The sequence below is a fragment of the Stenotrophomonas sp. UBA7606 genome (assembly GCF_002477705.1).
In the GTDB taxonomy this organism is placed as follows: domain Bacteria; phylum Pseudomonadota; class Gammaproteobacteria; order Xanthomonadales; family Xanthomonadaceae; genus Stenotrophomonas.
The window spans coordinates 1-56,733 of sequence record NZ_DLJW01000091.1 but is presented as its reverse complement, the minus strand read 5'-3'; the positions used below and the strand labels follow the sequence as shown (position 1 = coordinate 56,733).

Annotated in this window: 52 protein-coding genes and 1 pseudogene (1 of these 53 only partly in view); 29 read left to right on the top strand and 24 right to left on the bottom strand. The window is 61.2% G+C overall.

Annotated elements, in window-relative coordinates:
* Positions 1-378, top strand: partial view of a histidine phosphatase family protein gene (locus B2527_RS11635; protein ID WP_293712393.1) — the 3' portion only. It extends 195 nt beyond the left edge of the window; the window shows 378 of its 573 coding nt (coding positions 196-573); its start codon lies off the left edge, out of view; it ends in the stop codon at positions 376-378.
* Positions 375-1,127, top strand: a complete 753-nt coding sequence (gene cobS, locus B2527_RS11630; protein ID WP_293712391.1) for an adenosylcobinamide-GDP ribazoletransferase — start codon at positions 375-377, stop codon at positions 1,125-1,127. Before B2527_RS11635 ends, cobS begins: the two co-directional genes overlap by 4 nt.
* Before the next feature lie 108 nt (positions 1,128-1,235).
* Here the strand turns inward: cobS and B2527_RS11625 are convergent, their stop codons facing one another.
* From B2527_RS11625 to B2527_RS11605, 5 genes are all read right to left on the bottom strand, one after another.
* A complete protein-coding gene (locus B2527_RS11625; protein WP_293712388.1) occupies positions 1,236-1,592 on the bottom strand; it encodes a TfoX/Sxy family protein in 357 nt (118 codons plus the stop codon).
* Entirely contained in the window at positions 1,589-2,071 is a 483-nt protein-coding gene (locus B2527_RS11620) for a GAF domain-containing protein (protein WP_293712385.1), read from the bottom strand. The genes B2527_RS11625 and B2527_RS11620 overlap by 4 nt, the downstream gene beginning before the upstream one ends.
* Before the next feature lie 172 nt (positions 2,072-2,243).
* On the bottom strand, positions 2,244-2,603 hold the full coding sequence (locus tag B2527_RS11615; protein ID WP_293712383.1) for a phasin family protein: 360 nt from the start codon (positions 2,601-2,603) through the stop codon (positions 2,244-2,246).
* A 395-nt stretch (positions 2,604-2,998) separates the two neighbouring features.
* The gene (queD, locus tag B2527_RS11610; protein WP_293712380.1) at positions 2,999-3,355 is read right to left on the bottom strand and encodes a 6-carboxytetrahydropterin synthase QueD; all 357 of its coding nucleotides are present in this window, start codon (positions 3,353-3,355) and stop codon (positions 2,999-3,001) included.
* Between the two features lie 114 nt (positions 3,356-3,469).
* The gene (locus B2527_RS11605; RefSeq protein ID WP_293712379.1) at positions 3,470-4,870 is read right to left on the bottom strand and encodes a DEAD/DEAH box helicase; all 1,401 of its coding nucleotides are present in this window, start codon (positions 4,868-4,870) and stop codon (positions 3,470-3,472) included.
* A 372-nt stretch (positions 4,871-5,242) separates the two neighbouring features.
* On the opposite strand from B2527_RS11605, the gene B2527_RS11600 reads away from it, so the two are divergent.
* Together B2527_RS11600 and maiA are read left to right on the top strand one after the other, a co-directional pair.
* The gene (locus B2527_RS11600; RefSeq protein WP_293712377.1) at positions 5,243-6,232 is read left to right on the top strand and encodes a fumarylacetoacetate hydrolase family protein; all 990 of its coding nucleotides are present in this window, start codon (positions 5,243-5,245) and stop codon (positions 6,230-6,232) included.
* Positions 6,233-6,324: 92 nt separating this feature from the next.
* On the top strand, positions 6,325-6,981 hold the full coding sequence (maiA, locus tag B2527_RS11595; RefSeq protein ID WP_293712374.1) for a maleylacetoacetate isomerase: 657 nt from the start codon (positions 6,325-6,327) through the stop codon (positions 6,979-6,981).
* Between the two features lie 147 nt (positions 6,982-7,128).
* Here maiA and B2527_RS11590 read toward each other — a convergent pair whose 3' ends face one another.
* Positions 7,129-8,259: a PilT/PilU family type 4a pilus ATPase gene (locus tag B2527_RS11590; RefSeq protein WP_293712371.1), complete on the bottom strand. Its 1,131-nt coding sequence runs from the start codon at positions 8,257-8,259 to the stop codon at positions 7,129-7,131.
* Positions 8,260-8,356: 97 nt separating this feature from the next.
* Between B2527_RS11590 and B2527_RS11585 the strand changes: the two genes are divergently transcribed.
* From B2527_RS11585 to B2527_RS11520, 14 genes are all read left to right on the top strand, one after another.
* Positions 8,357-8,743, top strand: coding sequence for a DUF4398 domain-containing protein (locus tag B2527_RS11585; protein ID WP_293712368.1), 387 nt, complete (start codon positions 8,357-8,359; stop codon positions 8,741-8,743).
* 5 nt (positions 8,744-8,748) lie between these two features.
* Positions 8,749-9,624: an OmpA family protein gene (locus tag B2527_RS11580; RefSeq protein ID WP_293712399.1), complete on the top strand. Its 876-nt coding sequence runs from the start codon at positions 8,749-8,751 to the stop codon at positions 9,622-9,624.
* Positions 9,625-9,959: 335 nt separating this feature from the next.
* Complete coding sequence (locus B2527_RS11575; RefSeq protein ID WP_293712365.1) at positions 9,960-10,178, top strand: YdcH family protein; 219 nt, start codon at positions 9,960-9,962, stop codon at positions 10,176-10,178.
* 174 nt (positions 10,179-10,352) lie between these two features.
* Complete coding sequence (locus tag B2527_RS11570) at positions 10,353-11,729, top strand: pyridoxal-phosphate dependent enzyme (protein WP_293712362.1); 1,377 nt, start codon at positions 10,353-10,355, stop codon at positions 11,727-11,729.
* 82 nt (positions 11,730-11,811) lie between these two features.
* Positions 11,812-12,999, top strand: coding sequence for a cystathionine gamma-synthase (locus B2527_RS11565; protein WP_293712359.1), 1,188 nt, complete (start codon positions 11,812-11,814; stop codon positions 12,997-12,999).
* Positions 12,996-13,787, top strand: coding sequence for an ABC transporter permease (locus tag B2527_RS11560; RefSeq protein ID WP_293712356.1), 792 nt, complete (start codon positions 12,996-12,998; stop codon positions 13,785-13,787). Before B2527_RS11565 ends, B2527_RS11560 begins: the two co-directional genes overlap by 4 nt.
* The gene (locus B2527_RS11555; protein WP_293712353.1) at positions 13,784-14,563 is read left to right on the top strand and encodes an ABC transporter ATP-binding protein; all 780 of its coding nucleotides are present in this window, start codon (positions 13,784-13,786) and stop codon (positions 14,561-14,563) included. The genes B2527_RS11560 and B2527_RS11555 overlap by 4 nt, the downstream gene beginning before the upstream one ends.
* A 4-nt stretch (positions 14,564-14,567) precedes the next feature.
* Positions 14,568-15,941, top strand: a complete 1,374-nt coding sequence (locus tag B2527_RS11550; protein ID WP_293712350.1) for a glycosyltransferase — start codon at positions 14,568-14,570, stop codon at positions 15,939-15,941.
* The gene (locus B2527_RS11545; protein ID WP_293712347.1) at positions 15,938-19,525 is read left to right on the top strand and encodes a glycosyltransferase; all 3,588 of its coding nucleotides are present in this window, start codon (positions 15,938-15,940) and stop codon (positions 19,523-19,525) included. The genes B2527_RS11550 and B2527_RS11545 overlap by 4 nt, the downstream gene beginning before the upstream one ends.
* A gap of 16 nt (positions 19,526-19,541) precedes the next feature.
* Complete coding sequence (locus B2527_RS11540; protein WP_293712344.1) at positions 19,542-20,813, top strand: nucleotide sugar dehydrogenase; 1,272 nt, start codon at positions 19,542-19,544, stop codon at positions 20,811-20,813.
* 23 nt (positions 20,814-20,836) lie between these two features.
* The gene (locus tag B2527_RS11535; protein WP_293712341.1) at positions 20,837-22,861 is read left to right on the top strand and encodes a class I SAM-dependent methyltransferase; all 2,025 of its coding nucleotides are present in this window, start codon (positions 20,837-20,839) and stop codon (positions 22,859-22,861) included.
* Between the two features lie 28 nt (positions 22,862-22,889).
* On the top strand, positions 22,890-25,547 hold the full coding sequence (locus tag B2527_RS11530; protein ID WP_293712338.1) for a glycosyltransferase: 2,658 nt from the start codon (positions 22,890-22,892) through the stop codon (positions 25,545-25,547).
* A gap of 24 nt (positions 25,548-25,571) precedes the next feature.
* Positions 25,572-26,051, top strand: coding sequence for a hypothetical protein (locus B2527_RS11525; protein WP_293712335.1), 480 nt, complete (start codon positions 25,572-25,574; stop codon positions 26,049-26,051).
* 64 nt (positions 26,052-26,115) lie between these two features.
* A complete protein-coding gene (locus B2527_RS11520; RefSeq protein WP_293712332.1) occupies positions 26,116-28,971 on the top strand; it encodes an acyltransferase family protein in 2,856 nt (951 codons plus the stop codon).
* Between the two features lie 99 nt (positions 28,972-29,070).
* Here B2527_RS11520 and B2527_RS11515 read toward each other — a convergent pair whose 3' ends face one another.
* From B2527_RS11515 to B2527_RS11490, 6 genes are all read right to left on the bottom strand, one after another.
* Positions 29,071-29,910, bottom strand: a complete 840-nt coding sequence (locus B2527_RS11515) for a glycosyltransferase family 2 protein (protein ID WP_293712329.1) — start codon at positions 29,908-29,910, stop codon at positions 29,071-29,073.
* Positions 29,907-31,013, bottom strand: coding sequence for a non-hydrolyzing UDP-N-acetylglucosamine 2-epimerase (gene wecB, locus B2527_RS11510; protein ID WP_293712327.1), 1,107 nt, complete (start codon positions 31,011-31,013; stop codon positions 29,907-29,909). Before wecB (B2527_RS11510) ends, B2527_RS11515 begins: the two co-directional genes overlap by 4 nt.
* Before the next feature lies 1 nt (position 31,014).
* A complete protein-coding gene (gene wecB / locus B2527_RS11505; RefSeq protein ID WP_293712324.1) occupies positions 31,015-32,163 on the bottom strand; it encodes a non-hydrolyzing UDP-N-acetylglucosamine 2-epimerase in 1,149 nt (382 codons plus the stop codon).
* A 200-nt stretch (positions 32,164-32,363) separates the two neighbouring features.
* Complete coding sequence (locus B2527_RS11500) at positions 32,364-33,152, bottom strand: glycosyltransferase (RefSeq protein WP_293712321.1); 789 nt, start codon at positions 33,150-33,152, stop codon at positions 32,364-32,366.
* A 153-nt stretch (positions 33,153-33,305) separates the two neighbouring features.
* A complete protein-coding gene (locus B2527_RS11495) occupies positions 33,306-34,241 on the bottom strand; it encodes an electron transfer flavoprotein subunit alpha/FixB family protein (protein ID WP_293712318.1) in 936 nt (311 codons plus the stop codon).
* Complete coding sequence (locus B2527_RS11490; RefSeq protein ID WP_057627298.1) at positions 34,241-34,987, bottom strand: electron transfer flavoprotein subunit beta/FixA family protein; 747 nt, start codon at positions 34,985-34,987, stop codon at positions 34,241-34,243. The genes B2527_RS11495 and B2527_RS11490 overlap by 1 nt, the downstream gene beginning before the upstream one ends.
* A 244-nt stretch (positions 34,988-35,231) precedes the next feature.
* Between B2527_RS11490 and rfbB the strand changes: the two genes are divergently transcribed.
* Genes rfbB through rfbD form a run of 4 tightly spaced genes read left to right on the top strand, consistent with a single transcriptional unit; the run spans position 35,232 to position 38,630 of the window.
* The gene (rfbB, locus tag B2527_RS11485; protein ID WP_293712308.1) at positions 35,232-36,296 is read left to right on the top strand and encodes a dTDP-glucose 4,6-dehydratase; all 1,065 of its coding nucleotides are present in this window, start codon (positions 35,232-35,234) and stop codon (positions 36,294-36,296) included.
* On the top strand, positions 36,293-37,180 hold the full coding sequence (gene rfbA / locus B2527_RS11480) for a glucose-1-phosphate thymidylyltransferase RfbA (RefSeq protein WP_293712305.1): 888 nt from the start codon (positions 36,293-36,295) through the stop codon (positions 37,178-37,180). The genes rfbB and rfbA overlap by 4 nt, the downstream gene beginning before the upstream one ends.
* The gene (rfbC, locus tag B2527_RS11475; protein ID WP_293712302.1) at positions 37,177-37,734 is read left to right on the top strand and encodes a dTDP-4-dehydrorhamnose 3,5-epimerase; all 558 of its coding nucleotides are present in this window, start codon (positions 37,177-37,179) and stop codon (positions 37,732-37,734) included. The genes rfbA and rfbC overlap by 4 nt, the downstream gene beginning before the upstream one ends.
* Entirely contained in the window at positions 37,731-38,630 is a 900-nt protein-coding gene (rfbD, locus tag B2527_RS11470; protein WP_293712299.1) for a dTDP-4-dehydrorhamnose reductase, read from the top strand. The genes rfbC and rfbD overlap by 4 nt, the downstream gene beginning before the upstream one ends.
* Before the next feature lie 85 nt (positions 38,631-38,715).
* Here the strand turns inward: rfbD and B2527_RS11465 are convergent, their stop codons facing one another.
* Complete coding sequence (locus tag B2527_RS11465; protein ID WP_293712296.1) at positions 38,716-40,119, bottom strand: mannose-1-phosphate guanylyltransferase/mannose-6-phosphate isomerase; 1,404 nt, start codon at positions 40,117-40,119, stop codon at positions 38,716-38,718.
* Between the two features lie 8 nt (positions 40,120-40,127).
* Entirely contained in the window at positions 40,128-41,474 is a 1,347-nt protein-coding gene (locus B2527_RS11460; RefSeq protein WP_293712293.1) for a phosphomannomutase, read from the bottom strand.
* A 143-nt stretch (positions 41,475-41,617) separates the two neighbouring features.
* On the opposite strand from B2527_RS11460, the gene B2527_RS11455 reads away from it, so the two are divergent.
* Positions 41,618-42,352, top strand: a complete 735-nt coding sequence (locus B2527_RS11455) for a CoA transferase subunit A (RefSeq protein WP_293712290.1) — start codon at positions 41,618-41,620, stop codon at positions 42,350-42,352.
* Position 42,353: 1 nt separating this feature from the next.
* Complete coding sequence (locus B2527_RS11450; protein ID WP_293712287.1) at positions 42,354-42,983, top strand: CoA transferase subunit B; 630 nt, start codon at positions 42,354-42,356, stop codon at positions 42,981-42,983.
* A 42-nt stretch (positions 42,984-43,025) separates the two neighbouring features.
* On the opposite strand, the gene B2527_RS11445 is transcribed toward B2527_RS11450, so the two are convergent.
* Entirely contained in the window at positions 43,026-44,327 is a 1,302-nt protein-coding gene (locus B2527_RS11445) for a glycosyltransferase (RefSeq protein ID WP_293712285.1), read from the bottom strand.
* A 66-nt stretch (positions 44,328-44,393) separates the two neighbouring features.
* Here B2527_RS11445 and B2527_RS11440 point away from each other — a divergent pair, with 66 nt between their 5' ends.
* A complete protein-coding gene (locus B2527_RS11440; RefSeq protein WP_293712282.1) occupies positions 44,394-45,020 on the top strand; it encodes an alpha-ketoglutarate-dependent dioxygenase AlkB family protein in 627 nt (208 codons plus the stop codon).
* Here B2527_RS11440 and B2527_RS11435 read toward each other — a convergent pair.
* The 4 genes from B2527_RS11435 to B2527_RS11420 all read right to left on the bottom strand — a co-directional run bounded on the left by B2527_RS11435 (position 44,968) and on the right by B2527_RS11420 (position 48,608).
* Positions 44,968-45,621 (bottom strand): ABC-type transport auxiliary lipoprotein family protein, encoded by a 654-nt coding sequence (locus B2527_RS11435; RefSeq protein ID WP_293712279.1) that lies wholly within the window; start codon positions 45,619-45,621, stop codon positions 44,968-44,970. The two genes, B2527_RS11440 and B2527_RS11435, sit on opposite strands and share 53 nt — an antisense overlap.
* Positions 45,618-46,544 (bottom strand): MlaD family protein, encoded by a 927-nt coding sequence (locus B2527_RS11430; RefSeq protein WP_293712276.1) that lies wholly within the window; start codon positions 46,542-46,544, stop codon positions 45,618-45,620. Before B2527_RS11430 ends, B2527_RS11435 begins: the two co-directional genes overlap by 4 nt.
* Positions 46,545-46,648: 104 nt before the next feature.
* Positions 46,649-47,470 carry an ABC transporter ATP-binding protein gene (locus B2527_RS11425; protein WP_293712272.1) on the bottom strand — a complete coding sequence of 274 codons (822 nt, stop codon included), beginning with the start codon at positions 47,468-47,470 and terminating at the stop codon, positions 46,649-46,651.
* 16 nt (positions 47,471-47,486) lie between these two features.
* On the bottom strand, positions 47,487-48,608 hold the full coding sequence (locus B2527_RS11420) for an ABC transporter permease (RefSeq protein ID WP_293712271.1): 1,122 nt from the start codon (positions 48,606-48,608) through the stop codon (positions 47,487-47,489).
* Between the two features lie 72 nt (positions 48,609-48,680).
* Between B2527_RS11420 and B2527_RS11415 the strand changes: the two genes are divergently transcribed.
* Complete coding sequence (locus B2527_RS11415; protein WP_293712270.1) at positions 48,681-49,961, top strand: threonine/serine ThrE exporter family protein; 1,281 nt, start codon at positions 48,681-48,683, stop codon at positions 49,959-49,961.
* A gap of 89 nt (positions 49,962-50,050) precedes the next feature.
* Here the strand turns inward: B2527_RS11415 and B2527_RS11410 are convergent.
* From B2527_RS11410 to B2527_RS11400, 3 genes and pseudogenes are all read right to left on the bottom strand, one after another.
* Positions 50,051-50,416 (bottom strand): annotated as a pseudogene (locus B2527_RS11410) (H-NS family nucleoid-associated regulatory protein); the annotation flags it as partial.
* 161 nt (positions 50,417-50,577) lie between these two features.
* Complete coding sequence (locus B2527_RS11405) at positions 50,578-52,272, bottom strand: proline--tRNA ligase (protein WP_293712268.1); 1,695 nt, start codon at positions 52,270-52,272, stop codon at positions 50,578-50,580.
* 124 nt (positions 52,273-52,396) lie between these two features.
* On the bottom strand, positions 52,397-52,786 hold the full coding sequence (locus B2527_RS11400; RefSeq protein ID WP_293712265.1) for a DUF4124 domain-containing protein: 390 nt from the start codon (positions 52,784-52,786) through the stop codon (positions 52,397-52,399).
* Between the two features lie 83 nt (positions 52,787-52,869).
* Between B2527_RS11400 and pssA the strand changes: the two genes are divergently transcribed.
* The 3 genes from pssA to rimI are packed head-to-tail and all read left to right on the top strand — an operon-like array spanning position 52,870 to position 54,601.
* The gene (gene pssA / locus B2527_RS11395; protein ID WP_293712262.1) at positions 52,870-53,652 is read left to right on the top strand and encodes a CDP-diacylglycerol--serine O-phosphatidyltransferase; all 783 of its coding nucleotides are present in this window, start codon (positions 52,870-52,872) and stop codon (positions 53,650-53,652) included.
* Positions 53,649-54,119 (top strand): alanine acetyltransferase, encoded by a 471-nt coding sequence (locus B2527_RS11390; RefSeq protein ID WP_293712259.1) that lies wholly within the window; start codon positions 53,649-53,651, stop codon positions 54,117-54,119. The genes pssA and B2527_RS11390 overlap by 4 nt, the downstream gene beginning before the upstream one ends.
* Positions 54,116-54,601 carry a ribosomal protein S18-alanine N-acetyltransferase gene (rimI, locus tag B2527_RS11385; RefSeq protein WP_293712256.1) on the top strand — a complete coding sequence of 162 codons (486 nt, stop codon included), beginning with the start codon at positions 54,116-54,118 and terminating at the stop codon, positions 54,599-54,601. The genes B2527_RS11390 and rimI overlap by 4 nt, the downstream gene beginning before the upstream one ends.
* A gap of 15 nt (positions 54,602-54,616) precedes the next feature.
* Here rimI and B2527_RS11380 read toward each other — a convergent pair whose 3' ends face one another.
* Positions 54,617-55,441 (bottom strand): DMT family transporter, encoded by an 825-nt coding sequence (locus B2527_RS11380; RefSeq protein ID WP_293712253.1) that lies wholly within the window; start codon positions 55,439-55,441, stop codon positions 54,617-54,619.
* A gap of 377 nt (positions 55,442-55,818) precedes the next feature.
* The coding region (locus B2527_RS11375) for a class I tRNA ligase family protein (RefSeq protein WP_293712250.1) at positions 55,819-56,733 on the bottom strand (915 nt) is incomplete at its 5' end.

Sequence of the window (56,733 nt, the reverse complement as noted above, 5' to 3'; positions counted from 1 at the left end):
CATCCGGATTGGGCCGAGCTGGACTTCGGTGACTGGGACGGCCTGCACTTCGATGAGCTGCCGGCCGAGCAGCTGGCCGGTTTCTACAGCGAGCCCCACGATGTGGTGCCGCCCAATGGCGAGTCCTGGCCGCAGTTCCAGGCCCGGGTGGAAGAACAACTGCACCGGCTGGTGGACGAGGATGATGGCGATGGCCAGCCCGTGCTGGTAGTCAGCCATGCCGGCGTGCTGCGCCTGGCCGTGTCGCGGGTCTGTGGCATGGCCTTGTCCTCGTTGTGGGCGATGCGCATCGACTACGGCACCCGCGTGCGGCTGCGCGTGGAGCGCGGCGATGATGGTCAGCTATGGGGTGAACTGCTGGAGCTGCGTCAACCATGAGCCTGCGCCGCCTGATTCTTGCCACTCAATTTCTGACCCGGCTGCCGACACCGCAGGTGCGCGATTTCCGGCAGGAGGACCTCAGCAGATCGGCGGTGTATTACCCCTTGGTGGGCGCCATCATCGGCGTATTGCTGGCGTTGCCCCTGTACGGGCTGGCGGATCGCCCCTGGTTGGCCGGCGCGGTGACCCTGCTGGTGTGGGTATGGGTGACCGGTGCACTGCATCTGGATGGGCTGGGCGATGTGGCCGATGCCTTCGGCGCGGCGCACCGCAACCCGCAGCGTTTCCTTGAGGTACTCAAGGACCCGCATATGGGCGTGTTTGGCGTGGTCACCCTGATCATGCAGCTGCTGCTCAAGTTCGTGCTGCTGACCGAGCTGGCGGTGGGGCCGTTGTGGCTGGGCATCGTGCTGGTGCCGGCCTGGGCGCGCTGGGGCACCTTGTGGTGGAGCCAGCGGATTCCGTCCCTGCATGCTGACGGCATGGGCGAGCGGTTCTCCTGGCAGCTGCGGCCTGCGGCGATGTGGTTGTGGGCGGTGCTGTTGGCGGCGATCAGCGTGTTCGTCGCTTGGCCGTTGTTGTTGGCTTTGCTGTTGGTGCCGCTGGTGGCGCTGTGGTGGAAACGCAAGCTGGGTGGCATTTCCGGTGATGGCCTGGGCGCCAGCGTCGAGGCCACCGAAACGCTGTTGTTGCTGGCCCTGGTCGTGCTGGCACCGCTGGTTGCGGACGTTGTAGCGGCTGCGTAAGCGGCGAGGCCAGCGCGTCACCAAGCGCTGCATGCGACGCGCGCCCGGTAGTGGGAAACGCAGTGCGCACGAATGGCCAGCGACACGGCTTGCGCCGCTCCTGCAGGCTCAGTCGAAGCGGATCTCGCGGGTCTCTTCGTCGTCGGTTTCAGGCGGCATATGCGTTTCATGCACCGGCCCGGCTTGCTGGCCTGCGCGCGTGGTGGGCAGCGCGCCCGCGGCGGCTTCGTACTCGGCGACCAACTGCTGACGGCGTGCCTCGGGCACTTCCTGCCAGTGGCAGCCGAGCAGGGCGCCTTCCAGCGAATACAGCAGGTTGAGGCTGGGTTTGAAGCCGGCCCGGCGTACCTTCATGAAGGCGCCGACAGCGCCGACCGCATGCAGGTCCTGCTCGCTGCGCAGGCCCACCTGGCGCAGCCAGGCTGCGCTCTTGGGGCCGATGTTGCGCAGCTTGGTGGCGCTCATTGCAGCGCCTCGACGAAGACCTGGGCAATGGCTTCCAGGCCCAGCTGATCGTCGGCATCAAAGCGCGCCAGCACCGGGCTGTCGATATCGAACACACCCACCAGTGCGCCGTCGCGCAGCAGTGGCACCACCAGTTCCGAACGCGAGGCCGAGTCGCAGGCGATATGGCCCGGGAACGCATCCACATCCTCGATGCGCTGGGTCTGGCCGCTGCTGGCCGCCGCACCGCATACGCCCTTGGACAGGGGAATGCGCACGCAGGCGGGCAAGCCCTGGAACGGGCCGACCACCAGTTCCTTGCCATCGTAGAAGTAGAAGCCGACCCAGTTGAGCTGCGGCAGCGCGTGGTAGACCAGGGCCGACAGATTGGCGGCATTGGCAATGCGATCGGCCTCGCCGTGGACCAGGGCGCGGGCCTGTGCCAAGAGCTGGGCGTACTGTTCCGGCTTGCTGCCGGTGAGCGTGGACGTGCTGAACATCGTAAGAGTCTAGCTGCAGTGGGCCCGTGGATTTTGCCAGCGGGTGCCGGCCAGTGCAGCCCCTGTGGATGGAATGCTGGAACGCAGGCAAAAAAAGACCCGACAGCGGGAGGGGGATGCTGTCGGGTCTGGGATTGCGCGGGGGAGGGACCGCGCAAATTCTGTGTGGGGCTCAGCGGGGTTTGCGGTTGCCTTTGCCGGCGGCGGCAAACGGCTGGCGCACCAGCTCACCCAGCGCCTCACCGGCCTTCAGGCTGAGCCCGACCACTTCCTGGTTGGCACTGGCCAGCCGCTCGAAGTTGTCGCGTGCCACCTGCAGGCCCTTGGGCAGCAAGGCCTGCAGATCGGCCTGCGCGCCGGCTTGTGCCAGTTCGCCAAAGAAGCCGGCAGCGGCGGTGGTGTTGCGCTCGAAGGTACGCAGCTGCACGCCGAACACGCTTTCAGCATTTTCCAGGGCCAGCCGGTTTGCGCGGTTGGCGGCAGCGGCGAACTGCTGGGTGTAGCTGCTGAAATCGGTGAACTGAGCGGACATCGGCGAAACCCGGCAGGTCGTGTTGCGGTGCAGCATAGCGCGGATTTTGCGCAATGCAACATTTGATTTTGAACGATTCAGCCAGGGTTGGATGCGTGGAGGTTTGCTCCCTCCCTTTGGTGTAGCCAAAGGGAGGGTTGGGGAGGGGTTGGTTTTGGCCGGTAGAGCCTCTGCCGAGTATGGCTCGGCACGACGCCGTTGCTCCCTCCCTTTGGCGTAGCCAAGCGGAGGGTTGGAAAGGGGTTGGTTTTGCCGGTAGAGCCCCTGCCGAGCATGGCTCGGCACTACCGCGGTTGCTCCTTCCCTTTGGCGTAAGCCAAGGGGAGGGCTGGGGAGGGGTTGGGTTTTGCCGTAGAGCTCCTGCCGAGCATGGCTCGGCACTACCTGGCAGCGTGTCAGGCGCCCTTGTAGCTGCAGCCCGAGGTGCAGGTTTCGTGCACCACGACTTCGCTGAGCAGGGGCAGGGAGGGCTTCAGGCGCTCCCAGATCCACATCGCCAGGCGCTCACTGGTGGGATTCTCCAGGCCTGGGATGTCGTTGAGGTAATGGTGGTCGAGCTGGTCGTAAAGCGGCTGGAAGGCGGCCTTGAGGTCGCTGAAATCCATGATCCAGCCGGTTTCCGGGCCAGGCTCGCCGCTGACCCGCAGCTCCACCCGAAACGAGTGGCCGTGCAGGCGCGAGCACTTGTGGCCCGGCGGGACGTTGGGCAGCCGGTGCGCGGCTTCGAGGGTGAAAACCTTGAAAATATCCATGGCTGCAATTGTAGGGCCGATCGAGGGCGCTCCCTCTTTAAAATCCATGAACCAGAAAGGCCGACGCAATGCGTCGGCCTTTCTTTGACTTCCTATCCCAGCCAAACGCCGGGATCAGGCGCTGGTACGGCTCTGGCCGCGGCCGCCACCGCCACGACGCTGGCCACCACCCGGGTGCGCATCACGACGCTGCTGACCGTTGCCGCCATTGCGCTGGCCGCCCGGCTTCTGCTGGCCGCCACGTCCCCCGCGCGGCGCATCGCCACCCGGACGGCGCGGGCCATGGCCGGCGCTGTTGCCACGACGCGGGGCCTTGTGGCCACCCGGATGCTCGGCCTTGCCCGGCGCGCTGTTGCCCCAGCGGATCGGGGTCTGCGGCTCGAAGCCCGGCACGTCACGGATGTCCATATCGCGGTTGAGCAGGCGCACGATCTGGCGCAGCAGCTTGGCCTCGTCCTGGGCCACCAGCGACACGGCTTCACCGGTCGAACCATTGCGGCCGGTACGGCCGATACGGTGCACGTAGTCTTCCGGCACCATCGGCAGGTCGTAGTTGATGACCTTGGGCAGCTCGTTGATATCGATGCCGCGGGCGGCGATATCGGTGGCCACCAGCACGGTCACGCGGCCGGCCTTGAAGTCGGCCAGTGCGCGCAGGCGCTGGCCCTGGCTCTTGTTGCCATGGATGGCGGCGGTCTTGATGCCGGACTTCTCCAGGAACGTGGCCAGCTTGTCGCAGCCATGCTTGGTGCGGCCGAATACCAGCGTCTGCACGCGGGAATCCTCGGCCAGCAGGTGCAGCAGCAACTCGCGCTTGCGGGCGCCATCGACCGGGTGCACGCGGTGGGTGATGGTCTCGGCAACCGTGTTCTTCGGCGTGACCTGGATCTGCTCCGGGTTGTGCATGAACTCCAGCGCCAGCTGCTTGATGCTGTCCTCGAACGTGGCCGAGAACAGCAGGGTCTGGCGGTTCTGGCGCGGCAGCTTGGCGAGGATGCGCTTGATCGAGGGCAAAAAGCCCATGTCGAGCATGCGGTCGGCTTCGTCCAGTACCAGGATCTCGACGCCGGACAGGTCGACGCTGCGACGCTCCAGGTGGTCGATCAGGCGGCCCGGGCAGGCGACCAGCAGGTCGACGCCACGGCGCAGCATGTCCAACTGGTTGCCCATGCCCACGCCGCCGTAGATGCAGGCGCTGGGGATGCGCAGGTACTTGCTGTAGCCGCGCAGGCTGTCATGCACCTGGGTGGCCAGTTCGCGGGTGGGGGCCAACACCAGCGCACGCGGACGGCGCGGGCCGTTGCCCACGGTCTGCGGCGAGGTGGCCAGGTGCTGCAGCAGCGGCAGGCCGAACGCGGCGGTCTTGCCGGTACCGGTCTGGGCGCCGGCCAGCAGGTCGCGGCCGTCCAGTGCCAGCGGAATGGCCTGCTGCTGGATCGGGGTCGGGTTTTCGTAGCCCTGCTCGGCGAGCGCGCGCAGCAGGAAGGGCGCAAGGCCCAGGTTTTCAAACGACATGGAATGCTCCGAAACTTGAATAACGCGCGCCCAAAAGGCGTGCGTTGCGGGTCATGGAAGACCTGCTGATCCCGGAGCGTTCCCGTAAACCGCGCTGCAAGATCTGGGATGCAACCAACGCGGTGCGCTGGCTGGAATGCGTGACGATAGGCGTCGGAGTGGGGGCGGGCGGGCGGATGGGCCAGGTGGCCGCTGATCCTGCACCGCCGGCGGTCCCTGAGGGAAACGGACGGCCGCTGGCAGACCGCGCTAGTCTAAGGGATTGTCCGGTTTCACACAAAAACGCCTGTTCAGCATTCTTCCGGAGAGGCTGGTGGTCGCGGACATAATCATTACAATTGAAACTTGTTTCTTCGCAGACTGGACACTCCCATGAAGCTTGGTTCCCTGAAGGAAGGCGGCCGCGACGGCACCCTGATCGTGGTTTCGCGCGACCTGACCCGCGCCGTGCGGGCCACCGGCATTGCCGCCACCCTGCAGCAGGCGCTGGAGGATTGGTCCAACCTGGCGCCGCGCCTGAACGCCCTGTCCGAGCAGCTGAACGCAGGCGCCGTGGACGGGGAGTTCGCGCTGGAGATGGAAGCGCTGGCCGCGCCGCTGCCGCGCGCCTACGAGTTTGTCGATGGCAGCGCCTACCTGCCGCACGTGGCGCGGGTACGCAAGGCGCGCGGTGCCGAGGTGCCGGAGAGCTTCTACACCGATCCGTTGATGTACCAGGCCACCAGTGCCGGCTTCTACGGCCCGCGCGATGCGGTGAAGGTGGTCAGTGAGGACTATGGCATCGACCTGGAAGCCGAAATCGTCGTCATCACCGACGACGTGCCGATGGCTGCCACCCCGGAACAGGCCGCCGGCCATATCCAGCTGGTGGGCCTGGTAAACGACGTCAGCCTGCGCAACCTGATCCCGGGCGAGCTGGCCAAGGGCTTCGGCTTCCTGCAGTCCAAGCCGCGTTCTGCGCTGAGCCCGGTCTTCGTCACCCCGGACGAGTTGGGCGCCGCCTGGCAGGACAGCAAGCTGCACCTGCCGCTGGTTACCCACATCAATGGCAAGTGGTTTGGCGCGCCGGAAGCCGGCGTGGACATGCAGTTCAATTTCGCACAGCTGGTGGCCCACGCTGCCAAGACCCGCCCGCTGTCGGCGGGTGCCATTGTTGGCTCGGGCACCATCGCCAACGAAGACACCACCCTGGGCGCATCCTGCTTTGCCGAGCAGCGCACGGTTGAAGCGCTGCGTGATGGCAAGCCGTCCACGCCGTTCATGAGTTTTGGTGACGTGGTGCGCATTGAGATGCTGGACCGTGACGGCGTCAGCATTTTTGGTGCGATCGAGCAGCGTATCGAGCAGGCCGATCAGGCCTGATCCGATCGACGGTAGCGGCAGCAGACCGATGGTGAAGGCGCCCTCACCGTAACCGGTTATGGTGCGGGTGTATGCAAGGGGGAAGCGCTGACATGGAAGCTGGTTTGAAGCTTTACAGCTATTGGCGGTCGAGTGCCGCCTATCGCGTGCGGATTGGCCTGAACCTCAAGGGTTTGGCCTACGCGATCGAACCGGTGCACCTTGTCCGTGACGGCGGCCAGCAGCATGCGGCCGGCTATGCAGCGCTCAACCCGCAGCAACTGGTGCCGACCCTGCGCGATGGCGAACGGGTGCTGACCCAGTCGTTGGCCATCCTCGAGTATCTGGACGAACTGCATCCGCAGCCGGCGCTGCTGCCGGCCGATGCCGGCGGCCGCGCCCGCGTGCGCGCGCTGGCCCAGCAGGTGGCCTGCGATATCCACCCGCTGAACAACCTGCGGGTCATGCAGTTCTTCGACCACGAATGGAACGTGCCGCAACCCGAACGCGATGAGTGGACCCTGCACTGGATGCGCACCGGCTTTGCCGCGCTGGAGCAGATGTTGATTGGATCCTTCGACACCGGCCGGTTCTGTCACGGCGCCGAGCCGGGCCTGGCCGACTGCTGCCTGGTGCCGCAGATGTACAACGCCCGTCGCTTTCACCTTGATCTGGCGCCATATCCGACCCTGCGCCGCATCGAGGAAGCCTGCCTGGCCCTGCCGGCCTTTGATGCTGCGCGTCCGGAAAACCAGCCCGACGCGATCTAGGTCCGGGGATTGGGAAATCGGGATTGGGGGGGCACGGCTGCGGCCCGATGCTCCGCTGGCGCAGGGCGTGGCCCTGCAGCGGTATTCCAGCTGCAAGGCGCACCGTCAGGTCACCGCTCTCCGCAAGCCCCCAATCCGGGTTTTCCCTCAGAACCCGTGGGTGATCGCCGCCGGCGCCATCGCGGCGAAGTCCGCATAGGGATCATGTTCGCCACTGCCACCTTCGGACAGGCGGAACTTCAGTGCCAGGCCGTCGCGTGAATCGGCCGCGCGCAGGGCTTCTTCCTGCTCGATGATGCCGTCCTTGGCCATGCGGAACAGGCACTGGTCGAAGCTCTGCATGCCTTCCTCCAGCGACTCTTCCATGGCCTGCTTGATGGCGTGCACTTCACCGCGGCGCAGCAGGTCGCGGATCATCGGCGTGTTGAGCAGCACCTCGGTAGCCGGGCGGCGGCGCCCGTCCACGCCCTTCACCAGGCGCTGGGACACCACCGCGCGCAGGTTGAGCGACAGGTTCATCAACACGTTCTTGTGCGCGCTCTCAGGGAAGAAGTTGAGGATGCGCTCGATGGTCTGGTCGGCGTTGTTGGAGTGCAGGGTTGCCAGGCACAGGTGGCCGGTCTCGGCGAAGGCGATGGCGGCCTCCATGGTCTCGGCGTCGAGGATTTCGCCGATCAGGATCACGTCCGGCGCTTCACGCATCGCGTTCTTCAGCGCGTTGTGGAAGGCGTGCGTGTCCAGGCCCACTTCGCGCTGGTTGACGATGGACTGCTTGTGCTTGTGCAGGAACTCGATCGGGTCCTCGATGGTGAGGATGTGCCCGGTCGAGGTGCTGTTGCGGTGGTCGATCATCGAGGCCAGCGAGGTCGACTTGCCCGAGCCGGTCGAGCCAACCACCAGCACCAGGCCACGCGGGGTCATGATCACGTCCTTCAACACCTGCGGGAGGTTGAGCTCCTCGATGCTGGGGATGCGGCTCTTGATCGCGCGGATGACCATGCCCACTTCGCCGCGCTGCTTGAACACGTTCACGCGGAAGCGGCCGGCATCGGCCAGGGCGATGGCCATGTTCAGCTCCAGGTCGCGCTCGAACTGCGGCACCTGGCCTTCGTCCATCAGCGAGTAGGCGATTTTCTTGACCATCCCCGGCGGCAGGCCGGTATTGCCCAGCGGGTACAGCTTGCCTTCAATCTTGATGTAAACCGGCGCTCCGGTGGTCAAAAACATGTCCGAAGCGTTCTTTTCGGTCATCAGCTTCAAGAAATAGCCGATATCCATGCGCAATGTTTCCCCAACAAACGGCGGCGCGCCGTTGCAAGCACGCCTAAGGCTTGACGACAATGGCCGTGCACAGTCATTCGGCAACGGCTCCCCAATGAAACCTAGCTTCGCACAATTAAGACGCATCCTGTATGTGACGGTCTGCGCAACCATGCTATGTGGCAGCGCTTTTGCGCAGGACCCGGCAGCGACCGATCTGGTCGCCGCCCAGCAGGCGGTGGACCGCGCCGACCGCGCCGACGCCGACCAGTACGCGCCGGACACCATGGCCATGGCCCGCCAGCAGCTGGAGCAGGCCCAGCGGGCGGCCCAGGACCGCCGTGAGCGCAAGCAGGCGCCGGTGCTGGCCCAGCGTGCCGTGGCCGACGCCGACCTGGCCCGCGCCCAGAGCGAGGAGGCCGTCGCGCAGGCGCAGTTGGCCCAGCGCAAGGCCGAGGTCGAGCAGCTGCAACGCCAGTTGGCTTCAGGGGAGAACCGCTGATGCGCATGCGTCATCTGATCGTGGCCGGGCTGCTGGCCCTGCCGTTGCTGGCCGTGGCGGCCGAAGACCCGGCCGTAGCCGGTCTCAACCAGCGCCTGGTGGCCCTGCAGGCCGACATGTATACCGCCGAGGTGGCGGCCTACGAGAAGCTGCAGGCGCAGCAGGCCATTGCCAACCTGGCCAAGGCAAAGCGCAAGGATCTGGACAATGCCCGTTACCTGGCCGAGCGCCGGGTGGCCATTGCCGAGGCGGCCAGCCGCACCGCCGTGGCCCGGCGCCAGCTGGACGAGTTGGAGCGGACCCGCAGTGAGTTGCTGATCGAAGCCAGCCGCCGCGAAGCCACCCGCGCCCGCCAGGAGGCCGAGCGCCTGCGTGTGCAGACCCAGATCCAGGCCGAGGAGGCCGAGCGGCTGCGGCTGGCCGCCGAAGCCGAAACGCTGGCCCGCCAAGATGCCGAAACCGCGTTGACCAGCGTGGCCGGCCGCCAGCAGGCCCGGCTCAGCACCGCCCAGCAGAACGCAGCCAAGTTGGCCCGCGAGGAGGCCGAGCTGGTCTCCGGGCACAAGTTGCCGGGTTCCCGCTTCGACAACCGTGGCGAGGTGTTCACCCTGGCGGGCGATGCCTTCGCCGCAGGCCAGGCCAGCCTGTCTGCCGCTGCCGGCAATCAGGCCAAGGCCTTGGCCGAGTACCTGAACATCGGCAAGAAGGGGCGGGTGACCATCGAGGCGTATGACAGCGCCAACGGCGTGGGCCAGCGCCGTGCCCAAGCCCTGAAGGATGCCCTGGTGGCGGCCGGTGTGGCGGCCAACCGCATCCAGGTCACCGGCAAGAAGGCCGCTTCCACCCGTGCCCGTTCGGCGGAAGTTATCGTTGCCCCGTGACAAAGCTAAATGACTGACTTTGTTAGTTTTTTGTTCGTTGTTCTGGGCTGACTGCGGCAGCCATTCCGGATTTGTCCGTGAATGGAAGGCAACACTTGCCGGAACCTTTTTGCAGGCGTAGGGTCAATTGTCCGGGTGGCAAATCCGCCGCCCGGACAGCGGAGGGCCGAGCCGGTGCAGCAGTGGCGCGAACCAGTTTCCGAAAGCGCTCGATCGAAGGGTCGGGGTTCGGTGGCTGGTTGCGTGATCAGCAGCGCTGGTGTCCAGCTCTCCATCCAGCAACGCCCCGTGCCGCAAGGCCGGGGCGTTCTTGTTTCTGCATGAAGGAGGTAGTCATGTTCGAAGGGCAGCCGCAGAGCGAAATCGACGCGTTGATCAAGGCCAACCCCGAGTTCAAGCAACTCTACCAACAGCATAAAAAGCTGAACAAGAAGTGCATGGATGCGGGATTAGGGGTACTACCGATCGACGATGTCACCCTGGCCCAGATGAAGCGGGAAAAGCTTCTGGCCAAGCAGAAGCTTCTGCGGATATACGAAAGTCGCGTCAACTGAACCTTCCCCACACGTAAGCGTTCATGTCGCGGACGGAGGCGGCCTCCTCGTCGGTCGCCCCCGTTCGCGCCACTTTGCTGAACCGTAATGGTCGGCCATTTGCCTGACATTCCTCGGCATCCATCGGATAATCGCCAGTCCGGCCGCACAGCGGCGCGATTCCGAATGACACCGATGCCCATCCATTCTTCCGTCCTCGAACTTATCGGCAACACGCCCATCATCAAGGCCCAGCGCCTGGATGCCGGCGTCTGCGAGCTGTACCTGAAAATGGAAAGCTCCAACCCGGGCGGGTCGATCAAGGACCGCATCGGCCTGTCGATGATCGAGGCTGCCGAACAGCGGGGCGATCTCAAGCCCGGTGCCACCCTGGTGGAGGGCACGGCCGGCAATACCGGTCTGGGCCTGGCACTGGTGGCCCAGCAGAAGGGCTACAAGCTGATCCTGGTGGTGCCGGACAAGATGAGCCGGGAGAAGATCTTCAACCTCAAGGCCATGGGTGCCGAGGTGGTGTTGACCCGCTCGGACGTGGCCAAGGGCCACCCGGAGTATTACCAGGATCTGGCCAAGACCGTGGCCGACAACACCCCGGGCGCCTACTTCATCAATCAGTTCGGCAACCCCGACAACCCGGCGGCGCATGAGTTCGGCACCGGCCCGGAGCTGGTGGAGCAGATGGCCGAAGTGGGTGGCCTGGATGCCATCGTGGTGGGTTGCGGCAGCTCCGGCACCATGACCGGCCTGAGCCGCGCGCTGGCCAAGCTGTCGCCGCACACCGAGGTGGTGCTGGCTGACCCGGTGGGCTCGATCCTGGCCCAGTACATCAACGAAGGCACGCTCAGCGAGAAATCCGGCAGCTGGCTGGTCGAGGGTATCGGCGAGGACTTCCTGCCGGGCATCTCCGATTTCAGCCGGGTCAGGAAGGCCTATGCCATCAGCGATGCCGAGAGCTTCCACACCGCCCGCGAACTGCTGGGCAAGGAAGGCATCCTTGGTGGTTCGTCCACCGGCACCCTGCTGGCTGCCGCCCTGAAGTACTGCCACGAGCAGACCACGCCGAAGAAGGTGCTGGTGCTGGTGCCGGATACCGGCAACAAGTACCTGTCCAAGATGTACAACGATTACTGGATGCTGGACAACGGCTTCCTGGAGCGCCCCCAGTACGGGGACCTGCGCGACCTGATCCTGCGGCCCTACAGCCAGCGCGACACCGTGGTGGTGGCGCCGACCGACCTGCTGACCACCGCCTACCAGCGCATGAAGCTGTACGACGTGTCGCAGTTGCCGGTGATGGAAGGCAGCCAGCTGGTCGGCATCATCGACGAGAGCGATGTGCTGCTGCATGTCTACGGCGACGAAGCCCGCTTCCGGGACCCGGTGTCGGTGGCCATGGTCAGCAAGCTGGACCGGCTGGACGTCAAATCCCCGATCGAAGCCCTGCTGCCGGTGTTCGACCGTGGCCAGGTGGCGATCGTCACTGACGGCGATGCCTTCCTCGGTTTGATCACCCGGATCGATCTGCTCAACTACCTGCGTCGCAGGGCTCAGTGATTTCCGAGGGCGCTCTGCGGGCGTCCAACCAGAATATTCAGACGAGGCTGGTAGAATCCGGCCTCTTTAGCTGGAAGTAGCCATGACGGATCAGCATTCACGCAGCCAGGACGGCGAGCGCAGCTTGTCGCTTGCCACCTTGGCCATCCACGGCGGGCAATCGCCCGACCCCAGCACCGGCGCCGTAATGCCGCCGATCTACGCTACCTCGACCTATGCGCAGTCCAGCCCGGGCGAGCATCAGGGCTTCGAGTATTCGCGTACCCACAACCCCACCCGGTTTGCCTACGAGCGCTGCGTTGCCGCGCTGGAAGGTGGCAGCCGCGGGTTTGCCTTTGCCTCGGGCATGGCCGCCAGTTCCACCGTGATCGAGCTGCTGGACGCCGGCAGCCACGTGGTGGCGATGGATGACATCTATGGCGGCAGTTTCCGCCTGTTCGAGCGCGTACGCAGGCGTACGGCCGGGCTGGATTTCAGCTTCGTCGACCTGACTGACTTGGCAGCCTTCGAGGCAGCGATCACGCCCACCACCAAAATGGTGTGGATCGAAACCCCGACCAACCCGATGTTGAAGATCGTGGACATCGCTGCGGTCGCCGCCGTTGCCAAGCGCCATGGCCTGATCGTGGTGGTGGACAACACTTTCGCCTCGCCGATGTTGCAGCGGCCGCTGGAACTGGGCGCGGACCTGGTGCTGCACTCCGCAACCAAGTACCTCAATGGTCACTCCGACATGGTCGGCGGCATGGTGGTGGTTGGCGACAACGCCGATCTGGCCGAGCAGATGGCCTTCCTGCAGAACTCCATTGGCGGTGTGCAGGGGCCATTCGACAGCTTCCTGGCCTTGCGTGGCCTGAAGACTCTGCCGCTGCGCATGAAGGCGCATTGCGCCAATGCGCTTGAACTGGCGCAGTGGCTGGAAACCCACCCGGCAGTGGAGAACGTGATTTATCCGGGGCTGCCTTCACACCCGCAGCATGAATTGGCGGGCAAGCAGATGGTCGGCTACGGCGGCATCGTTTCTATCGTGCTCAAAGGGGGCTTCGAAGCGGCCAAGCGTTTCTGCGAGCGCACGGAGCTGTTCACCCTGGCCGAGTCGCTTGGCGGTGTGGAAAGTCTGGTCAATCATCCGGCGGTGATGACGCATGCCTCGATCCCGGTGGAGCGCCGTAACCAGCTGGGCATCAGTGATGCGCTGGTGCGCTTGAGCGTGGGGGTTGAAGCTGTGGCGGATCTGCGTGCGGACCTTGAGCAGGCGCTGGCCGGATGAGTCGTTCGCTTATCGGTGATTACATCGACAGCTTCCGTAACCCGGGCTTTTGGACTTATTCCACCTGGTTGGAGTTGGTAACCAAGTACCGGCGCTCGCGGTTGGGGCTGTTCTGGGCGTTGTGCCCGGCCGTCATTTATATGTTCGGTGTTGGCGGCTTCTTCGGGCACCTGCAGGGGCATGAGCCGGGGATGTTCATTCCTCATCTGGGTATTGGCTATGTGGTGTTCCGGCTGATCACGATCAGTTTGAGTGAGTGCACTACGACGCTGCCTGGTCATTCCAGTTTTATCTTGGATGGGCGAGTCAGATTGACGGATTACATTCTGCGAGTGGTTGCCAAGGCGATGTTCTATTTCGTCATGGCGCTGCCGGCGATTGTTGTGGCACTGATAATAAGTTCGACCTTCCGTTGGGAAGGTCTGATTATCGCGATACCTTGTTTCTTCTTGGTGCTTTTGAATATTGGCTGGATGGGGGCGATTGTCGCCGTGCTCGGAGCGCGGCTGCAGGACGTTCATGAGCTGATCGGAAGCATTTTGATGTTCGCGTTCCTGTTCACGCCAATCATCTGGTTCGGCAGTCAGGCGCCGCTTGGCACTGTTCGTGGAACCATAGCGCGTATTAATCCTCTTTATCACATGGTAGAGAGCGTCAGGGCGCCGCTGTTGGGCGAGCCCATCGCGAATTCAACGTTTCTTTATTTGACGTTGATGTTGCTCGGTGGGTGGTTGATCGCCTCCATTGTGTATCGTCGATATGCACGTTTCGTGCCGGTGTGGATATGAGTTCGAATATCTATCTGCGGGCAGCCAAGGTTAGTCTGGATCTGCCTGTTTACTCTCAGGAACAGCGTAGTCTCAAGGCTAGCCTTAGCGTATTGATGCAAGCTGCGTTCCAGCCACCCAGGCGGGTGATGCGCCCGACGTTGCGGGATATCAGTTTCAATCTCGAATCAGGCGAGAGATTGGCTGTATTAGGACGAAATGGCGCAGGAAAATCTACGTTGCTGCGTGTACTTGTCGGTGCCTATCCCCCAACCAGTGGAAGTCTCCAGATGTCTGGTCGCCGTCAGGCGCTACTCAATCTCTCTCTGGGCTTTAGTCAAGAGGCCACTGTGGTGGAGAACATCCTTCTGCGTGGCATCGCCATGGGGCTCCGGGCAAAGCAAGCCCATGCCATCGTGGATGAGGTTCTTGAATTTTCAGAGCTGAGCGCGAAGGCGGGAGATCGGTTGCGAACGCTTTCTTCTGGACAGCGGATGCGCTTGGGGTTTGCATTGGCTACCGCCGTTCAGCACGAAATACTGATCATGGATGAGTGGATTGGCACCGGTGACGCAGGGTTTGTAAAAAAAGCGCAGGAGCGCATTCGCTCTCGCGTGGATAGTGCTCAGATCGTTGTGTTGGCTAGCCACAATTTCAAATTGATGGAAAATGTCTGTACCAAGGCAATACTGCTTGATGGTGGGCGGATTCATTGCGCGGGGCCGGTGAAGGAGGTGCTTGCTCAGTTCCAGCAGGTACTGCGGACTCCGGAAGTTGCCCAACAGGCGAGTGAGTGAGCTCATGCATTTGTTGCTGATCGCGTACGATTTTCCTCCTGTGCCTTCGCCGCAATCCTTGCGCTGGGCTTATTTGGTGAGGGAGTTGTCGTTGGCGGGGCACACTGTGGAAGTGATTGCGCCCGATATCCCTGACAATGGGCCTGGAGGACTGCCAAGCTTGCCCAAAGAAGTGGCTGTCCACAGGGTTGATCCGGGACGCTTCTCCAGGCTGCTGCGGGGGCGTGCACGTCGGGATACCTCATCAGTCGATGCGCCGGTGAATACGACTGGGCTGATTCGAGCACCTGCTGGTATATCCAGCCTTAACTGGAAGGGCAGGCTTCGCCGCCGGCTTGAAGCATCTTTGGGGCTTGGTGGAGGGCTCAATTGGAAGGGTGTTCTGGCTGAAAAGGCCAAGTCCATTGTGTCCAACCAAGTATTTCCCGATTATCGGGTTGAATGGGTCGGGCCAGCTATAGAAGTGCTTGAAGCGGTGGTGGCTAAACGGCGGCCAGATGCGGTTATTGCATCACATGAGCCAGCTTGTTCGTTGCCGGTGGGATTGGCTGCGGCAAAGCGAGGCTTGCTGCTCGTGGTCGACATGGGCGACCCCGTTTTGGCGCCTTACACCCCCGAAAAATGGCGGATGCAAGCCGGTGCGCTGGAGCGGTCGGTTTGCGACGCTGCGGTAATGATCAGTGTGACCACGGAAAGCGCAGCTCGAACCCTTAAGCTGCGCCACATGATTCCTGAGGATAAAGTTCACGTGATGCCGCAGGGTTTCGATCCTGGTTTCATAATGCTTCCGCAGGATCAAATGCTCGATTTCGATGAGTCGATCTTGGAACTTCTCTATACAGGTAGCTTCTATAGCTTCCGGCGTGCCGAAGAGGTTTTGAGTGCGGTGCGATCGGTGCCTGGAGTTCGTCTGACTGTAGCTACTGTCAGTGCCCCCGATTACTTGATCATGGCCGCAGAGTCAGCACCTCAGAGCATTAGGCTTGTTGGGTTCATGCCGCACCGCGGAGCGCTGGCAGCTCAGCGGTGCTGTGATGTTCTCGTCAACCTCGCCAATGCCGATCCAGTCCAGGTTCCAGGGAAGGTATTCGAGTACCTTGGCGCCGGCAAGCCGATCCTCCATCTGCGCGGCGAGCTCCGAGATGCCACCGGCGAGATGCTTATGAGTATGGGCGCCGGATGGGATATGGTGTCAGAGCAGGCGTCGATCAAACAGGCACTGCAGGAGATGAAAGATCTTAAAAGGGCCGGAAAGTTGGGGCAACGAGCGGTCGATGCCGACAACGCTGTGGCGTACGCTTGGCCACAGCTTGCTCGAAGCTGGAGCGCTCATTTGTGTACGATCATCGGGCAGAGAATCGCCGAGGTTGCGCCGTGAATTCACTCCGCCGTGACTTGGAGCATCGCTTGCTTGAAGCAATTCTTCGGATCCAAACTCTGGAACAGCAGCTTTCCGAGTCTGCGGATGATGCAAGCGGTATCCAGCACTACGCCATTTTGAAGGGCAGCATCGGGGCATTGCAGAAAGAACTTGAAGCACTACGCGCAAGTGATGCTTATCGTCTAGGTAGACTATTGGTTGACACTTCGCGCAATCCGCGGCGCCTCGGAACTTGGCCGGGTATAGCTTTCCGGCTTATTAAGCGTCGGGTCCGTCGCAACAAGGGTGTTACCCAGGACCCGTCCGTACTGGCCGCGCTTCCCGAAGCCGGGCCTAAAGAGCGTAGCGTGGTGGGAGCCAACATTGCGGGAGAGCTGGTAGAAGTTCCTGCGCCAAATGATTTACCCCTTGATATCTCGAAACTGCGCATCGCGCTCGTTTGTGATCGGTTTACGTGGGATAGCCTGTCAATGGAATGCGAAGTATGCATGCTAGACCCGCAAAACTGGGCTGAACAGCTTCGCACTTTTCGACCGCATTTGGTGTTTGTAGAGTCGGCTTGGACGGGGCTGCAAGGCGAATGGGAAGGGAAAGTTGTATCTGCTGGACTGGAAATCGCCTCTTTGGCTTTGAGTTGCCGTCATGCTGGTCTGCCGGCTTACTTCTGGAATAAAGAGGATCCTCTTCATTTCGAAGCATTCATTCAAACAGCATCTCTATTCGAGCATGTATTCACAACCGACGCGGAATCAATTCCCGAGTATCGACGCAAGTTGGGGCACTCGCGAATAAGCTTACTGCCTTTCGCTGCCCAGCCTCAGCTGCACCATCCTTTTGCGGACGCGAACGAGTCTCGTGAGAATGGCAGCTTTTTCGCCGGGGCGTGGTATGGCTATCTGACGCAGCGCTGTACTGATTTTTATAAGCTAGCCACGGCGCTTTCCTTGGCGGGGCCTTTCCGGATTCATGATCGTAATGATGGCAAAGGCGGCCTGCAGCGACGCTATCCACAGCATTTTTCGAGATTCCTTTGGCCGGCAGTGGCCTATGAAAAGACGCCGGCTTTGTACCGCGGTAGCCAAATTGGGCTGACGCTGAATACTATCAAACAAAGTTCAAGTATGTTCGCGCGTCGTGCTCTGGAGCTCGCTTGTACGAATACGTCGGTGTACAGTAACTATTCGCGTGCGCTTCGATTGATGTTTGGTGATTTGTTCAGAATCACGGACGACGGGCACACAGCACTTGATTGGGCCATGACAGAGCTGGAGAATCCCGACGAGTTGGATATCAGGGCCCGTCGTTTGCTAGCTATGCGGAAGGTGCTTGCTGAGTTCACTTGGTCTACCCGTCTGGGTACCATTTTTCGACAGTTGGGAGGCGGATCTTCACCATCGGCATTGCGCGAGATCGTTGTTATCTGTCGCGTATCGGATTCAGCGCAGCTCGCAAGATTGATGAGGATGGTTGAAAGACAGAAAAGGGTTCGTGTCAATTTGCAGGTCGCGTGCTCGGATAATCTGATTTTGCCCGCCGCAGTCGGAAGATTGCACGCAAATGAGCTGGAGCAGCCTTTGGAAAGGCTCTTTCCGGACAGCTTGGTTGCGTTGTGGTCGGTTGATGATTGTTACGGTTCCTACTACCTGTCGGACCTTGTGGACTGTTTGAAGTTCAGGCAAGGGGAAGTAGTTGGAAAGGCTTGCTTCATGAGCTCACGGGCTGGAACCCTTGCTCTGGTCGGTGAAGGCTTGGATTACCGACGTGTAGATCGGTTGGCCTGGCGCAGGTCCTTGGCCAAAGCCCGTTTCTGGCCGTTTACTGCTGGTGAACTGCTCGCGAATACGGAGCAGGGTCATTTCGTGGGCGAAGGCTTGCTTTCGACCGATCGCGAATCTTATCGGGAGTCGTCTCTGGAAGATAACATTCCAGAAATTGGCATTGCCGGAGGCGGCGAGGGGTTGTCTTTGTCCGAGCTAGAGTCTTTTGTTCGCGAGATGGCTGAAGCAGTGGATTGCGAGGGGGGGGCAGAGCTTTCGGGGGAAACGTTGGCTGCGTTGTTCGACGGAATCAGCCTGCCTGCGCAGATATCCATTGCTTCAAAGAATGGTTCAATGGAATTGGTCAGCAAGCTCGCGAAAGGAATTGCGGAAGCGGCGTTCTCCAGGCCATTTTCTGCATCAAGTTTGCATGATGGGCGAAAAGAAACCCATGTGCGACTGCAGGCGGCGTTGAGTGCTTCATGTCATTTTTACCTTGACGAATTGCTGGGTGATAATCTAACCGTTGGTAGGCGATATCGTTTGTTGCCGGAAACGACTATAACAGTGCCGAGTGATATCTCCGTTTCTTGTTATCGGCTTGCGGTAGGTCTTGAGGGGCCATATGTCGGATATGTGAGTGCGTTGGTTATTGGCGATGGCTTGCCGGTGCCGCTAGTGCTTCCTGGCAAAGGACGGTTGCTAGTGGTCGTGAATGGATATCCCCGCTCGGAAGACCTGTACAGGAATGCATTCGTCCATACTCGCGTAAAGAACTATCTACGGCGCGGTATCGGAGTTGATGTGGTGTGGGTTTCTTCTCATTTGCCGAAGCACGCGTACGAGTATGATGGCGTACCGATCATCGTGTGTGATGCTGCAACTCTGCGTTCAACGCTTAGGTTGTCCGGCCACTCAGCGGTGGCTGTGCACTTTCTTGACGAGGAGTTGTGGGAAGGCATTTCCGAGGCGGTTGAGCACACGCGAAGCGTTGTTTGGGTTCACGGCGCTGAGATACAGTCCTCGAAACGGCGCATCTTCAATTACAGAGATGAGATTTCGGCAGCGCACGCGGAGATGCAAAGTCAGTCGCGGAAGCGTTTTTGGCAGAGACGGTTTGCTGACTTTCCAGCGAAGCTGGAACTGGTATTTGTGTCTCAGAATCTCTCTGTGCAGGCTAGAGAGGATGTGGAGGCCGAGTTGCCTATCGGTGCTTGGCGAGTAATACACAATCCTATCGATACGGATGTATTTACTTACCTCTCCAAGCCTTCGGATCAGAGGTTTAAATTTCTTTCGATCAGGCCGCACGCCACTCGCATTTATGCCAATGATTTGGTGGCTGCGGTGATCCACCGCCTAGCCTTTTATCCCGAATTCACAAGCATGACTTTTACTTTGGTTGGGGATGGAGAGCTGTGGGAAGAGAACTTCAGTTCTTTGAGGCAGTATTCCAATGTAATTCTTCGGCGCGAATTTCTTGCACCAGCGGAAATTTCTGCTTTGCATCGGAATCACGGGGTGTTCTTGGTTCCCACCCGGGGTGATACTCAAGGCGTCAGTCGTGATGAGGCGATGTCATCGGGTCTGGTTCCCGTTACTTCAAAGATTGGGGGGGTGCCGGAGTTTGTTGATGAGACCTGTGGAATGGTGTGTGAACCAGAAGATGTCGAAGCAATGGTTCAGGCTTGTCTTGAAATTGTCAGGAATCCTGCTCTCTTTACGGACATGTCGCGTGCCGCCGCGAAGCGGGTTAGATCGCAAAGTGAATTTAGTATAATTACCGATCTTGAGATTGAAGTGCTCGGTTTAGTTGATTTCTAATAGATAAGGATTTTAAATGGATATTTCATCAACTCGTCTCGCCATCGTTGGATTGGGTTACGTCGGTCTTCCACTGGCTGTGGCGTTTGGTAAGAAGATTCCGGTGGTTGGGTTCGACATCAATAGCGGCCGAATCAATGAGCTCGTTGCTGGTATAGATCGAACCCTCGAAACCAGCTCGGAACTTCTAGCTTCTGCACAGTATCTTTCTTACACGCATGAGCTTGCGGACCTTAAAGATTGCAATGTTTTCGTCGTCACAGTCCCTACTCCTATCGATAATGCGAGACAACCCGATTTCGATCCGTTGCTGAAGTCGAGCGCCGCGATTGGTTCGATTTTGAAGAGGGGGGATATCGTTATCTACGAATCGACCGTCTATCCCGGTGTGACGGAGGAAGTATGCGTCCCGGTTCTGGAGAGGGCCTCCGGTTTGAAGTTCAATGTCGACTTCTTCTGTGGCTACAGTCCTGAGCGCATCAATCCTGGCGACAAGGAGCGGACGGTTACGAAGATTATGAAGGTAACTGCCGGGTCGACTCCTGAGGTCGCGGACTATGTGGATGATCTTTATCGAATGATCATCGAGGCTGGAACTCACAAGGCCAGCTCTATTCGTGTCGCAGAAGCAGCTAAAGTCATCGAAAACACTCAGCGAGACGTGAATATTGCTTTGATGAATGAGCTGGCTCGCATTTTCCATCGCATCGGCATCGATACCCAGGAGGTTTTGGCTGCTGCTGGAACGAAATGGAATTTTATGCGCTTCCAGCCGGGGCTTGTTGGGGGGCATTGCATTGGCGTCGATCCGTATTATCTCGCACACAAAGCGACGATGCTTGGGTATAATCCGGAATTGATTCTTGCTGCACGTCGTATCAACGATGATATGGGTGATCATGTCGCTTCCCGTATCATTCGCAGTATGGCTGGCGCCGGAATCAACGTTGTTGGCTCCAAAATTCTGGTCCTCGGATTCGCCTTCAAGGAAAATTGTCCGGACCTGCGGAATACAAAGGTGATCGATTTGGTGAGGGGGCTCGGCGGGATAAACGCCCAGATCGACATATACGACCCTTGGGTGTCTGCAGAAGAGGCCAATCATGAATATGGTGTCGAGCTAGTTGCAGATCCGAAGTTTGGCGACTATGACGCTGTCGTTCTCGCAGTTGCCCATCATCAGTTCCTCGCTGCTGATGCAAAGGTGAGCGACTACTTGAAGGCCAATGGCATTGTTTTTGACGTGAAGGGCGTCTTGCCTTTGTCCGAAAATACTTCGCGTCTCTAATTTTCTACGAGGGGTCGACCGGCGTGAACTCATTGCAAAGAATTTTGAGTCGCCCTCAGTTTCAGCTCGGAGGAAGCATTGCACTGCTTTCCTTCGTGCTGCTTTGCTGTGTCGCGATATTTATCGTTGACGGCGATCTGCGGCTCTTGTTTGCAATATTGGCGTCTGTCTCGGCTTTTGGCTTTCTATGCTCCCTAGTTATGGCAGTGCAGAATAGTGTTTATCAGGCTAAGGCTGACATTGTTTCGACTGTCACTGCAGGTTTGGGACGGGAGATGATGGATCTGCGCTCACGCTTGGACGATCTGGCGGAGAAAGAGCGGATGGCGGCGGTCATGGCTGCCGCTATCGGCAGGACCGCAACAGATCATCACGAGCAACTCGCAAGCGGAATATGTGGTTTGGCTCAGGATTTGTCCGAACTGGGGCAGCGTTTGTCAGCAGTTGAAGGACATCTATTGAATGCAGATGGAGTGGTTTCGGGATTACTTGAGCGGGTTTCGAGTGCTCAAGTTAAGCTTTCTGGCATCGATCAGCGCATGCTGGGAGTCGCCAGCGGAATAGCGAGTGTTAGTGGCCAGCTTTCATCGGTGGAAGAATTTGTCTCCGATGCCGGCAACCAGCTTGGCAAGGCGCACAATGCTCTAGCTGCGGACATTCTTGGGTTGGCTTCCTCCGTGCATCGGAATATGGATGAAATGGGGGCCATGATCGTCAAGCGCAACGAAGACTGTGTACGTAACTTGATTGCAATTGTAGAGAATGGCCAGGTTCGAATGAATGGCTTGAATGCTTCGATGCGACGCGACCTTGCTTTGATACAGGAGACATCGGCTACTGATGCAAGTCGCATAGAGCAAACTTTGTCCCAGTTGTTCGAAGCTGTTTCAGCCGATTTGGCGCTTCACAACGAGAAGTTGGGGGGCGTAAGCGAGCGATTGTACATGTTGCGAGTAAGTGGCGATGCTGGATTCTCTGATCTGCATCAGCGGATGGAGCGTGATTTGGCATTGTTTGAGAAGGAAATGGCGGCACTCGACAACGCCATAAGCGAGGTGAACTCTTTGGTGCGCGGGTCGTTGTCAGATCTCTTGGATGGACAGACCTTGGTTGCACGAAATGCCGAGGAGGGGATCCTCAAGATTGAACAAGGGATTGCCCAGCTAGCAGGAGGTCTTATCCCGCAGTTCACGGAAATGGCAGGTGTGGCGCGTTCGATAAGTGAAAGGATAGATACATCTGCACGTGCTATCGAAGGGTGCGTTGATGATTTGGCCGCTTCGACCCAGGAACAGAATGTGGAGTTGCACCAGGCGCTTGATGTCCTCGCTGGGGAGTTTCACGACGCCAGGGAAAAATTGCTCGCCACTACAGTTGATGAGCATTGGCTCAGAGGTTTGGTGCGTCGAGGCTTCGGACCCATGAAGGTCGAGATCGTGCAGGAGGTTGAGGCGTTGCTGCAACTAAGGCGCGTTCTGGATGTCGATCATCCTGTTGCATTGTTGGGGGGATGGGCGATGGAGCCGGTATCGGTGCTTGGTATCGTGAAGTTAATATTGGAGAGAAAGCCAAAGCTCGTTGTCGAGTTGGGAGGTGGCGCTTCGACTCTATGGATAGGTTATGCACTGCGCAAGGCTGGTGGCGGCAAGATCATCTCCGTAGATCACTTGAGCGAATTTCGGGACAGGACCGAGGCCGCTTTGCGCCAGCACGGGTTGCAGCATTACGCTGAAACTCGGTTAGCTCCTTTGCGGCCAGTGAATATCGGTGAAGAGACCTTCAACTGGTATTGCATTGACATGTTCGAGGACGTTGACGCTATCGACATAGTCCTGGTGGACGGGCCGCCGGCGAAGAGTGGCCCCGCCGCGCGATATCCAGCGATTCCGGTTTTAAGGGATCACCTGCATGATGGCGCGCTCGTGGTTCTCGACGATGCGGATCGGATTGCAGAATCGAAAATCGCCAAGCGCTGGCTCCGTGAGAACGACAAACTTGAGTTCTATGGCAATATCGGTGAAAGGACAAGGCTGTATCAATGGAACTGAGTACCAAGAAAGTAGAAGGAGGTATGGCGTGAGACGCTTTACAAAATGGGAGTCGGTGCTTTTGCTTGCTTGGATAGGCGTCGCGGTTCTGGCGGCTTTTTCCATGTTGTCAAGTTCGTCCTTCATCGACGTGTTTGCATGGTTCGCGGCAATCTCCCTGGTTTTTGCGGGATTGTTTCTCGTGCTGCTGCGGCAGAAGCGCCTGATTACGCTCAGCGCTCAGCAGCTAGCAAAGGCTGAGTATTATTTGCCTGTCTCCGGCGGCGAGGCATCTTCATTTGATCGGGCGGCGAAGAAAATTGTTGAGCCGTCTCGCCAGATCCAGCGTTTAGTCGCTAGGGCAAATAATGGTTTTTCCACCGGTGTAGAGAAGCAACTGAAGTCAGTTGAGTGGGATGCTAACGCGTCACGAAGCCGTCGTATCGCCGCCAGCTGGGCACTCGCCCTCAAGTGCTCCAGTTCAAAAAATTTTGAAGGAGCGATGGGACACCTTGCTTTGATGGATTCGTTTCTGGGCGGGGACTTGGAACTGCCGGAAGCCTTGGATAGGCAAAGTCGAATTCTCCGTGCCGACGCGCTACTGAATCTTGGGGAGATCGATAATCTTCGCCGTCTCCTGAAACAGTGGCGTAATGACAACGTGCTTGGCTCGGAACGGAATTTGATTCGAGCGAATGTCCTGCGACTGACTGCGGACACGGAGCTGGGTGTGCGGAACTGGCTGACGGCCTTGTCGCGACCTTTCGAAGATAATGGCTTCAGTCCGCTTTACCTTAAGGGCGGCGAAGGTAGCTTTTTCTCCAGAATAGGGAGTGTTGTTTCGGCAAAGTCTAGCGCGCCAGCGCGTAGAGCGGATGGTCCTTTGGTGAGCGTGTTGATGCCCGCGTTCAACGCTGCCGGGGTAATTGGAGTCGCTATCGGCGGGTTGCTGGCACAGACGTGGCGGAATCTAGAAATTGTGGTTGTTGATGACTGCAGTGAGGACAATACATTCGAAGTATTGCAGGCCCTGGCGAGGGAAGATCCTCGCATACGAGTGTTTCGGAATGAGCGGAACGGGGGGGCCTATGTGTCGCGCAACCACGCTCTGTCAAAGGCACAGGGCGAGTACGTGATGGTGCACGATTCAGATGATTGGTCTCACCCAGAACGTATCAGTTTCCAGATGGAGGATTTGCTGGACAACCAGCAGCGCGCCAACTTCACGTATGGGGTTCGAGTGACCGAGGATGTCGAGGTCATCACCAAGCGTGCAAACGGGTCGATGTTTGTAATGAATACTTCCTCGTTTCTCATGCGCCGTATGGATCTTTTGGAGCTGGGCGGCTGGGACGAAGTCCGGGTCGGAGGCGATTCCGAGCTGGTTGCCCGATTCTTACAGCATTTTGCAACTCCTCGCCGAGGCATCGCCCGGGGCGTGCCGTTGACTCTCATTCTTGGTCGTCAAGACTCGTTGACGCAGTCTGGGTCAACCAGTATCGCGACGGTCGGCTATGGTGTTCGTCGTCAGTACAAGGAGTTCTATTCGGCTTGGCAGGCTGCTGGGGTTACAGTTCGTGAGCCAGGGCTGCGACGTTTCCCGGTAGCGGCCACGTTGCTTCCGGACAAGCGAACAGAAATAAAATTGGATGTGTTGCTGGTTACGGACCTTTCATTTCCGGGTGGAACTACCGGCTCAAACATCGGGATGATCATAGCTGCACGAAAGGCGGGGATGCGTATTGGTGTCCTGCATTGGCCGATGTTGGCGCATGTTGAGAATGCCGCTAATCCAAAGATTCTGCGAGCAATTGCCGAAGCGGAAGCCGAGGTGGTGGTGCCTGGGTTGCAAGTTAGCTGTGACATTGTCCTCGTTAACCACCCCGGTATTTTGATGGATGTACCGGACATCGTTCCGGAGGTGGAAACAAAAGCTGGTGTCATAATCATGAATCAGGCCCCTATGTCCCGTAGTGAGGGAGGGCGACTCGTTTATGACGTTAATGTGGTGCGCGAAAATTTCAGCAGAGTTTTTGGGGTCATGCCAAAGTTTGCACCGCTTTCGCCTGTGATCCGCGCGATCGCGGTGAACTTGTGTGAAGCAGCGGAGCTTACCGATTTTGACTGGATGCCGATGATTGACACGGAAGCATGGAGGATGGGCGAAGTCCCCGATATAAAGAAATCGATCATCCTTGCGCGGCATTCAAGGGACCATATAGACAAATGGCCTGAGGATGCATCTATGATTCGCGCAGCGTACTGTGTTGGGGCACCGTTCGGAGTTCGTATCCTAGGAGGTGCCGAGAAGGCGATAGCGCTCCTTGGTGAGGTTCCTGGGAATTGGGAAGTGCAAGAGTTTGATTCCACTGATGTAAAGAGCTTCTTGGGGGAGGCAAATGTGTACGTCTATTACCCTCATGAGGATCTTATCGAGGCATTTGGACGCGCACCTATGGAGGCGATGGCAAAGGGATTGCCAGTGCTGCTTCCGGCGCGTTTCGAACCGGTTTTTGGTGAAGCAGCCTTGTATGTAACTCCAGAACAAGTGCGACCCATGTTGGAGCGTTTGCAGGAAGATTCCAAGTTCTATGCAGAGCGGGTTCGGGCGGGGTACTCTTTTGTCAGCAGAAACTGTGGATATTCGGTATTTGGTCATAGGATTTCTCGTATTCTCTCGCCTGGTTCCGTTCAGGATGTAATTTAATTTTTATTAATGTTGGAGTTGAGTATGCGCATTAAATATGTTGGTGTCCTTGCTGCCGCAGTTTGTCTCTCAGTTGCGGGCTGTTCTGGGAAGGATGAGCCGAAGGTCGACGCCGGGGGGGAGGCGACGCCTGTTGCGGCCGCTGTGACAGAAAGCCCGGTTAGTTCGGCTTCCACCGCCTTGGTTGTCGTTGACGCATCGGTGGCCGCTGAAGGTAAAGTGATCAGCGACCAGGAATTGAAAGGGTCTTCTGGGAAGATGCGTCGCCAGGTCGAAATCGTTTTCGCGAATGTCGCGCGCGAGCAACTGGTGACGGCACTGACCACCTCGTTGACGTCTGCGGGCTTCACTGCTGGCCGGGCGAAGGAAGCTGAGAATGATCTGACCGTCAACTTTAAGAAAGGGGAAGAGATCATTGGCATTACTCTTTCACAGCCAAAGCGCAAGGAATCGGCTGAGATTGCAGGCGCCTCGGTTAAGGCGACTATTACTCGCCGCCTTTGATTTTTGCCATTGGCAGGCGCCGTGTTGTGAGACGCGGCGCCATTTTCGTAGATAGGAAACAGAAATGAAGCACGCTTCCGGTGGCTTTAGTCTAGAAATTCAGGGGTTGCGCGCTATCGCGGTGGTTGCAGTCGTGTTGACGCATCTCGGTATCACTTGGCTGCCAGGCGGCTTCGTCGGTGTCGACGTTTTTTTTGTAATCTCTGGATACCTGATCACCGGGCTGTTGCTTCGTGAACAAGAAAATGGTGGCACCGTTTCGTTGGCTCGTTTTTACGGTCGCCGAGTCCGTCGTCTTCTGCCAGCTGCTGCATTGGTAATGCTGTCGATAGTCGCATGCATCAATTACCTTCCCGGTGTCGTCCGCGAAAGCACTCTAAATGAGGTCATCGCCAGTACTGTTTATTTGCAGAATTGGTGGCTGGCGGGCCAGGCAGTTGATTATCTGGCGGCAGATAATTCACCTGGGCCATTGCAACATTTCTGGTCATTGTCGCTGGAAGAGCAATATTATATTTTTTGGCCGCTTTTGCTGGGTCTGATGTTCCTGCTATTCAAAGGGCTCAGGCGGAACGCGCGCTTGGTTTATCAGCTCTTGTGCGGTGTTGTATTTTTTGTATCGTTTGCATACTGCATTTACATCACTCGTGTCGAGCCGGGGCTGGCGTACTTCTCCACTGCAGCGCGCGCTTGGGAGCTTGCCGTTGGTGGGCTGCTTGCATCATGGGTTGGCTGGAAAGATTGGAATCCCAGACTGCGCGGCTTTATCGGCTGGATGGGGCTTTTCTCAATCATAGGATCGTTGTTTCTGATCAACGCAACCGTGGCCTTCCCTGGCTGGGTCGCGATGTTTCCGGTTGTTGGCGCGGCTATGTTGATATGTGCCGGTGGCAGCGGGGGCAGGTATGGCGCAGGTATGTTGCTACGCACGGCGCCAATGCAGTTTCTGGGTGACATTTCTTATTCGTTGTATCTATGGCATTGGCCAGTCATTATCTTGTTCAAGGCAATCACAGGTCGAGATCTGGATGGAGTTGATATGCTTGTTGCAGCAGGCGTATCGGTTGCTTTGGCTTTCACTAGCAAAATTTTGATCGAAGATTCAACCCGCGACGCTTCATGGTTGCGTACTAATCTTCGAACTTTCCTGTTTGGCATCGCCATCTCCGGCACTACTATCGCCATAGCATGGGCGTTGAGGGCGCAGCCAGCTGTCCGCGGCGTGGCGACGGAGATTGAGGTGGTGGCGAGTGTAGATGTTAATCACCCGGGTGCGGCCGCGCTTGTAAATGGTACGGAGCAGTCCAGGAAGTACGACGTTGCCGCGATTCCTGAATTGGTTTCTGCGAAGGATGATGTGCCAAAGGCGTACGCAGACGGGTGCATTACTGGGCAGCGTCACGCCACCTTGAATACCTGCAGCTATGGAGCGGTTGGTGCGAAACGTAAGGTTGTGCTCGCTGGTGATTCTCACGCTGTGCAGTGGTTGCCCGCTCTGGCTGAGACTGGGAAGCAATCCAATTTTGAGGTGGTGACCTATTTCAAGTCATCTTGTCCACTTGGCGACGTGATGGTTCTTAGGAGGGATGGTCAGGCCTATGACGCCTGCCAAGAGTGGAATCGGGCGCTCAAGCAAGAGCTTTTGAAGAATAGTGCCGAACTGGTAATTTTTGCACAGTCCCATTCCTATATGGCGGCCGAAGCAAAGGGGCGTGAGCAGAGTAATCAGATGCTTGAAGCCGGGGTCTTTGAGCTGCTGCAGGGGCTGCGTGCGGAAGGTCGAAAGGTGATTGTTATTCGGGATACGCCGCGAATGGAGCGAAACATTCCCGAGTGTGTATCGACATCCGGTGTGAGCGCGTGCGGCGTCTCGCGTTCGGATGCGCTCGGTCGGTACGAACCTCTTCTGGGCGCTGCGCGGCGGTCTGAGGCCGCCGTAATGGATTTTTCCGATAAGATTTGTGGCCCTGCCCGATGCGAACCGTATGTGGGCAACGTACTGGTTTGGCGTGATTCTAATCACCTGACCGCAACGTATGTGCGCACCATGTTGTCCTCATTCCAGAACGAATTGGCCAAGCACATAGAAGTAGTTGCGTCGGACCCGGTTCCGGCGGGGGCAGTGGCCTCGGTGACGGCGATGGATTCACTGCGCCCCAGGCCTAGTGAAGCGCGCGCGGACAACTCCAGTATCTATGCGAAGGGTTGCCACGTGGATCAACGAAGTTCTGATCCGATTCCTTGTGTGTACGGGAACGAGCACGCGCTTCGGAAGATCGCTATTGTGGGAGATTCCCACGCTGCGCAGTGGGTGCCTGCATTTGAGGAGTTGCTGGCTGGAAACGAGTTCCAGCTGGTTTCCCATACAAAGTCCGCATGCGCGTTCTCGGAACAACGGGTGCTGCTCGGCAAGGCTGGGGCTGTTTACTCCTCTTGCTATGAATGGGCACAGAAGGTGATTAATGACCTACTTTCCAACAAGCCAGAGATAGTTTTTGTTTCACTATCTCGTGTTCAGTACGCGGAGGGCGCGACTCCGGAAAATAATGCCGAGCTTCTCGCTTCAGGCCACGCAAAAATGTTGCGGAAGCTTCGTGATGCGGGGATTCGTGTCGTAGTCATCGGTGACACGCCACGTATGGGAGTTGACGTGCCGGAATGCCTGTCGCGTCGCGGCGCAAGTCTGGAAGACTGCGGGAGACCCAGTGCGCCTTTACTTGCACGTGTTGATCCATTACGGGTTGCAGCCGCGAACGTTGGTGTCGAGATTATAGATTTTGACCGGCGGATATGTCCTGGTGAAACCTGTCCGGCTGCACTGGGTAGCACTTTGGTTTGGCGAGATGCGCATCACCTGACGGCGACCTTTGCCCGAGATTTTGCAGAGGATTTCCGTGCGATTCTTTCCGAGAAAAAGTGAGAATGACGGCTATCTGCATTACTCGGAAACCCCCGGCCGCGGTATATGCCGCCAAATCAGTCGCTTGGCCTGAGTGGAAAGTGACGGGTCTTTACAGTTTCAATAATTGAAAGCTCGCCCTTGTGGGCGATGTGGGATGTAAGGAATTATATTTTTGGATTTATTGGCTTGATGCCATTGCGTGAATGCGGATTTATAGCGTTGACGGACGGGACTGAGAAATTCGGGCCCATCTTGAGAGATAAAGGTTCCATCTGTAGCGTTGTTTGCTAGGGAGCCCTGTCGCCACAGTGCTGTGTAAAGAGTTGCGTCCACATTGGTGTGCGCTGCTCTGCCGTAGACTGAGCGCAAACGCTCGAAAAACTCGTCGTCTGCTCCAAACCGGACGTTGTCGAACCATCCAATCTCGTCCAGGGCCGTCCGTTTGAACATTAAGCTGATAAGGGCCTGTCGGGCGGGTAATCCTCGGTTCATGACCAATTGTCCATGTTCATTGCGCCGTTCGTAGTTACAAGTACTAGCCACGATGGCGGGTGAGCGTAGTGCCTCCAATTGCTGATATAGGCGATCTTCATGTGCTTGATCATCACTATCGATGAACGTGATGACCTCGCCTTTAGCATGCTCCATCGCCGCGTTGCGCGCGGCATAAGTCCCGCTGTTTTGATTCATTAGAAGCACGCGTACCCGCGGGTCCTTGCGTTGCAAATTGAGCAGAACGCGCAAAGTGTCGTCGGTGCTTTGATCGTCGATGGCAAGCAATTCTAGATTATCCCAAGTTTGCCGGAGTATCGATGTCGCGGCAGCTTCGACAAACGTAGAAGTATTGAATGAGGTCATGACGACGGAAACCAATGGCCTCGGTCCAAGGGCGACATCCGGAGCCTTTAACGCCCCAGAGCCTGTGCCAAGTGCCGTTGTAGTTTCCTTTTTTATCATTGCTTTATGAAATTTCTAAATGCTCTTTCGATGCGCCCGGCTGCCTGCCCATCCCAAAACGGGATTGGGGTGCGAGAGTGCTTCGCATTTGGGTTCCGCAGATGGTCGTCCAAGCGTTCTGGTGCCAAGGTTGGTGTTGTTAGCTCGTTGCCAGCAGATAAGGTGTCAGGCCGTTCAGTAGTATCCCTAATCGTCAAGCAAGTTATCCCAAGAGTTGCACATTCTTCTTGGATGCCTCCGCTATCCGTGACGACGGCCCGTGCGTAGCTCTGAAGTCCAACAAAATCTCTGTAGCGCAGAGGAGGGATAATTTTCAACCTTGGGATTTCCAAGTGTGGCATCAATCCCTCCCGTTGCAGGGCCACGCGTGTACGGGGGTGGATTGGCCAGATGACGGGAAGTCGCTGTGTCAAATGGGAGAGCATGCGTATCAGGGCCTGTAATTGCTCGCGACTATCTACATTGGACGGGCGGTGAAAGGTGGCAAGAATGAACTGCTGGCCTCGAATGCCAAGCATGGAGAGCAGCTGTTGCGCATTTGAGGGATCCACTGTTGCCAATAGCGAATCAATCATGAGATTACCCACGAAGAGCACGGAGCTGTGTCGATGGCCTTCGCGCAGCAGCGTCTCCCGAGCTTCGTTTGTCGTGGTTAGGTGGAGGTCAGAGATTGAGTCCACCATAAGACGATTCAACTCTTCAGGCATCGTGCGGTCGCCGCTACGTAGGCCTGCCTCCACATGGGCAAGTCGACATTGCTCACGTTTGGCTGTGATCGCCGCAGCAAGGGTCGTGTCTACGTCGCCAAAGACTGTTACGAGGTCGGGTTTTGCAGTGCTCAGTAAGTCCGCATACCTCGAAACCATGCAGCCGAAGCGATCTCCATAGTCATGTCCTTCTAACGGGAGCGCAGATATCTGAGCGATATCGATGCCCACGTCTTCCATCGTCTGCGTCGATAGAGCTGGATCAGTGTGCTGCTGCAGGAATACCAACCTCGGCTGGGCCCATTCACTGGCAGCAAGTGCCTTGTAGAGAGGAGCAGCCTTGATGATGTTCGGGCGTGTGCCAATGACGAGATCGATTTGCTTCTTGGTGCTCATACTACTTTTTTGCGAGATCGTGTACGTCCTCGGCCAAGAGGTCGGAGATACGGACGGCGGCTTGGCCGTCTCCGTAAGGGTTGTTTGCGAAGGCCATCACGGCATAAGCCGTAGGATCGTCGAGCAGCCGGTTGGTTTGGTCGATGATGCTGGTCGTAGAGGTTCCTACCAGTTTTACCGTGCCTGCCGCCACCGCTTCAGGCCGCTCGGTGGTGTCACGCATGACCAGGACGGGTTTGCCGAGAGACGGCGCTTCTTCTTGGACGCCGCCGGAGTCGGTGATGATCAGGTACGAGCGACTCATAAGATAGACGAACGGCAGATAATCCAGGGGGTGAATCAGGTGTACGTCAGACATCCCGCCTAGGATGCGATGCACGGGTTCCTGCACATTGGGATTCAGGTGCACGGGATAGATAACCTGGGTGTCACCACGCTGGGCAATGGCCTTCAGTGCTTGGCAGATCTGTTCAAAGCCGTCGCCGAAGTTCTCGCGGCGGTGGCCGGTGACCAGGATCAGGCGCTTGGAGGCGTCCAGGAACGGAAAAAGCGCAGCCAGCTCGCTTTCCAGTGCGGGTGTCTGCTGGATCTTCGCGACCACCGCCAGCAGTGCATCGATCACGGTATTGCCGGTCACGTGGATGTGGGCTTCGTCCACGTTCTCATTGCGCAGGTTCTGCGCGGATTGCTCGGTCGGCGCGAAGTGCAGGTTGGCCAGTACGCCGGTGAGCTTGCGGTTGGCTTCTTCGGGCCAAGGCGAATAAAGGTTGCCGGTGCGCAGCCCGGCCTCGACGTGCCCAACGGCGATGCGCTGGTAGAAGGCGGCGAGCGAGGTGGCGAAGGTGGTGGTGGTATCGCCATGCACCAGCACGATATCCGGCGCGTATTTGGCGATCACCTGCTCCATGCCGTGCATGATTCGCGAGGTCAGGTCGGAGAGGGTCTGACCCGGCTGCATGACGTTGAGATCTTCATCAGGCGTGATACCGAACAGGTCAAGCACTTGGTCCAGCATCTGCCGGTGCTGGGCAGTAACCGTAACGATGGTTTGTAGCGAGGGGTGCTGTTTCAATGCGGTGACCAACGGCGCCATCTTGATGGCCTCCGGGCGCGTGCCAAATACCACCATTACCTTTTTGCGAAGATTCATTATGTGAGTATCAGGTTTGACGATAGGGTGTGCTTGCCTGAAGCTTTTTTGGGGGGGCAAGCAATTCGCCTAGCTGCCGGCCGAAAGGGAGTTCACTCGCGAACCCGCTGCGTAAGTTTTTTATTTCTGGGAAGCGACAGCTTCGACTGAGTTCGGGCTGTCTTAGCGCGGAAGGCATTTTTCATATATTTCTTCACACACTATAGAGTGCCCTCGGAGAGATTAGCTTCATAATCTTGAACCCGGAAGTAACCATGCTCCACCGGCTTTCCTTTTATCTGATTCCTGACGTTGTTCTCGTGAACGATTATGCACCAATGGGGTGTTCCTGGCTCCAAGGGTGTAGAGTTATGCGCGTGCTCTTTGAGAAGCTGCGGATGTTGGCAATGCATGACAGTGCGTAGAGCTTGCCCATTCCATCTCTCATAGAGCGTGCCAAAAGCATTTTTTGGATAGTTGCGAATATAATAATGGCCTTCAAGGATCGAGAATTCCTGACCGGTAGGGAAGTAGATATACTCCTCATCAGGGCAGCCTCTTTCCTCGTAGCTACTATTAACCAGGTGGAGGTATTCGGGAGAGATGGCATCGTCGCTGTCTAGTCTGGTTGTTGAAACGACGTTTCCAACGTGCAAGGCACCGATTTCTTGCATTCTCCAAGTCCATGCTCCAATGCCGCGAACAACCTCTTGCAGCATTTCCTCGCTGGTGGTGGCGTGCTGCGAGGTCAATATCGGCTGGATGAAGGGGTCTGAGCAAATAGAGTCGATGTAATCAACAGGTGTTCGCTCATCGAAGTATATCAAGGCCGTAAATTCATGCCGCTGGCGCTGGAGCGATGGCAGGCAGTAACGCTTGAAGAGATCGTGGCGACGTTCCAGCCACTTATGGTCGAGGTTGTATGACGTCCCGTTGTGCCACTCCGTGGGGGGGGGCATGTTGTAACGGATAAGGACTAGATTGTGGATTTTTCTGCTCTGAGCGTTCAATGCACGGTTCCATATCCTGTTGCTTCTTATAGAAGGAGCCAGCCCCGATCATAGTCGTGGCTGGCAAGTGAATTTCCTTCCGGCGATCGGATCAGCGAACTGTTCAGATTATCTCTAGTTTCTCTGGAGTGGGCCAAAATTCCAAGCTGATTATCAAAGAGCCGCTTCCAGCTCCGGCAGCAAGGTGAACAGGTCACCCACCAGGCCGATGTCGGCAATCTCGAAGATCGGCGCATCGCCGTCCTTGTTGATGGCGACGATGGTGCCGGCGTCCTTGATGCCGGTCAGGTGCTGGATGGCGCCAGAGATACCAACAGCGATGTACAGCTCCGGAGCGATGATCTTGCCGGTCTGACCCACCTGCATGTCGCTGGGCACGTAGCCGGCATCCACCGCGGCGCGCGAGGCACCGACGCCGGCACCGAGCTTGTCGGCCAGCTGGTAGATCACCTTGAAGTTCTCCTCCGAGCCGACACCGCGGCCACCGGAGACCACGCGCTTGGCGCTCTGCAGGTCCGGGCGGTCGCTCTTGCCGGCGGCCAGGCCGACAAAGCGGGTGTGCGAGGGCAGGGCGGCATCAACGCTGATCGCCTCGACCGGGGCGCTGTTGCCCTTGGCCGCTTCCGGCCAGGAGGCGGCACGCACGGTGGCCACGACCACCTGGTCGGCCGGGGCCTCGACGGTGATGATGGCGTTGCCGGCGTAGATCGGGCGCTTGAAGGTATGGCTGCCCTCGACGGACATCAGGTCCGAGACCTGGTTGACGCCCAGCAGCGCGGCCACGGCCGGCATCAGATCCTTGCCGGTGGTGGTCGACGGGCCGAAGACGTGGCTGTAACCAACCGCGGCCTTGGCGATCTGCGGGGCCTGCACCTGTGCCAGGGCGTGTTCGTTGGCCGGGTTGGCGATGGTCAGCACCTTGCTGACGCCGGCAATCTGCGCGGCTTCGGCGGCAATGGCGGCCGGGTCGGCGGCCAGCACCAGCACATCGATGTCGCCGCCCACGGCGGTCGCAGCCGAGACGGTCTTGGCCACGGCGCTGTTGAGCTTGCCGTCCAGGTGTTCGGCGATGACGAGAATCTTGGCCATTACAACAACCCCTTCTGCTTGAGTGCGGCCACCAGCTCGGCGGCATCCTTCACCATCACGCCCTTGCTGCGCTTGGCAGGTGCGGCGTAGTGGGTGGTCTTGAACGTATCGGCGGCTTCAACGCCCAGGTCAGCCAGCTGCAGGGTTTCCAGCGGCTTGGCCTTGGCCTTCATGATGTCCGGCAGCTTGATGAAGCGCGGCTCGTTCAGGCGCAGGTCGGTGGTGATCACGGCCGGCAGATCGACTTCCAACGTTTCCAGGCCGGCATCGACTTCACGGGTCACAGTGGCCTTGCCGTCGGCGATCTCGACCTTGGAGGCAAAGGTGGCCTGCGGGCGTGCCCACAGCGTGGCCAGCATCTGGCCGGTCTGGTTGGCGTCGTCGTCGATGGCCTGCTTGCCGAGGATCACCAGGTCCGGCTGTTCCTTCTCGACCAGCTTGAGCAGGGTGCGGGCGGCGGTGAGCGGCTGGATGGCCTGGTCGGTGACCACATGGATGGCACGGTTGGCGCCCATTGCCAGGCCGTTGCGCAGGTGCGCCTGGGCATCGGCCGGGGCGATGGTGGCGACCACCACTTCCGTGGCGATGCCCTTGTCGCGCAGGCGCAGGGCTTCTTCCAGGGCGATTTCATCGAATGGGTTCGGCGAGAGCTTGACGCCATCGGTGACCACGCCGGAGCCATCCGGCTTGACTTGAATGCGGACGTTGTAGTCCACCACGCGCTTGTACGCGACGAGGATTTTCATGTGCTGCGGGGTCCTTCGGTTGCTGATGGGGGCCGGCGCGGGCCGGGGACGGAATTTTCCGATTCTAGCCGGGATACAGGTTCCATGCGAATGCGTATGGTGGCTCGGCTTGAATTCAAATGTCCGGACAAATTGTCGCTACCACGCGCTGGTTGTCAACGCCCGGCCCAGTCAGCTGGCCTCGGTATATCCTTGCGGCCAGCATTAGCGGCCTGGTTGGCCGCAGCAACAGGAGAAACAACGCGTGCCTACATGGCTTGTAACCGGCGGCGCCGGCTTCATCGGCGGCAATTTCGTACTGGAGGCGGTGGCGCGCGGTATCCGTGTGGTGAACCTGGATGCGCTTACCTACGCAGGCAACCTGCAGACGCTGGACAGCCTGCAGGGCAACCCGGCGCATGTATTCATACATGGGGATATCGGCGATCGCAGCTTGGTCGACAGGCTGCTGGCCGAGTACCAGCCCGACGCCGTGCTGAACTTCGCCGCCGAGAGTCACGTCGACCGTTCCATCGATGGCCCGGCGGCGTTCATCCAGACCAATGTCGTCGGCACCCTGGCGCTGCTGGAAGCAGTGCGTGATTACTGGAAGGGCCTGCCGCCCGGGCGTGCCGATGCGTTCCGGCTGCTGCATGTGTCCACCGACGAGGTGTATGGCAGCCTTGGGGAAACCGGCAGCTTCAGTGAGACCACCGCCTATGCGCCCAATTCACCGTATTCGGCGTCCAAGGCCGCGTCGGATCACCTGGTGCGGGCTTTCCACCACACCTATGGGCTTCCGGTGCTGACCACCAACTGCTCCAACAACTATGGCCCCTATCACTTCCCCGAGAAGCTCATCCCGCTGGTGATCGCCAGGGCATTGGCCGGGGAGGCGCTGCCGGTCTATGGCGACGGCATGCAGGTGCGTGACTGGTTGTTCGTCAGCGATCACTGCGAGGCGATCCGCACCGTGCTGGCGCAGGGCCGGCCGGGCCAGACCTACAACGTCGGTGGTAATGCAGAACGTCGCAACATTGAGGTGGTGCAGGCGATCTGTGCGCTGCTGGACCAGCGCCGCCCCCGCCCCGACGGACAACCGCGCAGCAGCCAGATCCGTTTTGTCGCTGATCGCCCAGGGCACGACCGGCGCTACGCCATCGACGCTTCCAAACTGCGCGATGAACTGGGTTGGCAGCCCCGTTACAGCTTCGAGCAGGGCATCGCCGCCACCGTGGATTGGTTTCTGGCCAACCAGCAATGGGTGGACAGCGTGCTCGATGGCAGCTACCGACTGCAGCGCATCGGCACCGGGGAGACGGTGGAATGACCCAGCGTAAAGGCATCATCCTGGCTGGCGGTTCCGGCACGCGGCTGTATCCCATCACCCAGGGAATCAGCAAGCAGCTGTTGCCGGTGTACGACAAGCCAATGATCTATTACCCGCTCAGCGTCTTGATGATGGCCGGCATCCGCGAGGTGCTGGTGATCAATACGCCGCATGAGCAGGCCCTGTTCCAGACCTTGCTGGGTGACGGTTCGCAGTGGGGCATGGATATCCATTACGCGGTGCAGCCCAGTCCCGACGGGCTGGCACAGGCTTACCTGATCGGTCGCGATTTCGTCGCCGGCAAGCCCAGCTGCCTGGTCTTGGGCGACAACATCTTCCACGGCACCGGCCTGCGCGAACTGCTGCAGCGTGCCGATGCGCGGCAGCACGGTGCAACCGTGTTCGGCTATTGGGTCAACGACCCGGAGCGCTATGGCGTGGCCGAGTTCGATGGCGGTGGCAAGGTGATCGACCTGGTCGAGAAGCCGTCCCAGCCGCGCTCCAATTACGCCATCACCGGGCTGTATTTCTACGACGGCAACGCGTCCGACTACGCCACCAGCCTGCGGCCATCGGCACGTGGCGAGTTGGAAATCACCGATCTCAACCGGCATTACCTGGCGCAGGGGCAATTGCACCTGGAACCGTTGGGGCGCGGTTATGCCTGGCTGGACACCGGCACCCATGCCTCCTTGCTTGAAGCTTCCAACTACATTGAAACGCTGCAGACGCGACAGGGCCTGCAGGTATGCTGCCCGGAGGAAATCGCCTTTGCCCAGGGCTGGATCGATGCCGGGCAGCTGCAGGCCCTGGCGGCGCCCTTGTTGAAGAGTGGTTATGGTCAGTACCTGCAGAAGCTGCTGCAGCGTGGAGTGGTTCCGTGAAGGTGATTGAAACAGCCCTGCCGGGTTGCGTGGTGATCGAGCCGGCGGTGTTTGCCGATGCGCGTGGTTTTTTCCTTGAGACCTGGAACGCCGAGCGCTTTGCTGCACTTGGGCTGCCCAGCAGTTTCAAGCAGAGCAATATTTCATCGTCCAGCAAGGGCGTGCTGCGTGGCCTGCATTACCAATGGTCACGGCCGCAGGGCAAGCTGGTCAGCGTGCTGGAAGGCGAGGTCTACGACGTGGCCGTGGATATCCGCCGCGGTTCACCGACCTTCGGCAAGTGGGAGGCCGTCGTCCTGAGTGCCGGGAACAGGCGCCAGTTCTGGATCCCGGAAGGTTTTGCACATGGTTTTGCGGTGCTGTCGGAGCGCGCTGTGTTCAGTTACCTGTGCACCGAGGTGTATCTGAAGGATTTTGATACAGGTGTCCGCTGGAACGATGCTGATATCGGCGTCGACTGGCCGATCAGTGGTCCTACCCTGTCGGCCAAGGACGAGAACGCGCTGTTCCTGAAAGACATCGCGGAAGATCGCCTGCCGGTGTACCTGCCGTGAGCGTGCTGGTGTTCGGTGGAAATGGGCAGGTAGGGCAGGAGTTGTTGCGCGCGCTTGCGCCGCTTGGCCGTGTCGTCGCAACCACTCGCAGCGGCAAGCTGGCCGATGGCAGTGACTGCGAGATCGCCGACTTCAATGCACCCGAAAGCCTGCCCGCCCTGTTGGACAGGCTGCAGCCATCGGCGGTGGTCAATGCTGCCGCCTATACCGGGGTGGATCGTGCGGAGCAGGAGCCCGAAGTGGCGTTCCGGGCAAATGCACAAGCGCCTGCAGTAATCGCCCAGTGGTGTGCCACGCATGGCGTGCCGATGGTGCATTACTCCACCGACTACGTGTTCAAGGGCGACGGCGCAGCGCCCTACGGTGAGGACGATACGACTGAACCGCTGGGCGTCTACGGCAGCAGCAAGCGTGACGGTGAGAACGCGGTGCGTGCAGCAGGCGGCCGCCATTTGATCTTCCGTACCGCGTGGGTCTATGCCTCGCATGGCGGCAACTTCCTGCGCACGATGCTGCGTGTGGGTGCCGAACGTGACGAGCTGCGGGTAGTGGCAGACCAGGTGGGCACGCCGACGCCGGCAGCCCTGATTGCCGATGTCACCGCGCAGGTGTTGCAGCATCCAGGGCAGTTGTCCGGAACCTGGCATCTGACTGCATCGGGGCAGACCAGTTGGCATGGTTTTGCCGAGGCGATCTTTGCCGAGGCGGTAGCTGCCGGGGTGCTGGCGAAGGTGCCGCAGGTGCAGGCCATCAGCAGCGATCAGTACCCCACCTCGGCCAAGCGTCCGGCCTGGTCGGTACTGGATAACCGCAAGTTGCAGCAGGATTTTGGCATCGTGTTGCCGACCTGGCAGGCGGGTCTGCAGCGGGTAATGAGCGAAATCGCGAGCGGATGATCCGCGCTTCCTGCAACGGTTCTGCATGAGAACAACAAAAACCCCGGGCAAGCCCGGGGTTTTTGCTGGCTACGGTCCTGCGGGCTCAGGTACGCCCGTAGGTGTCCTCGAAGCGCACGATATCGTCCTCGCCCAGATAACTACCCGACTGCACCTCGATCAGCTCCAGCGGGAGCTTGCCCGGGTTGCGCAGGCGGTGGGTGACGCCGAGCGGGATGTAGGTGCTCTGGTTTTCAGTGAGCAGCAGCACCTCTTCGCCTCGGGTGACTTCGGCCGTGCCGCTGACCACGATCCAGTGCTCGGCGCGGTGGTGGTGCATCTGCAGGCTCAGCGTGCCACCGGGCTTGACCGTGATGCGTTTGACCTGGAAACGATCGCCATGGTCGATGGAGTCATACGCACCCCAGGGGCGGTAGACCTTGCGGTGCCAGGTGGCCTCGCTGCGGCCATCGGCTTTCAGCCGTGCCACCACGTCCTTCACTTCCTGCATGCGATCGGACTTGCCGACCAGCACCGCATCGTCGGTCTCGACCACGATCACATCGTCCAGCCCGACCATGGCGATCAGTCGTTCGCCATAGGCGAAGGTGTCGTGGCAATCGATGGCGATCACGTCGCCACGGTGGGCGTTGCCGTTGGCATCCTGCTCGGACACATCGCGCAAGGCCGTCCACGAGCCGACATCGCTCCAGCCGGCATCCAGCGGCACCACCGCCGCGTCGGCGGTCTTTTCCATCACCGCATAGTCGATGGAATCGGAGGGGCTGGCCTTGAACGCATCGGTGTCCAGGCGAATGAAGTCGCTGTCGCGGCGTGCCTTTTCCCAGGCGGCATGGCAGGCGTCGAGGATCTGCGGCTGCAGACGCTGCAACTCCTCCAGGTAGCGCGATGCGCGGAACAGGAACATGCCGCTGTTCCAGTAATATTCGCCGGAGGCCACATAGGCCTGGGCGGTGTCCAGGTCGGGTTTCTCGACAAAGCGCTCGATTGCCCGTGCACCTTCGCCAACGACGGCCTTGATATAGCCGTAGCCGGTTTCCGGTGCGGTCGGCTGGATGCCGAAGGTCACCAGCTTGCCCTGGTCGGCGATGCTGGCCGCCGCTTCGATGGCCTGGTGGAACTGCCCCACGTCGCGGATCAGGTGGTCCGACGGCAATACCAGCAGCAAGGGATCGTCACCGTTGCGGCGTGCTTCCAGAGCCGCGGCGGCAATGGCCGGGGCGGTGTTGCGGCCCACCGGCTCCAGCAGGATCGCCGATGGCGTGGTACCCACCTGCTGCAACTGCTCGGCGGCGACGAAGCGGTGCGCCTCGTTGGCGACCACGAGCGGTGCCTGGGTGGCGACATCGGCCACCCGTAGCCAGGTCGACTGCAACATGCTGTGCTCGCCTGCCAACTGCAGGAACTGCTTGGGATAGGCTTCGCGCGACAACGGCCACAGCCGCGTGCCGGAACCACCGGAAAGAATGACGGGCAGGATCGGGCTCATGAAGGGTCTCAGGCAGTGATCAGGTCGGAAATCTCGGCGGTGCGCTGTGCCAGCAAGGCCGCATCGCCACGGGTTTCCACGTTCAGCCGCAGCAGCGGCTCGGTGTTGGAACTGCGCAGATTGAAGCGCCACGCGCCGAAGTCGGCGCTGACGCCGTCGGTGTGGTCAAGCGCAGGCGACTGCGCCGCGTAGTGGGCCAACACGCGAGCCACGGCCGCCTTGGCATCGCCAACCTTGAAGTTGATCTCGCCACTGCAGGGGAAGCGCGCCATGCGGCCCTCGACCAGCTCGGCCAGGCGCTGCCCGCTGCTGCAGACCAGCTCGGCGATCAGCAACCACGGGATCATCCCGGAGTCGGCATAGGCAAACTCGCGGAAGTAATGATGGGCGCTCATCTCGCCACCGTAGACAGCGTTTTCGGCGCGCATCTTTTCCTTGATGAAGGCGTGGCCGCTCTTGCACAGCACCGGCACGCCGCCGGCTGCTTCCACCATCTCCACCGTGTTCCAGGTCAGGCGCGGGTCGTGCACGATCTTGCCGCCCGGGTTACGCGCCAGGATGGCCTGGGCCAGCAGGCCGACCAGGTAATAGCCTTCGATGAAGCGGCCGTTGTGGTCGAAGAAGAAGCAGCGGTCGAAATCGCCGTCCCAGGCGATGCCGAAATCGGCACCGTGTTCACGCACCGCCTTGGCCGTGGCTTCGCGGTTCTCCGGCAGCAAGGGGTTGGGGATGCCGTTGGGGAAGTTGCCATCGGCTTGGTGGAATACACGTACGAACTCGAACGGCAGGTGCGGTGCCAGCAGGTCGATGATGGCACCGGCGCCACCGTTGCCGGCATTGACCACCAGCTTCAGCGGCTTCAGCGTGGCGCGGTCCACGTAGCCGAGCAGGTGCTGGATGTAGGCGCTCTTGTCATGCTCGGCACGCTGGCCGGCGCGTGCCGGCTGCGCCGGCGTGTTGTCGGCGGCCACGGCGTCGGAGATGGCGAACAGGCCGGTATCGGAGCTGATCGGCCGGGCCTGCTCACGCACCAGCTTCATGCCGTTGTAATCCATCGGATTGTGGCTGGCGGTGACCATCACCCCGCCGGCCGCCTGCAGGTGCCCGGTCTGGAAATACACTTCCTCGGTGCCGCATTGGCCGATGTCGATGACCTCGCGGCCTGCGCCGCGCAGGCCAACGGCCAGTGCGTCCTGCAGGGCCGGGCTGGTCAGGCGCACGTCATGGCCCAGTACCACGGTGCCTTCGCCCAGTTCGGCCGCCAATGCGGTGCCGATCTTGCGCGCCATGTCCTCATTCAGTTCGTCGGGTACACGGCCGCGGATGTCATAGGCCTTGAAGGCGGGAAGGGGCATGCAGGCCTCCTGCTGGTGGGTAGACCCCTAGTTTAGTCGCCCCGGCGTTCGTTGGCTGTCCGCAGGCTGGACGAAGGTCCAAGGTGGGCGCGAGGCCGGTATGGCTAGAATGCAGGCATCTTTACCACTGTGGGTGTGATGCAATGAGCGATCCCTCAACTCCCGCCGGGCGCCGTGGCAAGGTCTTTGCCAGCGCGGCCCAGGCCCTGGACGGCATTGTTGCCGACGGCCAGACCCTGGCCGTGGGTGGCTTCGGCCTGTGTGGCATCCCCGAGGCCCTGATCGCCGCGCTGCGTGACAGCGGGGTCAAGGGCCTGACTGCGATTTCCAACAACGCCGGCGTCGATGGCTTCGGCCTGGGCCAGTTGCTGGAAACCCGCCAGATCAAGAAGATGATTTCGTCCTACGTGGGCGAGAACAAGGAGTTCGAACGGCAATACCTGGCCGGCGAACTGGAGCTGGAATTCAATCCCCAGGGCACCCTGGCCGAGCGCCTGCGTGCCGGCGGCGCCGGCATTCCGGCCTTCTTCACCGCCACCGGCTACGGCACCATCGTTGCCGAAGGCAAGGAAACCCGCGAGATCGACGGCAAGCACTATGTGCTGGAAACCGCGCTCAAGGCCGACGTGTCACTGGTCAAGGCCTGGAAGGCCGACGAAGCCGGCAACCTGCTGTTCCGCAAGACTGCGCGCAACTTCAACCCGGCCTGCGCGATGGCCGGCAAGGTCTGCGTGGTGGAAGTGGAGGAGATCGTGCCGGTGGGCGCCATCGATCCGGACCAGGTACACCTGCCGGGCATCTACGTCGATCGCATCGTATTGAACGCAACGCCGGAGAAGCGCATCGAACAGCGCACCGTGCGTCAGGAGGGGAACTGAGATGGCCTGGACCCGTGACGAAATGGCGAAGCGCGCCGCGCGCGAGCTGAGCGATGGTGCCTATGTGAACCTGGGCATCGGCCTGCCGACCCTGGTGGCCAACCACATCCCCGAAGGCGTGGACGTGTGGCTGCAGTCCGAGAACGGCCTGCTCGGCATCGGTCCGTTCCCGACCGAAGCGGAAGTGGACGCCGACCTGATCAATGCCGGCAAGCAGACCGTTACCGCGCGTGCCGGTGCCAGCTACTTCGGCAGCCATGATTCGTTCGCGATGATCCGTGGCGGCCACATCAACCTGGCCATCCTTGGCGCGATGCAGGTCACCGACAAGGGCGACCTGGCCAACTGGATGGTGCCGGGCAAGATGGTCAAGGGCATGGGCGGCGCGATGGACCTGGTGGCCGGCGTGCAGCGCGTGGTGGTGCTGATGGAACACACCGCCAAGAATGGCGAGCACAAGATCCTGGCCGACTGCAGCCTGCCGCTGACCGGCGTGGGCGTGGTCGACCGCATCATCACCGACCTGGCGGTGTTCGACATCAGCGCCGATGGACTGGTGCTGGTGGAGGCTGCACCGGGCGTCAGCGATGACGAGTTGAAGGAAAAGACCGGCGTGCCGTTCCGGCGCTGAGCCGGAAAGCGAGACGATTGGCGGTAACGGCCGTCAATCGTCTCAAGGCGCCGGCAACAGGGCCTGCAGGGTGTCGCGCGCCAGTGCCGAGGAGAAGTGCTCGGCGATGTTCTGGTAGCCGTTGCTGGACAGCTGTTGCCAAAGCGCGGCGTCCTGGTAGAGGCGTGCGGTCTGCGCAGCGAAATCGGCCGCACTGTCGGCGATCAGTGCGTTGTGCCCATGTTGCAGGAACATGCCTTCGGCAGCGATGGTGGTGGCCACCACCGGCAGGCCGTGGCTCATTGCCTGGTTGATCTTGCCCTTGACCCCCGCGCCGCTGCGCAGTGGTGCCAGGTTGATGCGGCTGGCCTGCAGGAAGGGTTCGATCGCAGGCACGTGGCCGTGCACGATCACGTCGCTGGCGCGCAGGCGTGCGGCGTCTTCGGCACGGATGTCGCCGACCAGGTGCAGCACCACGCCCGGCAGCAAGGGACGCAGCAGCGGCATGATGTCGTGGCACAGCCAGTCCACCGCCTCCCGGTTGGGATGGTGCTGGTAGCCGCCGACAAACAGCAGCCCCTCGGTCTGGGTGAAATCGCGATGCGCGGCGACCACATCGTGGATGTTGGACAGCACCGACAACGGCGCCTGCATCCCATTGGCCTGCAGGTACTCCAGCTCGGCCTGGCTGACCACGGTGGTGGCATCGGTACTGGCCATCAAGGCCAGCTCTTCCATGCGAACGCGCTGTGCTTCGTGCTGCAGCCGTGGATCGCCCTGCAATTCGGCTGCGCGCTGCAGGCGCACGTGGTGCAGATCGACGGTATCGAAGATGACGCGTGCCGAGGTGAAGGCACGCAACAGGGGCAGGTGGCGCCGGGCGACATGATGGCGGCACAGCATCACTGCATCCAGCTGTGCACCCTGGGCCTGCAACCAGCGGTCCAGACGCGGCTGGCCGGGCGTGCCCACCAGCTCGATGCCCAGCGCGGCCAGCAGCGGTGCCGATTCCGCCGGCAGTTGGCCATTGTCGGGCATGAACGTTACCGACCAGCCCAGCTCGCGGCACAGGCGCAACAGGGCCAGCGCACGTACCGAGCCGGAGTCATGGCTGGGGGTAGGGGCGGCAGCATCGACGAACAGCAGGCGGCGCTTGCCGTCTGCAGCCGGCAACGTGGGGATGATCGCTTGTGTCGGCGTCATGGCAGTTGCCCCCGTCACCGGTTGCAGGCGGCGGCGGATGACCTGCAGCGTGCCGCCCATGCCGCGGTTGAGCAGGCTTTTCAGCAGCCCCACGGCCAGTGCGCTGGTGCGCGACAGGCGCCAGCGGTACAGGGCGAGTTGGCGTTGCGGGAATGAGGTCATGGCACTATCGAAAGGGAGCATGCACGGTGCAGTGGCCGTGCGGCGGTTGATTCTGAGGGTAGTGGCATGAACGAGCAAACCCGCTTCGATTTCGCCGACGCGTTGCCTGCGGAGGTAGTTCACCTGCCGGGTTGGCTGGCTGTATCGCAGGCCGATGCACTGCTGCACGCCTTGCGCGAGGAGGTCTGCTGGCAGGTGCACCGCATCCGCATGTTCGGGCGCTGGGTCGATTCGCCCCGGCTGAGCTGCTGGATGGGTGATGCCGACGCGCATTACCGCTATTCCGGTGCGGATTTCACGCCGCATCCCTGGCTGGCCGCACTGCAGCCAGTACGCGCGCGCCTGCAGCAGACCTGCGCGGCGCAGTTCAACAGCGTGCTGCTGAACCGTTATCGCAACGGCGGCGACAGCATGGGCTGGCACCGGGATGACGAGCCTGAACTTGGCCAGCAGCCGGTGATCGCCTCATTGAGCTTGGGCGCGTCGCGGCGCTTCCTGCTGCGGCGCGTTGACGCGCATGTGCAGCGTCACGCCTGCCAACTGGGCCACGGTGATCTGTTGGTGATGCGCGGGCACTGCCAGCGCGACTACCAGCATGCCTTGCCGAAGATGGCCAAGGTGACGGCCGAGCGCATCAACCTCACCTTCCGCCAGGTGTACGCGCCAGCTGCTGGGCGTCGGCCTGGCCGCTGAGCAGGGTCCAGCCGATCAGCTCGGTACTGGCTTTCTGCAGAGCGCTCTCAAAGGCCTTGGCGACATCGCCGGTTGCGGTGGAACCGGCGGCTTCAACGGTAACGAAGGTGCGCGATGCCACCACGCGCTGGTCGATGCTGTGGATCAGCTTGGCATTGAGCTCGATGGTCGCCGCCGGCAGCGTGGTGCCGCGGTAATCGGACTCGAAGCGGCGCAGGTCGATGGTCAGCTTGTAATCGGAGCGGATGCCGGTGGCGATGCGGGCAACGCCGGCGATGCGGCCGGAATCCTCGAAGCCGCGCAGCAGGGTGTCTTCCAGCATATCGGTGGCCGGCTGTGACCAGGTGGCGCCGCGGTAGACCTCCAGCTCGCCGGGGGTGGGCCGCACGTTGATGCGCGGGCTGTCCACCAGGCGCGCGGCGCTGGGCTTGGCGATGGCCAGCTGCCAGCTGACCTGCGGCCAGGCCGGATCGGCCTGGATGCGTACCTGCGGCGCATAGATGGTGGTGGACTGGCGATCACCGCCGGCCAGTACCGAGCAGCCAGCCACGGCCAGCAGGCAGGCGGGAGCAAGCAGTTTGAGCAGGGGCAGGCGCTTCATTTCGGTTCGAACTCCTTCGGGGCGTCGCGGCCAAGCAGGTAGCGCGCCGGGTTGTTCTCCAGCCGGTCGCTGACCCGGCGCAGGTCGCGGATCAGGCCGCGCAGTTCAGTCAGGGTAGGGCCCAACTGGGCCAGGCCATCATTGGCAAAACTGTTTATGGCCGCGCGGTTCTCACCCAGGATGGCATCGGCATTGCCGGCGGCCGAATCCAGCTTGCTGAGGCTGGTATCCAGCTTGTCGAGGGTGGCCGGCAGCTGGCGCAGCACGTTCTGGTCCAGGTGCTGGATGGCACCGTTGGCGGTGCCAAGGGTGGTGTTGAGATTGCGGGCAGCATCACGGGCTTCCACCAGCAGCGCCTGCGTGCCTTGATCGCGGTCGGCCAGGCCGCCACTGATGGCTTCCAGGTGGGTGAGCGTGCTGGAGATCTTGTTGACGTTCTCGTCGCTGAGCAGTTCGTCCATGCGCTCGACCACGCGGTTGGCCACGTCGGTGATGTTCTGCAGCGCCGACGGCGTGGTGGCGATGGTGGGAACGGCTTCCTTGCTTACTGCGGTCAGCGCGGCCGCCTGCGGTGTGCCACCACTGAGCTGGATGATGGACGGCCCGGTCAGGCTGGTGATGGCCAGCTTGGCGCGGGTATCGGTCTTGACCGGGGTGGTGGAGTTCAGCCGCAGCTTGGCTACCACCTTGCGCGGGTCATCCGGGGCAAGGGTCAGCTCGGTGATCGAGCCCACCGCGATGCCGTTGTACTGCACTGGGCTGCCCACCGTCAGGCCGGTGACGGCTTCGTTGAACACCACCCGATATTCCTGCCAGGTGCGGTCGGAGGAGTACTTGGCCGCCCACAGCCCGAAGGCCAGCAGCGCCACGCCGACGATCAGGGTGAAAGCACCGATCAGGACGTAGTTGGCTTTGGTTTCCATGGCTCAGCAGCCCATATCTGAAAGGGAAAAATAGGGATCACCGCCGCGCCCAATCTGCGCGGTGGCGGTGCAACCCGGGGTGAAAGCAGGGTGGCGGATGGCCGTCATGGTGTGCCCTCAAGCGCCTGTCGCTCGCCACGCGCGGCCCGTGCCCGCGGGCCGTGGAAGTATTCCTGGATCCACGGGTGGTCCATCTGTTCGATTTCCGCCAGCGGGGCATTGGCAATGACCTTCTGGTCCGCCAGCACCGCAACCCGGTCGCAGATGGCGTAAAGCGTGTCCAGATCGTGGGTGATCAGGAACACGGTCAGGCCCAGCGCCTGCTGCAGGGTCTTGATCAGATGGTCGAAAGCCGCCGCACCGATCGGGTCCAGGCCGGCGGTGGGCTCGTCCAGGAACAGCAGCGGCGGGTCCAGTGCCAGTGCCCGTGCCAGGCCGGCACGCTTGCGCATGCCGCCGGACAGCTGTGAGGGCAGCTTGTTGATGGCGTCGGCGGGCAGGCCGGCCAGCTTCACCTTCAACAGCGCCAGCTCGTAGTGCCAGCGTTCGTTCAGCTCCGGATGGTGCTCCTTGAGCGGCACCTGCACGTTCTCGCCGACGGTCAGCGACGAAAACAGCGCACCGTCCTGGAACAGCACGCCGGTGTTGCGCTCGATGCGCAGACGGTCGGCCGGGTCCTCCGAGCGGGCATCAACGCCCAGTACCTCGATCTGGCCCACATTGGGCGTGCGCAGGCCGAGGATGGAGCGCATCAGCACCGACTTGCCGGTGCCCGAGCCGCCGACCACGCCCAGGATCTCGCCGCGGCGCACGTCCAGGTCCAGGTCGTCATGCACGGTCTGGCTGCCAAAACGATTGACCAGGCCGCGAACGCGGATGGCAAATTCGGCACCGTCATTCCCGTCGGCGTTGGAGCGGATGGCCATCATCATAGTCGTTGCCTCACCAGCCCATGTGCATGAACCACAACGCGGCAAACGCGTCGAGGATGATGACCAGCGAAATGGTCTGCACCACACTGGAGGTGGTGCGCTCGCCCACCGACTGCGCGGTGCCTTCCACCTTCAGCCCTTCCAGGCAACCGATCAGGCCGATGATCAGGGCGAACACCGGGGCCTTGGCCAGGCCGACCAGGAAGTGCCGCACCTCCATGGTGTCGTGCATGCGCGCCAGGTACATCTGCGGCGGGATATCCAGATCGAAAGCGCCGACGGTGACGCCGCCGGCCAGGCCGGCCAACATGGCGATGAAGGTCAGCAGCGGCAACATCACCAACAATGCCAGGACCCGCGGCAGCACCAGCAGGTCGATCGGGTCCAGGCCCAGGGTCTGGATCGCGTCGATCTCTTCGCGCGCCTTCATCGCGCCGATCTGCGCGGTGAAGGCACTGGCGGTACGTCCGGCCAGCACGATGGCGGTCAGCAGCACCGCGAACTCGCGCAGGAAGGCGATGGTGACCAGCTCCACCACATAGATCTCGGCGCCAAAGTCGCGCAGGATGGTGGAGCCGAGGAAGGCGATCACCGCGCCCACCAGATAGGACAGCAGGGCCACCAGCGGTACGGCGTTGAGGCCTACCTCTTCCATCTGGTTGACGGTGGCGGTCAGGCGGAAGCGGCGCGGCTGGCGTACCAGGCGCGCCATCTTGGCCAGGTTCTCGCCCAGGAAGTTGACCAGCACCTTGATGTTGCGGCCGATGGCCTGCACCGAACGGCCAAGGCGTTCCAGCGCCGCCAGAAAACCGAAATCGCGCTGCGGCCTGGGGCGCTCGTCGGCCACTTCGTCAATGGTGCAGACCAGGGCCTGGTGCTCCTGCCGGAACAGCAGCGCATCCTCACCCAGCCCGGCCTTGCGTGCGTAACGCAGCAGCAGCAATACGCCAGCCGAATCGAGCTGGTCGATGCCACGCGCATCAATGGCGGTCAGGGTGCCCGCGTGCGCGTCCAATGCCTCCATCGAGCGCAACGCAGTGGCCAGTGTCCAGCTGCCGGAGAGCCTGAGTTGGCCATCGGCACCCGGATCCAGCACGCAGTCGGGTTGGGTGGGGGAGGTCGTTGTAGGCATTCGGTTGAAGAATAACCCGACAAGTGTCCAGCCCGGATGAGTATTCACCGGCTTCAGGTGATACTAATGCCCATGTCCGCAGAAACCATCGCCCCGGCCGCTCCTGCGCCAGCCCCCAACCGGGCAACCTACGCACAGCGCGTGGCCTTCGTTTCCGAGATGGCCGGGCGTCTGCACCGTTATGGCACCACCGCGCAGCGGCTTGAGGCTGCCGTAGTGGCCTTGTCGCAGCGGCTGGATCTGGATTGCGAGCCCTGGTCCAACCCTACCGGGCTGATCCTCAGTTTCAGTGACCCCACCCGTGCCATCGGCTCCAGTGACATCACCCGCGTGATCCGCCTGGGCCCCGGCGATACCAACCTGCATAAACTGGCCATGGCCGACCAGATCGCCGATGCGGTTGCCGCCGGCGAGATGTCCATCGCCCAGGGCCATACCGCGTTGCGCGAGCTGGACAAGGATCCTGGCCTGCGCGGCAAGATCGAACTGCTGGCGTCCTTCAGCCTCGGCTCGGCGGGTGTGGCGGGCCTGTGGCGGCTGCCCTGGCTGGATATCGCCACGGCAGGTGTCACCGGGCTGCTGATCGGCCTGATGCTGTTCTACACCGACCGTCGCGTGGCCACCCGCGAAGCCAGCGAGGCGCTGGCCGCGTTGCTGGCCGGTTTTGTCGCGGTGCTGGTGGCCAGCTTCATCGGGCCGTTGAATCTCAACAGCACCATCATCGCCTCGCTGGTGGTGCTGTTGCCGGGTATGGCGCTGACCAACTCGGTCAATGAACTGGCCAGCCAGCACTGGGTATCGGGCACCGCGCGCTTTGCCGGCGCCTTGACCACCATCATGAAGTTGACGGTGGGGGCGATGATCGCCGTCACCATTGCCCACTACCTTGGCCTGGAGCCGGTGATCAAGGCGTCGCGGCCACAGTCCAACTGGGTGGAGTGGGGCTCGGTGCTGGTAGCCTCGTTTGCCTTCGCCATGTTGTTCCGCGCCAGCAAGCGCGATTACCCCTGGGTCATGGCAGCCTCGGTGGCCGGCTATGCGATCTCCCGCTATGGCGGGCAACTGTGGGGTGCGCCGGCCGGTATTTTCCTGGCGGCAATGGTATTGACCGCGGCCGGCAACCTGTTTGGACGGGTGGCGCATCGCCCCGGGGCCATCGTGCGCCTGCCGGGCATCATCATGCTGGTGCCTGGCAGCACCAGCCTGCGTGGCGTGCTGAGCCTGATCCAGCAGCAGAATGTAAATGCCGGTGAATCGGCACTGCTGACCGTGGTGAATGTGGTGATGGCGCTGGTGGCGGGGCTGCTGTTCGGCAACCTGTTGATCCCGGCGCGCAAGAACCAGAATCTGTAAGCCGGATTGTGCCGGGGTGGTTTGTGCGGCTCAGATTGAAAACGCCGGCTTGCGCCGGCGTTTTCAATTGCACTGATCGGTAATTACTTGATCAGGAATTCTTCGACCTTGCGGCCGGCCTTGGTGTATTCGGCCAGCCAGCGCGGCTGCTTGCCACGGCCGGTCCAGGTTTCCTCGGCATTGGCCGGGTTGCGGTACTTGGGGGCAACCTTGGGCAGCTTGCGGCCGGTCTTGCCGGTGCTCTTGGCTGCCTTGGCGGCGCGCGGGGCCTTGGCGGCAGCGGCGGTGCCGAACAGTTCCTCGATGGTGTAGCCGGCCTTCTTGGCTGCGGCGGCTACCTGGGCGCGGGCCTTGGCGATGGGTTGGCGCTTGGCAACCACGGTCTTGCGCTTCTGTGCATCGCGGATAAGGGTGGCCAGTTCTTTGGCCGACAGGCCCGACAGATCAATACTCATCGAATAACTACTCCGGATAATGGGAAAGAAGAAAGCGCCATTCCGTGGCAGCGCGGGGAAGCATAACGGCGCCGACCGGGGAATGACAAATGAATAATCCATTACACGTTATCGGAAAATGAAAAGGCCGGGGGTGTGTCCCGGCCTTTTGAGGTATTTCCTTAGCCGATAATCCGCTGGAATACCGATGCCTGGTCGAGGTTTTCGGCCTCGCTGGCGTTGCGTGCGCGGTACTCGAAAGTACCCGCGGCCAGGCCGCGCTCGGAAACCACGATGCGGTGCGGGATGCCGATCAGTTCCATGTCGGCAAACATCGCGCCCGGGCGCAGGCCGCGATCATCCAGGGCGGCATCCACGCCCGCAGCCAGCAGGTCGGCCAGCAGGGCCTCGGCCGCTGCGGTGACGTTGGCGTCCTGCTTGGGGTTGATCATGCAGACCACGGCCTGCCACGGCGCCATGGCCACCGGCCAGATAATGCCGGCATCGTCGTTGTTCTGCTCGATGGCAGCAGCGACGATGCGCGATACACCGATGCCGTAGCAGCCCATGGCCATCACCGCGGCCTTGCCGTTCTCGTCCAGTACGGTGGCCTTCAACGCCTCGGCATACTTGCGGCCCAGCTGGAATACATGACCGACTTCGATACCGCGGGTAATCTTCAGCTCGCCGCCATCACGGGCACGGTCACCAGCCTTGACGTTGCGGATGTCAGCCACTTCCGGCTCGGCCAGGTCGCGGCCCCAGTTGACGCCGGCAATATGTTGCCCCTTTTCATTGGCACCGACGACAAAATCGGCCATGGCCGCCACTTCGCGGTCGGCTACCACGCGGATGGGCTTGCGCGGATTCAACGGCCCCAGGAAACCCGGCTCGCTGCCAAGATAATCGGCAATCTCGGCCTCGCTGGCCATGCGGTAATCGGCCAGGCCGGCCACCTTGGCCAGTTTGATTTCATTGACTTCATGGTCGCCACGCACCAGCGCCAGCACGAATTCACCTTCGTTGGTCATTACCGCGATCGATTTGACCGTGCGCAGCAGGGCGATGCCCATCAATGCGGCCACTTCCTCGCAGGTCTTCTGGGTTGGCGTGTCGACCTTGCGCAGTTCTTCGCTGGCGGCGGCGCGCGCTGCCGGGTCGGCGGCGATCGCGGCTTCCACGTTGGCCGCGTAATCCGAGCCGGTGGAGAACACCAGTGCGTCCTCACCGGAATCGGCGATGACGTGGAACTCCTGCGAGGCATCACCGCCGATGGCACCGGAGTCGGCCTGCACCGCGCGGAACTCCAGGCCCAGGCGGGTGAAGATGCGGCTGTAGGCGGCCTTCATGTTTTCGTATTCAGCCACCAGGCTGGCGTCGTCCAGATGGAAGGAATAGGCGTCCTTCATCAGAAACTCGCGGGCGCGCATCACCCCGAAACGCGGGCGGATTTCATCGCGGAACTTGGTCTGTACCTGGTAGAAGTTGACCGGCAACTGCTTGTAGCTGGACAGCTCCTGGCGGGCGAAATCGGTAATGGCTTCTTCCGCGGTGGGGCTGTAGCAGTATTCCTGCTCCTTGCGGTCCTTGATTTTCAGCAGCTGGCCGCCGAATTTCTCCCAGCGCCCGGTTTCCTCCCACAGCTCCTTGGGCTGGATGGTCGGCAACTGCAGTTCCACCGCGCCAGCGCGGTTCATTTCCTCGCGCACGATGGTTTCCACCTTGCGCAGCACCCGCAGGCCCAGCGGCGACCAGGTATACAGGCCCGATGCCAGCTTGCGGATCATGCCCGCGCGCAGCATCAGCCGGTGGCTGACCAGTTCGGCGTCGGCGGGGGTTTCCTTGGTGGTATGCAGGTGGAAGCGGGAAAGACGCATGGCAGGGGGCTTCGCAAAACGGACGATCGCCTATTTTGCCAGCCTTCCCGCCTGACGGGGCGGTCAGGCCGGAAACGGTGGCATACCGTGTCGCTCCCCGGCCGCTGCCATGGAGCTACTCAGCTCAGTTTTTGGCGGCGTCCTTGCAGTAAACCGCGGCCATCGACTCGGCCAGCTGCCTCTGCGCAGCCCGCTGGCTGTCGTCCAGCTGCGTATCCGGCTTGCCGTCGCCATCGGTATCGTGCATGACCGGGCCACTGCCATTGAGCAGCTGCAGGTTCTGGCGGGCGGCCAGGCAGCGGGCGTCTTCGCTGGCCGCGCCCGGGGTAGCGACGGGCTCGGGGATGGACGCACCGCTGGAGGTCACCCGGCGGGTTTCGTACTTCTGGCCGGTCGGCGGGCGCTCGGAATACTGGGTGACACCGTTGGCGTCGGTCCACTTGTACAGGTTGCCGGCACTGGCGGTAGCGCTGGCGAGCAGCAGCAGGCAGCAGAGGCGGGACTGGGCGCGCATGGCAACTCCGGGGACGGTCAAAGATTCAGGGGCCGATTGCAGCACCCGGTGACGTGGCTGGCAAGTCGATTAAACTGGGCGGTATGGACGAAATGAGACCCCCACCGCGTTCGCGCAGCATCTACCTGCTCCCGAACCTGTTCACCACCGCCGGCCTGTTTGCCGGCTTCTACGCGATCATTGCCGCGTCCAATGGCGATTTCGTCAATGCCAGCATCGCCGTCTTCGTGGCGGCGGTGATGGATGGACTGGATGGCCGGGTGGCGCGCCTGACCGGCACCAGCAGCGAGTTCGGCGTGCAGTACGACTCGCTGGCCGACCTGGTCAGCTTCGGCATGGCGCCGGCGCTGGTCATGTACCACTGGGCGCTGTCCTCGCTGAAGTTCGATGGCGAGGTGCTGGGCCGGGTGGGCTGGTCGGTGGCATTCCTGTATGCCGCCTGCGCCGCATTGCGGTTGGCCCGCTTCAACACCCAGGTCGGTACCGTCGACAAGCGCTGGTTCGTCGGCCTGGCCAGCCCGGCGGCGGCCGGGTTGATGATGTCCTTCGTCTGGGCCTTCGCCGATGGCAGCCTGGGCTGGAACGGTGAAGAACTGCGTTACGTGGCGTTGGCGGTCACCCTGGTGGCGGGCCTGCTGATGGTCAGCCGAATCCGTTTCTGGAGCTTCAAGGGGGGCGCCGAGAAGGGGCCACGTTCCGAGCGCGTACCGTTCGTGGTGCTGGCGTTGGTGCCGATCATCATCGCCATCCTGGTGGTGGATCTGCCGCGCACCCTGTTCGTGGTGGGTGTGGTCTACGCCTTGTCCGGCCCGGTGATGTGGCTGCTGCAACGGTGGCGGCAGCCGCCGGCAGGCAAGGTGGAATGACCGTGGTGGCGTCGGCACCGCTGTGGTCCCCGCAGCAGCAGGCGTTGCTGCAGGCGATGGGCTATACGGTCTATCTCGAAGGCGGGGCGCTGGACGCTCCGGCTGCCGAGGTCAATGCCCCCGAGCGGGCGCCGGCTGCCATCGAAATCGAAGTGGCTGCCCCGTCGCGGTCGGCGCCTGCGCCTGTACGGCGCGAACCCAACGCGCGCGCGCCGCAGACGCCGGATACCGCGCCGCTGCCGGCGCCTGCATTCACCGCCCCGGCGGCTGCACGCCGCAGCGGCGGCCTGGGCCTGCCTGACCGGCTGCAGATCGCCCTGTTACGGGCTTCTGGCTGCAACCCCAACGACCCACAGACCCGCGTGCTGATGGACAGCTGGCCCTTGGCCGAGTTGCGCGCCAATCCGGCCGCCAAGCGTGCGCTGTGGCCGCAGTTGCGTGCGCTGCGGCGGAAGATGCGTCAATGAGTGCGGCTGGGCCCAGCCTGCGCCCGATGTTCGTGGACGATCTGGACGCAGTGATGGAAATCGAGCTGCGCGCCTATCCGTTCCCATGGACGCGCGGCATCTTCCAGGACTGCCTGCAGGCCGGCTACCCCGGTCGGGTGCTGGAGCAGGCCGATGGCCTGGTGGGCTATGGCATGTTGAGCCTGGCTGCCGACGAAGCACACGTACTGAATGTCTGTGTCGATCCGCTGTGCCAGTCGCGCGGCCATGGCCGCCGCCTGCTGCGCGAGCTGGTGCGGGTGGCGCGCCAGCGCGGCGCGCAGCGGGTGTTCCTGGAGGTGCGGCCTTCCAATACCTCGGCCATCGCCCTGTATCACAGCGAGGGTTTCAACGAGATTGGCCGGCGTCCCCGTTATTATCCGACCGACACCGGCCGCGAAGATGCATTGGTGATGGCGATGGAACTGGTGGCCGACGACATCAGCGTGATGCCGCCGCTGTAAGCGGCGCTGGCGGCGTCAGGCCAGCCGCAACAGCATCACCCCGGCGACGATCAGGCCAGCGGCAAGCAGGCGCCGGCGGCTGACCTGCTCTTTCAGCAGCAGCGCCGAGATCAGCAGGGCGAACAGGATCGAGGTTTCGCGCAGCGCGGCGATCACCGCCACCGGTGCCAGTGTCATTGCCCACAGGGCGATTGCATAGGACGCGGTGGTGCCGACGCCGCCGACCAGGCCGCGTTGCCAGTTGCCGTGCAGGTAGTGGCGCAGTTGTTGGCGGCGGGCAAACAGCGCCCACAGTGGCAGTGGCAGGCCGGACAGCAGGAACAGCCACAGCGTATAGCTGAGCGCATTGCCGGACAGGCGTGCGCCCTGTGCATCGACCAGGGTGTAGGTGGCGATGACCACGGCAATGGCCAGCGGCAAGCGGAGCTTGCCCGGCCTGCTGCTGCCGGCCATGCACAGGATGCCGCCACTGATCAGGGCGATGCCGGCCCAGGCACTGGCAGACAGGTGTTCGTCGAACAAGCAGGTGCCGGCGACGGCAACCAGCAGCGGTGCGCAGCCGCGCATCAGCGGGTAGGACAGGCTCATGTCGGCGTACTGGTAAGCACGTGCGACCAGCAGGTAGTAGCCGGTCTGCAGCAGCGCCGAGGCGGCCAGCCAGGGCCAGCTGTCCGTTGCCGGCGTTGGCAGCCAGGGCAGGGCGATGGCCGAGAGCACCGCGGCCCAGCCGGTAACCAGGAGGGTGGTCAGCAGCTTGTCGCCGCCCAGTTTGACGATGGCGTTCCAACTGGCATGGAGCAGGGCGGCGAACAGGACGGCGCAGAAGATGCCCAGGGACATGGCGGGTGATGGCTTGGGTGTTGGGGGAGGGTAGCTGGGATTGGGGGAGCAAAAAGGCAAAAGGCAAAAGCCCCCTCATCCGCCCGGTCGGGCACCTTCTCCCGCAGGCGGGAGAAGGGAATGCAATGCACCATGCACTTCTGCGGTGTCACTGAGCAATCGGCTTTACGTGCTTTGGCTTTAGCTCGAGCGTGATCGCGCGACGTACCCATCACAGCGCAAAAATCGTTGCTGTCCCTTCTCCCGCTTGCGGGAGAAGGTGCCCGACCGGGCGGATGAGGGCGCTCTTCGCTCTGGGCAGGGTGCTTGCCAGCACCCAACACGCACAAAAGAAAACGCCGCCCGAAGGCGGCGTTTCTCAAGACAAACAACAGGTCTTACAGCTTCGCGCGCTGTTCCTGCAGGCCGGCCAGCTGGCTGTTCCAGTCGAGCAGGCGCACGCGCTCCTGTTCGACCACCGCTGCCGGCACCTTGTCGGTGAACTTGGACAGCTTGGTCTCGCTCTTTTCCTTCTCGGCGGACACGCGGGCGATTTCCTTGTCCAGGCGCGCACGCTCGGCATCCAGATCGACCAGGCCTTCCAACGGCACCAGCAGCTTGAGCTCACCGACAATCGCGGCCGCGGCCGGCGGCGTCACTGCATCACCGGCCAACCAATCAATGCTTTCCAGCTTGAGCAGGAAGCGCAGCTGCGAGGCGAAGCGTTCGACACGTGCACGATCCGCCGCCTGGCCGCCCTGCAGCAACAGGCGCACCTGCTTGGACGGCGGCACGTTCAACTCGCTGCGCACGCGGCGCAGGGCGCTGACCATGGTCTTGAACCACTCCACGTCGGCTTCGGCCTGCGCGTAGTCGCCGGCAAATTCCTCTGCAGTCGGATAGCTGCGCAGCGACAGCGAGTCGGCTGCAATGCCAAGACGCGGTGCCACCTGCTGCCACAGCTGCTCGGTGACGAACGGGGTCAGCGGGTGCAGCAGGCGCAGCACCGCTTCCAGCACATACAGCAGGGTGTGGCGGGTGCTGGCCGCATCGGCGGCGTTGTCGCCGTTGAGCGCCGGCTTGGTCAGCTCCAGGAACCAATCGCAGAACTCGTTCCAGACAAATTCGTACAAGGCCTGCGACAGCAGGTCGAAGCGGTAGTCGGCGAAGTGCTGCTGCGCTTCGGCGGCGACCTTGGCCAGGCGCGCCAGGATCCACTTCTCGGCATCGGTGCTTGCAGCCGGCACACCCTCACCCCCAGCCCCTCTCCCGGTGGGAGAGGGGAGCACGAAGCCCTCGGTGTTCATCAGGGT

Excerpts from the sequence above, each read along its gene's own strand:
- B2527_RS11585 (WP_293712368.1), top strand. The coding sequence starts at position 8,357 with ATGAAACCTAGCTTCGCACAATTAAGACGCATCCTGTATGTGACGGTC.
- queD (WP_293712380.1), bottom strand. The coding sequence starts at position 3,355 with ATGGATATTTTCAAGGTTTTCACCCTCGAAGCCGCGCACCGGCTGCCC.
- B2527_RS11455 (WP_293712290.1), top strand. The coding sequence starts at position 41,618 with ATGAGCGATCCCTCAACTCCCGCCGGGCGCCGTGGCAAGGTCTTTGCC.
- B2527_RS11560 (WP_293712356.1), top strand. The coding sequence starts at position 12,996 with ATGAGTCGTTCGCTTATCGGTGATTACATCGACAGCTTCCGTAACCCG.
- B2527_RS11415 (WP_293712270.1), top strand. The coding sequence starts at position 48,681 with ATGTCCGCAGAAACCATCGCCCCGGCCGCTCCTGCGCCAGCCCCCAAC.
- B2527_RS11575 (WP_293712365.1), top strand. The coding sequence starts at position 9,960 with ATGTTCGAAGGGCAGCCGCAGAGCGAAATCGACGCGTTGATCAAGGCC.
- B2527_RS11440 (WP_293712282.1), top strand. The coding sequence starts at position 44,394 with ATGAACGAGCAAACCCGCTTCGATTTCGCCGACGCGTTGCCTGCGGAG.
- B2527_RS11520 (WP_293712332.1), top strand. The coding sequence starts at position 26,116 with ATGAAGCACGCTTCCGGTGGCTTTAGTCTAGAAATTCAGGGGTTGCGC.
- B2527_RS11565 (WP_293712359.1), top strand. The coding sequence starts at position 11,812 with ATGACGGATCAGCATTCACGCAGCCAGGACGGCGAGCGCAGCTTGTCG.
- B2527_RS11420 (WP_293712271.1), bottom strand. The coding sequence starts at position 48,608 with ATGCCTACAACGACCTCCCCCACCCAACCCGACTGCGTGCTGGATCCG.
- B2527_RS11400 (WP_293712265.1), bottom strand. The coding sequence starts at position 52,786 with ATGCGCGCCCAGTCCCGCCTCTGCTGCCTGCTGCTGCTCGCCAGCGCT.
- B2527_RS11380 (WP_293712253.1), bottom strand. The coding sequence starts at position 55,441 with ATGTCCCTGGGCATCTTCTGCGCCGTCCTGTTCGCCGCCCTGCTCCAT.
- B2527_RS11430 (WP_293712276.1), bottom strand. The coding sequence starts at position 46,544 with ATGGAAACCAAAGCCAACTACGTCCTGATCGGTGCTTTCACCCTGATC.
- B2527_RS11580 (WP_293712399.1), top strand. The coding sequence starts at position 8,749 with ATGCGTCATCTGATCGTGGCCGGGCTGCTGGCCCTGCCGTTGCTGGCC.
- wecB (WP_293712324.1), bottom strand. The coding sequence starts at position 32,163 with ATGAATCTTCGCAAAAAGGTAATGGTGGTATTTGGCACGCGCCCGGAG.
- B2527_RS11625 (WP_293712388.1), bottom strand. The coding sequence starts at position 1,592 with ATGAGCGCCACCAAGCTGCGCAACATCGGCCCCAAGAGCGCAGCCTGG.
- maiA (WP_293712374.1), top strand. The coding sequence starts at position 6,325 with ATGGAAGCTGGTTTGAAGCTTTACAGCTATTGGCGGTCGAGTGCCGCC.
- B2527_RS11550 (WP_293712350.1), top strand. The coding sequence starts at position 14,568 with ATGCATTTGTTGCTGATCGCGTACGATTTTCCTCCTGTGCCTTCGCCG.
- B2527_RS11515 (WP_293712329.1), bottom strand. The coding sequence starts at position 29,910 with ATGATAAAAAAGGAAACTACAACGGCACTTGGCACAGGCTCTGGGGCG.
- B2527_RS11445 (WP_293712285.1), bottom strand. The coding sequence starts at position 44,327 with ATGACCTCATTCCCGCAACGCCAACTCGCCCTGTACCGCTGGCGCCTG.
- B2527_RS11495 (WP_293712318.1), bottom strand. The coding sequence starts at position 34,241 with ATGGCCAAGATTCTCGTCATCGCCGAACACCTGGACGGCAAGCTCAAC.
- rfbA (WP_293712305.1), top strand. The coding sequence starts at position 36,293 with ATGACCCAGCGTAAAGGCATCATCCTGGCTGGCGGTTCCGGCACGCGG.
- B2527_RS11620 (WP_293712385.1), bottom strand. The coding sequence starts at position 2,071 with ATGTTCAGCACGTCCACGCTCACCGGCAGCAAGCCGGAACAGTACGCC.
- B2527_RS11525 (WP_293712335.1), top strand. The coding sequence starts at position 25,572 with ATGCGCATTAAATATGTTGGTGTCCTTGCTGCCGCAGTTTGTCTCTCA.
- B2527_RS11450 (WP_293712287.1), top strand. The coding sequence starts at position 42,354 with ATGGCCTGGACCCGTGACGAAATGGCGAAGCGCGCCGCGCGCGAGCTG.
- B2527_RS11460 (WP_293712293.1), bottom strand. The coding sequence starts at position 41,474 with ATGCCCCTTCCCGCCTTCAAGGCCTATGACATCCGCGGCCGTGTACCC.
- B2527_RS11570 (WP_293712362.1), top strand. The coding sequence starts at position 10,353 with ATGCCCATCCATTCTTCCGTCCTCGAACTTATCGGCAACACGCCCATC.
- B2527_RS11605 (WP_293712379.1), bottom strand. The coding sequence starts at position 4,870 with ATGTCGTTTGAAAACCTGGGCCTTGCGCCCTTCCTGCTGCGCGCGCTC.
- pssA (WP_293712262.1), top strand. The coding sequence starts at position 52,870 with ATGGACGAAATGAGACCCCCACCGCGTTCGCGCAGCATCTACCTGCTC.
- B2527_RS11615 (WP_293712383.1), bottom strand. The coding sequence starts at position 2,603 with ATGTCCGCTCAGTTCACCGATTTCAGCAGCTACACCCAGCAGTTCGCC.
- B2527_RS11465 (WP_293712296.1), bottom strand. The coding sequence starts at position 40,119 with ATGAGCCCGATCCTGCCCGTCATTCTTTCCGGTGGTTCCGGCACGCGG.
- wecB (WP_293712327.1), bottom strand. The coding sequence starts at position 31,013 with ATGAGCACCAAGAAGCAAATCGATCTCGTCATTGGCACACGCCCGAAC.
- cobS (WP_293712391.1), top strand. The coding sequence starts at position 375 with ATGAGCCTGCGCCGCCTGATTCTTGCCACTCAATTTCTGACCCGGCTG.
- B2527_RS11425 (WP_293712272.1), bottom strand. The coding sequence starts at position 47,470 with ATGGCCATCCGCTCCAACGCCGACGGGAATGACGGTGCCGAATTTGCC.
- B2527_RS11590 (WP_293712371.1), bottom strand. The coding sequence starts at position 8,259 with ATGGATATCGGCTATTTCTTGAAGCTGATGACCGAAAAGAACGCTTCG.
- B2527_RS11555 (WP_293712353.1), top strand. The coding sequence starts at position 13,784 with ATGAGTTCGAATATCTATCTGCGGGCAGCCAAGGTTAGTCTGGATCTG.
- B2527_RS11390 (WP_293712259.1), top strand. The coding sequence starts at position 53,649 with ATGACCGTGGTGGCGTCGGCACCGCTGTGGTCCCCGCAGCAGCAGGCG.
- B2527_RS11405 (WP_293712268.1), bottom strand. The coding sequence starts at position 52,272 with ATGCGTCTTTCCCGCTTCCACCTGCATACCACCAAGGAAACCCCCGCC.
- B2527_RS11600 (WP_293712377.1), top strand. The coding sequence starts at position 5,243 with ATGAAGCTTGGTTCCCTGAAGGAAGGCGGCCGCGACGGCACCCTGATC.
- B2527_RS11490 (WP_057627298.1), bottom strand. The coding sequence starts at position 34,987 with ATGAAAATCCTCGTCGCGTACAAGCGCGTGGTGGACTACAACGTCCGC.
- B2527_RS11435 (WP_293712279.1), bottom strand. The coding sequence starts at position 45,621 with ATGAAGCGCCTGCCCCTGCTCAAACTGCTTGCTCCCGCCTGCCTGCTG.
- B2527_RS11540 (WP_293712344.1), top strand. The coding sequence starts at position 19,542 with ATGGATATTTCATCAACTCGTCTCGCCATCGTTGGATTGGGTTACGTC.
- rimI (WP_293712256.1), top strand. The coding sequence starts at position 54,116 with ATGAGTGCGGCTGGGCCCAGCCTGCGCCCGATGTTCGTGGACGATCTG.